The 54364-nt window shown below is 47.8% G+C and carries 53 protein-coding genes, 1 pseudogene and 1 riboswitch; of the genes and pseudogenes, 43 read left to right on the forward strand and 11 right to left on the reverse strand.

Annotated features, from left to right (window positions below; all coding sequences use genetic code 11):
• The 8 genes from ACKTR5_RS07260 to ACKTR5_RS07295 form a co-directional block, all read left to right on the forward strand.
• Positions 1-193 (forward strand): hypothetical protein (locus ACKTR5_RS07260; protein WP_407880384.1); only part of this gene is annotated, 193 nt, incomplete at its 5' end.
• Positions 194-2122 carry a site-specific DNA-methyltransferase gene (locus ACKTR5_RS07265; protein WP_407880386.1) on the forward strand — a complete coding sequence of 643 codons (1929 nt, stop codon included), beginning with the start codon at positions 194-196 and terminating at the stop codon, positions 2120-2122.
• A 1-nt stretch (position 2123) separates the two neighbouring features.
• Positions 2124-5036: a type III restriction-modification system endonuclease gene (locus ACKTR5_RS07270; protein ID WP_407880388.1), complete on the forward strand. Its 2913-nt coding sequence runs from the start codon at positions 2124-2126 to the stop codon at positions 5034-5036.
• 258 nt (positions 5037-5294) lie between these two features.
• Positions 5295-5990: a (d)CMP kinase gene (gene cmk, locus ACKTR5_RS07275; RefSeq protein WP_407880389.1), complete on the forward strand. Its 696-nt coding sequence runs from the start codon at positions 5295-5297 to the stop codon at positions 5988-5990.
• A 74-nt stretch (positions 5991-6064) separates the two neighbouring features.
• Positions 6065-7261: a 30S ribosomal protein S1 gene (gene rpsA, locus ACKTR5_RS07280; protein WP_407880391.1), complete on the forward strand. Its 1197-nt coding sequence runs from the start codon at positions 6065-6067 to the stop codon at positions 7259-7261.
• 162 nt (positions 7262-7423) lie between these two features.
• Positions 7424-8734, forward strand: a complete 1311-nt coding sequence (gene der, locus ACKTR5_RS07285) for a ribosome biogenesis GTPase Der (RefSeq protein WP_407880393.1) — start codon at positions 7424-7426, stop codon at positions 8732-8734.
• Between the two features lie 235 nt (positions 8735-8969).
• A complete protein-coding gene (locus tag ACKTR5_RS07290) occupies positions 8970-9245 on the forward strand; it encodes an HU family DNA-binding protein (protein ID WP_407880394.1) in 276 nt (91 codons plus the stop codon).
• A 109-nt stretch (positions 9246-9354) separates the two neighbouring features.
• Complete coding sequence (locus tag ACKTR5_RS07295; protein WP_407880396.1) at positions 9355-10662, forward strand: tetratricopeptide repeat protein; 1308 nt, start codon at positions 9355-9357, stop codon at positions 10660-10662.
• Between the two features lie 103 nt (positions 10663-10765).
• On the opposite strand, the gene ACKTR5_RS07300 is transcribed toward ACKTR5_RS07295, so the two are convergent.
• The 4 genes from ACKTR5_RS07300 to ACKTR5_RS07315 all read right to left on the reverse strand — a co-directional run bounded on the left by ACKTR5_RS07300 (position 10766) and on the right by ACKTR5_RS07315 (position 14472).
• The gene (locus ACKTR5_RS07300; RefSeq protein ID WP_407880398.1) at positions 10766-11929 is read right to left on the reverse strand and encodes a low temperature requirement protein A; all 1164 of its coding nucleotides are present in this window, start codon (positions 11927-11929) and stop codon (positions 10766-10768) included.
• A 16-nt stretch (positions 11930-11945) separates the two neighbouring features.
• Positions 11946-12860, reverse strand: coding sequence for an amidohydrolase family protein (locus ACKTR5_RS07305; protein WP_407880400.1), 915 nt, complete (start codon positions 12858-12860; stop codon positions 11946-11948).
• A gap of 325 nt (positions 12861-13185) precedes the next feature.
• Complete coding sequence (locus ACKTR5_RS07310) at positions 13186-13569, reverse strand: hypothetical protein (protein ID WP_407880402.1); 384 nt, start codon at positions 13567-13569, stop codon at positions 13186-13188.
• Between the two features lie 27 nt (positions 13570-13596).
• Entirely contained in the window at positions 13597-14472 is an 876-nt protein-coding gene (locus ACKTR5_RS07315) for a YitT family protein (protein ID WP_407880404.1), read from the reverse strand.
• Positions 14473-14610: 138 nt separating this feature from the next.
• On the opposite strand from ACKTR5_RS07315, the gene ACKTR5_RS07320 reads away from it, so the two are divergent.
• From ACKTR5_RS07320 to ACKTR5_RS07335, 4 genes are read left to right on the forward strand one after another with little or no spacing between them, the layout of a single operon-like run.
• Positions 14611-15840, forward strand: a complete 1230-nt coding sequence (locus tag ACKTR5_RS07320) for a CCA tRNA nucleotidyltransferase (RefSeq protein ID WP_407880406.1) — start codon at positions 14611-14613, stop codon at positions 15838-15840.
• Positions 15841-15867: 27 nt separating this feature from the next.
• On the forward strand, positions 15868-17754 hold the full coding sequence (locus tag ACKTR5_RS07325) for an ABC-F family ATP-binding cassette domain-containing protein (protein ID WP_407880407.1): 1887 nt from the start codon (positions 15868-15870) through the stop codon (positions 17752-17754).
• Between the two features lie 28 nt (positions 17755-17782).
• Positions 17783-18733 carry a thymidylate synthase gene (locus ACKTR5_RS07330; RefSeq protein WP_407880408.1) on the forward strand — a complete coding sequence of 317 codons (951 nt, stop codon included), beginning with the start codon at positions 17783-17785 and terminating at the stop codon, positions 18731-18733.
• Positions 18734-18747: 14 nt separating this feature from the next.
• Complete coding sequence (locus tag ACKTR5_RS07335; protein ID WP_407880409.1) at positions 18748-19236, forward strand: dihydrofolate reductase; 489 nt, start codon at positions 18748-18750, stop codon at positions 19234-19236.
• A gap of 66 nt (positions 19237-19302) precedes the next feature.
• On the opposite strand, the gene trhA is transcribed toward ACKTR5_RS07335, so the two are convergent.
• A complete protein-coding gene (trhA, locus tag ACKTR5_RS07340) occupies positions 19303-19944 on the reverse strand; it encodes a PAQR family membrane homeostasis protein TrhA (RefSeq protein WP_407880410.1) in 642 nt (213 codons plus the stop codon).
• Between the two features lie 181 nt (positions 19945-20125).
• Between trhA and ACKTR5_RS07345 the strand changes: the two genes are divergently transcribed.
• The 4 genes from ACKTR5_RS07345 (at position 20126) to ACKTR5_RS07360 (ending at position 22972) form a co-directional block, all read left to right on the forward strand.
• Positions 20126-20968 (forward strand): DegV family protein, encoded by an 843-nt coding sequence (locus ACKTR5_RS07345; RefSeq protein WP_407880411.1) that lies wholly within the window; start codon positions 20126-20128, stop codon positions 20966-20968.
• 144 nt (positions 20969-21112) lie between these two features.
• Entirely contained in the window at positions 21113-22069 is a 957-nt protein-coding gene (locus ACKTR5_RS07350; RefSeq protein WP_407880412.1) for an SGNH/GDSL hydrolase family protein, read from the forward strand.
• A gap of 24 nt (positions 22070-22093) precedes the next feature.
• Positions 22094-22729 (forward strand): YpmS family protein, encoded by a 636-nt coding sequence (locus ACKTR5_RS07355; RefSeq protein ID WP_407880413.1) that lies wholly within the window; start codon positions 22094-22096, stop codon positions 22727-22729.
• Positions 22730-22750: 21 nt separating this feature from the next.
• Positions 22751-22972, forward strand: coding sequence for a YozE family protein (locus ACKTR5_RS07360; RefSeq protein WP_407880414.1), 222 nt, complete (start codon positions 22751-22753; stop codon positions 22970-22972).
• A 28-nt stretch (positions 22973-23000) separates the two neighbouring features.
• Here the strand turns inward: ACKTR5_RS07360 and ACKTR5_RS07365 are convergent, their stop codons facing one another.
• Complete coding sequence (locus ACKTR5_RS07365) at positions 23001-23519, reverse strand: MarR family winged helix-turn-helix transcriptional regulator (RefSeq protein ID WP_407880415.1); 519 nt, start codon at positions 23517-23519, stop codon at positions 23001-23003.
• A 103-nt stretch (positions 23520-23622) separates the two neighbouring features.
• On the opposite strand from ACKTR5_RS07365, the gene ACKTR5_RS07370 reads away from it, so the two are divergent.
• The 6 genes from ACKTR5_RS07370 to ACKTR5_RS07395 all read left to right on the forward strand — a co-directional run bounded on the left by ACKTR5_RS07370 (position 23623) and on the right by ACKTR5_RS07395 (position 27792).
• A complete protein-coding gene (locus ACKTR5_RS07370; protein ID WP_407880416.1) occupies positions 23623-25035 on the forward strand; it encodes an MFS transporter in 1413 nt (470 codons plus the stop codon).
• 3 nt (positions 25036-25038) lie between these two features.
• Entirely contained in the window at positions 25039-25293 is a 255-nt protein-coding gene (locus ACKTR5_RS07375; protein WP_407880418.1) for a hypothetical protein, read from the forward strand.
• Between the two features lie 96 nt (positions 25294-25389).
• Positions 25390-25968 (forward strand): TetR/AcrR family transcriptional regulator, encoded by a 579-nt coding sequence (locus tag ACKTR5_RS07380; protein ID WP_407880420.1) that lies wholly within the window; start codon positions 25390-25392, stop codon positions 25966-25968.
• Positions 25969-26029: 61 nt separating this feature from the next.
• Entirely contained in the window at positions 26030-26524 is a 495-nt protein-coding gene (locus tag ACKTR5_RS07385) for an NAD(P)-dependent oxidoreductase (protein ID WP_407880421.1), read from the forward strand.
• Positions 26525-26536: 12 nt separating this feature from the next.
• The gene (locus ACKTR5_RS07390) at positions 26537-26944 is read left to right on the forward strand and encodes an ester cyclase (protein ID WP_407880423.1); all 408 of its coding nucleotides are present in this window, start codon (positions 26537-26539) and stop codon (positions 26942-26944) included.
• Positions 26945-26970: 26 nt separating this feature from the next.
• Positions 26971-27792, forward strand: coding sequence for an SDR family NAD(P)-dependent oxidoreductase (locus ACKTR5_RS07395; RefSeq protein WP_407880462.1), 822 nt, complete (start codon positions 26971-26973; stop codon positions 27790-27792).
• 102 nt (positions 27793-27894) lie between these two features.
• Here ACKTR5_RS07395 and ACKTR5_RS07400 read toward each other — a convergent pair whose 3' ends face one another.
• A complete protein-coding gene (locus tag ACKTR5_RS07400; protein ID WP_407880424.1) occupies positions 27895-28512 on the reverse strand; it encodes an isochorismatase family protein in 618 nt (205 codons plus the stop codon).
• A gap of 253 nt (positions 28513-28765) precedes the next feature.
• On the opposite strand from ACKTR5_RS07400, the gene ACKTR5_RS07405 reads away from it, so the two are divergent.
• On the forward strand, positions 28766-29629 hold the full coding sequence (locus ACKTR5_RS07405) for an NAD(P)-dependent oxidoreductase (protein WP_407880426.1): 864 nt from the start codon (positions 28766-28768) through the stop codon (positions 29627-29629).
• A gap of 223 nt (positions 29630-29852) precedes the next feature.
• Here the strand turns inward: ACKTR5_RS07405 and ACKTR5_RS07410 are convergent, their stop codons facing one another.
• Both ACKTR5_RS07410 and ACKTR5_RS07415 read right to left on the reverse strand, forming a co-directional pair.
• Positions 29853-30473, reverse strand: coding sequence for an NAD(P)-dependent oxidoreductase (locus ACKTR5_RS07410; protein WP_407880427.1), 621 nt, complete (start codon positions 30471-30473; stop codon positions 29853-29855).
• A gap of 17 nt (positions 30474-30490) precedes the next feature.
• Positions 30491-31495 carry an NAD-dependent epimerase/dehydratase family protein gene (locus ACKTR5_RS07415; RefSeq protein ID WP_407880429.1) on the reverse strand — a complete coding sequence of 335 codons (1005 nt, stop codon included), beginning with the start codon at positions 31493-31495 and terminating at the stop codon, positions 30491-30493.
• A 101-nt stretch (positions 31496-31596) separates the two neighbouring features.
• Here ACKTR5_RS07415 and ACKTR5_RS07420 point away from each other — a divergent pair, with 101 nt between their 5' ends.
• The gene (locus tag ACKTR5_RS07420; protein ID WP_407880431.1) at positions 31597-32241 is read left to right on the forward strand and encodes a TetR/AcrR family transcriptional regulator; all 645 of its coding nucleotides are present in this window, start codon (positions 31597-31599) and stop codon (positions 32239-32241) included.
• A gap of 30 nt (positions 32242-32271) precedes the next feature.
• The gene (locus tag ACKTR5_RS07425; protein ID WP_407880433.1) at positions 32272-32856 is read left to right on the forward strand and encodes a TMEM175 family protein; all 585 of its coding nucleotides are present in this window, start codon (positions 32272-32274) and stop codon (positions 32854-32856) included.
• 166 nt (positions 32857-33022) lie between these two features.
• Here the strand turns inward: ACKTR5_RS07425 and ACKTR5_RS07430 are convergent, their stop codons facing one another.
• Positions 33023-33364 (reverse strand): iron chaperone, encoded by a 342-nt coding sequence (locus tag ACKTR5_RS07430; RefSeq protein ID WP_407880435.1) that lies wholly within the window; start codon positions 33362-33364, stop codon positions 33023-33025.
• A 464-nt stretch (positions 33365-33828) separates the two neighbouring features.
• Here ACKTR5_RS07430 and ylqF point away from each other — a divergent pair, with 464 nt between their 5' ends.
• The 8 genes from ylqF to ACKTR5_RS07470 all read left to right on the forward strand — a co-directional run bounded on the left by ylqF (position 33829) and on the right by ACKTR5_RS07470 (position 42216).
• A complete protein-coding gene (gene ylqF / locus ACKTR5_RS07435) occupies positions 33829-34695 on the forward strand; it encodes a ribosome biogenesis GTPase YlqF (RefSeq protein WP_407880436.1) in 867 nt (288 codons plus the stop codon).
• Positions 34688-35479 carry a ribonuclease HII gene (locus tag ACKTR5_RS07440; protein WP_407880438.1) on the forward strand — a complete coding sequence of 264 codons (792 nt, stop codon included), beginning with the start codon at positions 34688-34690 and terminating at the stop codon, positions 35477-35479. Before ylqF ends, ACKTR5_RS07440 begins: the two co-directional genes overlap by 8 nt.
• Positions 35480-35586: 107 nt before the next feature.
• Positions 35587-35913, forward strand: a complete 327-nt coding sequence (locus ACKTR5_RS07445; RefSeq protein ID WP_407880440.1) for a hypothetical protein — start codon at positions 35587-35589, stop codon at positions 35911-35913.
• Entirely contained in the window at positions 35855-36481 is a 627-nt protein-coding gene (dprA, locus tag ACKTR5_RS07450) for a DNA-processing protein DprA (RefSeq protein WP_407880441.1), read from the forward strand. Before ACKTR5_RS07445 ends, dprA begins: the two co-directional genes overlap by 59 nt.
• 171 nt (positions 36482-36652) lie before the next feature.
• Entirely contained in the window at positions 36653-38743 is a 2091-nt protein-coding gene (gene topA / locus ACKTR5_RS07455; protein ID WP_407880442.1) for a type I DNA topoisomerase, read from the forward strand.
• 147 nt (positions 38744-38890) lie between these two features.
• On the forward strand, positions 38891-40252 hold the full coding sequence (gene trmFO / locus ACKTR5_RS07460; protein ID WP_407880444.1) for a methylenetetrahydrofolate--tRNA-(uracil(54)-C(5))-methyltransferase (FADH(2)-oxidizing) TrmFO: 1362 nt from the start codon (positions 38891-38893) through the stop codon (positions 40250-40252).
• An 87-nt stretch (positions 40253-40339) separates the two neighbouring features.
• On the forward strand, positions 40340-41317 hold the full coding sequence (gene xerC, locus ACKTR5_RS07465; RefSeq protein ID WP_407880446.1) for a tyrosine recombinase XerC: 978 nt from the start codon (positions 40340-40342) through the stop codon (positions 41315-41317).
• Between the two features lie 20 nt (positions 41318-41337).
• A complete protein-coding gene (locus tag ACKTR5_RS07470; RefSeq protein ID WP_407880448.1) occupies positions 41338-42216 on the forward strand; it encodes an aldose 1-epimerase family protein in 879 nt (292 codons plus the stop codon).
• A 269-nt stretch (positions 42217-42485) separates the two neighbouring features.
• On the opposite strand, the pseudogene plsY reads toward ACKTR5_RS07470, so the two are convergent.
• Positions 42486-43088 (reverse strand): annotated as a pseudogene (plsY, locus tag ACKTR5_RS07475) (glycerol-3-phosphate 1-O-acyltransferase PlsY); the annotation flags it as partial.
• A 297-nt stretch (positions 43089-43385) separates the two neighbouring features.
• On the opposite strand from plsY, the gene parE reads away from it, so the two are divergent.
• The 10 genes from parE (at position 43386) to ACKTR5_RS07525 (ending at position 54299) form a co-directional block, all read left to right on the forward strand.
• Positions 43386-45461 carry a DNA topoisomerase IV subunit B gene (gene parE, locus ACKTR5_RS07480; protein ID WP_407880449.1) on the forward strand — a complete coding sequence of 692 codons (2076 nt, stop codon included), beginning with the start codon at positions 43386-43388 and terminating at the stop codon, positions 45459-45461.
• 59 nt (positions 45462-45520) lie between these two features.
• Positions 45521-47974: a DNA topoisomerase IV subunit A gene (gene parC / locus ACKTR5_RS07485; RefSeq protein ID WP_407880450.1), complete on the forward strand. Its 2454-nt coding sequence runs from the start codon at positions 45521-45523 to the stop codon at positions 47972-47974.
• A gap of 320 nt (positions 47975-48294) precedes the next feature.
• Positions 48295-49287 (forward strand): LysR family transcriptional regulator, encoded by a 993-nt coding sequence (locus ACKTR5_RS07490; RefSeq protein WP_407880451.1) that lies wholly within the window; start codon positions 48295-48297, stop codon positions 49285-49287.
• Complete coding sequence (locus ACKTR5_RS07495; RefSeq protein ID WP_407880452.1) at positions 49287-50210, forward strand: manganese-dependent inorganic pyrophosphatase; 924 nt, start codon at positions 49287-49289, stop codon at positions 50208-50210. The genes ACKTR5_RS07490 and ACKTR5_RS07495 overlap by 1 nt, the downstream gene beginning before the upstream one ends.
• 171 nt (positions 50211-50381) lie before the next feature.
• The gene (msrB, locus tag ACKTR5_RS07500; protein WP_407880453.1) at positions 50382-50864 is read left to right on the forward strand and encodes a peptide-methionine (R)-S-oxide reductase MsrB; all 483 of its coding nucleotides are present in this window, start codon (positions 50382-50384) and stop codon (positions 50862-50864) included.
• Between the two features lie 2 nt (positions 50865-50866).
• Complete coding sequence (gene msrA / locus ACKTR5_RS07505; protein ID WP_407880454.1) at positions 50867-51391, forward strand: peptide-methionine (S)-S-oxide reductase MsrA; 525 nt, start codon at positions 50867-50869, stop codon at positions 51389-51391.
• Positions 51392-51443: 52 nt separating this feature from the next.
• A riboswitch (TPP riboswitch) is annotated at positions 51444-51548 on the forward strand.
• A gap of 84 nt (positions 51549-51632) precedes the next feature.
• Entirely contained in the window at positions 51633-52457 is an 825-nt protein-coding gene (thiM, locus tag ACKTR5_RS07510) for a hydroxyethylthiazole kinase (protein ID WP_407880456.1), read from the forward strand.
• Between the two features lie 6 nt (positions 52458-52463).
• Positions 52464-53306: a bifunctional hydroxymethylpyrimidine kinase/phosphomethylpyrimidine kinase gene (thiD, locus tag ACKTR5_RS07515; RefSeq protein ID WP_407880457.1), complete on the forward strand. Its 843-nt coding sequence runs from the start codon at positions 52464-52466 to the stop codon at positions 53304-53306.
• A complete protein-coding gene (gene thiE / locus ACKTR5_RS07520; RefSeq protein ID WP_407880458.1) occupies positions 53296-53937 on the forward strand; it encodes a thiamine phosphate synthase in 642 nt (213 codons plus the stop codon). Before thiD ends, thiE begins: the two co-directional genes overlap by 11 nt.
• 107 nt (positions 53938-54044) lie before the next feature.
• Positions 54045-54299: a hypothetical protein gene (locus ACKTR5_RS07525; RefSeq protein WP_407880460.1), complete on the forward strand. Its 255-nt coding sequence runs from the start codon at positions 54045-54047 to the stop codon at positions 54297-54299.
• The last annotated feature ends 65 nt before the right edge of the window (positions 54300-54364 follow it).

Genomic DNA, 54364 nt, shown 5'->3' on the forward strand with positions numbered 1-54364 from the left:
ATCTCTCAACTCAACTCAACTCAACTCAACTCAACTCAACTCAACTCAACTCAACTCAACTCAACTCAACTCAACTCAACTCAAGTTGCGTTGGACATATATTTCTTATAATTACAAGATGCTTTTTCTTAAAATTCCGAAAACTTTCATCGGAATTTTGCACGATGTCGCTGCCAGAAGGGCGGTGGCATAAATGTTAAGGGACAATGCGGACTTTAATAAGCACGTCAATTCAAACTCAGCCTTTATGGCAGAACTTCAAGAAAAATTGCCGGCGTATTTTGTGCCTGAAACGGTGGATGATGACGGCAATGTGACTGCTCCAGGCGGCTTCGACCTTGAAAAATTTAAGCAGAGCCTCAAGGAAAGTAACGTTAATGAACTTTCGTCAGGCTATCAACTCGATTTTATCGGAAAAAATTATGCTAAAAAACAGGCCGGTGAACGACCTGAAACGGTGATTGTTGCGGACACCAAGCATAATGCTAAGACGGAGAATAAAGATTCCAAGAACCTCTTTTTCACGGGTGACAATTTAGAAGTTTTACGCCATTTGCAAAATGCGTACGCCAACGCGGTGGACTTTATTTACATTGATCCACCGTACAATACAGGGACTGATGGCTTCGTTTATCCTGATTACTTTGAGTATGATGATGCCAAACTTCAGGAGATGTTCGGCTTAAACGATGATGAGCTCAGCCGTCTTAAAAGCATTCAGGGAAAGGCAACTCATTCTGCGTGGCTGGCATTTATGTATCCACGGCTTTATTTAGCAAAGAAACTTTTGAAGGATAGCGGCCTGATTTTTATCTCCATTGATGATAATGAACAAGCAAACCTGAAGCTGTTAATGGACGAAATTTTTGGCGAGGGGAGCTTTAAAAATGTGTTAGCTGTCCGCCGTGGCGCAAAGTCTGTCCAGGCCCAGTTTGAAACCTGGGATAAACTTGGTCAGGATTACGAGTATGTTTTGCTATATGCCAAGGATGGTAACAGTCGTTTCCCCGCCCAGTTTAAAAAACTGACGGATAAACGCGAGGGGACGTGGAATAATCACTGGCGTGGGACGGACCGGCCGACCATGAGGTACGCCTTGTTTGGCATCACCCCGGAACGCGGGCAATGGCGGTGGAGTAAAGAACGAAGTGACAAGGGTGCTGAGAATTATCAGCAGCTTCTGCAAGATTTGGGGGCAACGACCAGTGACATTACCAATGAACAAATCGATACCTGGATAAAAAAACAGGATCAGCCGGTTGATTTACTCCGGTTATCAAGCACAGGCAAGCCGGAGCATTACATCCCGGCGACCGATGAAACGCTCCTAAATTCAAACTGGACGGATCTGTTGATCGGTAATTCCAGTGAACTGCGCAAGTTGTTTGGCTTTGTGCCATTCGATACACCAAAATTAGTTGCACCAATTGAACGGATGCTCAAATTTGTGCCTAAGGATGCACTTGTTTTGGACTTCTTTGCGGGTTCAGCCACGACGGCGGATGCGGTCATGCAACTCAACAAGGCCGATGGTGGGCAGCGGCACTACATTTTGGCGCAGCTACCGGAACCATTACAGGATGACAGTGTTGCGGCAAAAGCTGGCTACAAGACCATTGATGAGATCTCGTGCGCTCGGATTGAAAAGGCCGCTGACGCAATTGGCGATGCCACTGGCTTTAAGCATTACCATGTGGTACAACCCAACGTTGATTCACTGGATGAAATCGAATTTCACGATGACATTGAATTGAATTTATTTGACGACATGATCACCCCGTTTTCAAGTGCTCGCTTGGGGGTGCCCGGGGGCAGTGCGGGCAATGAGACCATTTTGAACACGTGGCTCTTGGCGGATGGGTACACTTTTGATACGCCAATCAAAACACGTCAATTTGGGCATGCTAGTGTGGCTTACGTGAATGATTCCAGAATTTACATCATCAATAAGGATTGGAATACGGACGCGACGAAAGCGCTTGTTAATGAAATTGGCACAAACCAATTAACCGTTCAAAGTGTTGTTGTTTACGGTTACGAACTGGCGATGGAACACCGCCGGGAGCTTGAATTAGCGCTGAAACAACTGGACGTTAGCGTTAATTTACAAGTGAGGTACTAGCATGAAAATAACGCTAGATGAATTACCTCATCAAGAAAAAGCATTGGCAGCCATCATGGCCAGCTTTCCGGGGCTGGATGAACAGCCAAACGGTTCCCGTGATGCTGACGTTTACGCCAACCCAACCGTGACGCATGCCGGCGAAGATGTGGCAAACATTGATGTGAAAATGGAAACCGGTACCGGGAAAACGTACGTTGGCGTTCGGACGATGTATGAATTGCACCGCCGCTTTGGCCTGTTTAAATTTGTTGTCGTGGTGCCGAGTCCTGCCATCAAAGCGGGTTGGAAAAACTTCATCACCGCTGACTATGCAAAACGGCATTTTGGTCAATTTTATGAGAATGTCAACGTTAATTTAAACGTCATCAATGCCGGCGATTTCAAGGCTAAATCAGGCCGTAGCAACATGCCGGCACAATTGATCGATTTTGTTGAAGGCTCGCGGTTGAATCAAAATACGATCGAAGTTTTGTTGATCAACGCGGGAATGCTGGCATCAAAGTCGCTGACGAAAGCCTATGATCAAACGCTTCTTTCGGGATGGACCACCCCAATCGACGCAATTGTTGCCACGCGCCCCGTGGTTCTTATGGACGAACCCCACCGTTTTCCGCGGGGGAAGGCGTTCTATCAGGCCGTTGAATTGCTGAAACCACAGTCAATCATTCGGCTGGGCGCAACGTTTCCAGAGGTTAAGGTTGGCCGGGGGAAAAACGCCCAGTTGCTTAAGGACTATTACCGAAACGAACCGCAGTTTAACCTGAATGCTGTGGATGCCTTTAACCACGGGCTGGTCAAGGCCATTGACATCTACTATCCGAACGTTTCGAAAGCAGCGGCCGCGGATAAGTGGGTCGTTGATTCTGTGAAGGCAAAAACGCTGGTTTTGAAGCAGGGGCCAACGCTACGAACGGTGGGCGTTGGCGATGATCTTGGCTTTGACGGGAACATCACCTATGAGGGCGGCAAAGTTTTATCGAACGGCCTAGAACTTGAAAAAGGGATGACGTTTTTACCAGCAACAATGACGGCGTCTTACCAAGAGATGATCATTCGTGAAGCAATCGACCATCACTTTGCTGCTGAAATCACGAATTTCATGCGTGAAAATGACAACCAAGCAAAGGTTAAAACGCTCTCACTGTTTTTCATTGATTCCATTCGGTCCTATCGTGGTGATTCTGGTGAACACGCCTGGTTGAAAGACCTCTTTGAAAAATTGCTTAACCAGAAACTGACTGACCTCATTCAAACGTATCGAGCGAAAACCCAGCCGCGTGAGCGTGAGTACCTGTCATTTTTACAGGCAACGCTGGCCAATCTAACGACAGATGTTCATGCCGGCTACTTTGGTGAAGACCGTGGTAGCGGTGACGAAGGGATTCAAAAAGAAGTCGATGACATTTTGGTCAACAAAGAAAAACTGTTGTCCTTCAAGGATGACAACGGCCATTGGAATACCCGCCGCTTTCTGTTTTCTAAATGGACGCTGCGTGAAGGTTGGGACAATCCGAATGTTTTTGTGATCGCTAAACTGCGAACGTCGGGGTCCGAAACGTCAAAGCTGCAAGAAGTGGGTCGGGGGCTCCGGCTACCCGTTGATGAAAATGGCCACCGCCTTTTGCAGTCTGAGTTGCCGAGTCGGTTACGCTTTTTAATCGGTTATGACGAACGGGATTTTGCCCAAAAACTGGTAAATGAAGTCAATAGCGACACAGCACTTACCGGATTCAGTGACAAATTAACGGCTGAAATGATTGACCTCATTGTTGAAAAACAGTTGGCGCCAGACGAAGCGACGTTGCTTGAAACGCTGCGGGCTTCAGAAATCATCAAACAGAATCGTGACTTTGAGCCTGGCGGGTTCGCTAAGTTACTTGAGCTGTATCCGGTGTTGCGTGAAGTGAGCCTCGTTAAGCATGATAAAATCACGACGAACGGGCCACAATCAAAACAACGGGTCGCATTAAATCAAGACAACTGGAACCGAATGCGCGCTTTGTGGCAGACGTTTTCACAACGGTTTATGCTGAAGTTTAGGCCAATTTCAGATGATGCCCTGCAAGCAATGGTTAACGAAACAATGCAGGGTCACGACGCATTTGTTCTGCAATCCCCTGAGTTTACCCGGGGTGAACTTTATGCGAGTGATGAAGATGAATTGTTACAGGCAAAGGAACAAACGGTGGCGGAGAACATAAGGCAACCGCTACCGGGAATGCCTTATGGGTTATTTTTGCGTAAGCTATCGGACAGCACTAAGCTACCGGTTGCAATCCTTCACCGGGCGTTAGTGCCAGTTTTAAAGAATGTGTATAACTCAGATACACGTTATTTAAATGAATTAACGCTAAGTAATTTGGCCCGACAGTTCAAAGTTTGCTTTGCCGAGAAGTATGCGCAAGCGTTTGAATATCAGGCGTTGGCTTTTCAAGCCAGCACCTCGGTGTATGACGCGAAGGCGGACACGTTTAAAACCGATGTTTCTGCCGAGGCCATTGGTGTTAACGAAGACAACCAAGCTTTGGGGGATCAAACGCGGCAGTTATACGAAATGCCGCCCATGCGGTATGATTCAGTTCATCCTGAAAGGGAGCTGCTTACCTACGGGTATGACGCCAAGGTGACAGCTTTTGGGAAACTTCCAAGACGTGCCATTCAGGTTCCGAAGTATACTGGTGGAACAACAACGCCAGACTTTGTGTACGTGATTGAAGATGAGAACAAACAAGCAGTCTATTTATTGGTGGAGACGAAGGCCGAAAATAAACGGGTGGGTGATGAGCAGATTGTGAACACCCACCGCCAATTCTTCGAGCAATTGCGGCACCATCACATTGTGTATGAAGAGGCGGTAACTGCAAATGAGGTTTACGCCAAAATCAAGGGTCTGGAACAAAGTGATCAGTAAGAGATGCGTCATCGCTTGCCCATTTAGCGAAGTTGGCTGTCCGGTTGGGCGGTCAACTTTTTTATTTGCTTCAGCAGCCGCCAAAAAGAACGCGTGAGTGCACCGAATGATGAAAATCGTCAGCTAAAAGGGCCCGATAAGATCGTCGAAACGGTTTAATTCGTTAGAATTGCGTTAAAGCGGCGCTTAGGCCTCGTTTTTTAAACCGTGATTCGGTATAATAACTTAGGTTCAAAAAGAAGTTTGGGAGTGAAAGTAATGGGGAATTCCACCACAAAGGGCATTCAAATTGCCATTGATGGTCCTGCATCAGCAGGCAAAAGCACAGTAGCAAAGTTAGTTGCTGCTAAGTATGGGTATGTGTACCTCGACACAGGTGCCATGTACCGGGCCATTACCTGGGCCGCAATGGACCAACAGGTGGACTTAACGGATGAAGCGGCAGTGATGGCAATTGTTGTTGCAACACCAATTCGGTTTGCACCCGGCAAACCAGATCAACTCGTTTTTGCGGGGGATGTGGACGTTACCCGTGCCATTCGCGAAGACGACGTCACGAACAATGTCTCAACGATTGCCGCACTGCCCAAGGTTCGGGCAGCATTGACTGCCCAAATGCAGACCATTGCTTCAGCAGGTGGCATTGTCATGGACGGTCGTGACATTGGCACCACCGTTTTACCAGATGCCCAAGTGAAGATTTTCCTGGTTGCCAGCGTGGCCGAACGTGCCCAACGGCGGTTTAAGGAAAATCAAGCGATGGGCATGGACGTTTCACTTGCAACGTTAGAGCAAGAAATCGCGGCGCGTGACTATAAAGATTCACACCGTGAGACGTCACCACTGACGCAAGCGAAAGACGCGCAGTTGGTTGATACTACATCGTTATCCATCGATCAGGTGGTGGCGACCATTGCCGAGATGGTTAATAAATATTTAAATCGTCAAGGTTAGTCGTATTTGCTGGTAATTCAGTGCACTTTCGATTATGATGTTAAATAGATATTGTCACTAGGAGGATTTTTTTCATGAGCGAGAACGAAGACAACAAAGAATTATTAGATGCGTTAAACAACGCGGGCCAAGTTAACATTGGCGACGTCGTTAAGGGTGAAGTTTTGGCCATTGATGACGACCGACAAGCAATTGTTGGAATCGGCGACACAGGTGTTGAAGGTGTCGTACCAGTTAAAGAATTAACTGCAGATGCAGATTCATTGAGTGTTGGTGACGAACTGGACTTAGTTGTCATTTCACGCATCGGTAACGACAAAGAAGGCGGGAGCTACTTACTGTCACAACGTCGTTTGGAAGCCCGTAAAGCATGGGATAACATCGAAAAAGAATACAAGAGTGGCGACACCTTAGAAGCAACGGTTACACAAGTTGTTAAGGGTGGATTAGTTGTTGACGCTGGTGTTCGTGGATTTGTTCCTGCATCAATGGTTTCTGACCATTATGTTGAAGACTTAAACCAATTCAAGGGTCAAGAATTAGCATTTAAGATCGTTGAAATCGAACCAAGTGAAAACCGTTTGATCTTGTCACACCGTGCCATTGTTGAATCAGAAAACAAGGCTAAGCGGGCAGAATTATTCGAAAACTTGGCTGCCGGTGATGTTATTGAAGGAACAGTTGCCCGCATGACGGACTTCGGTGCTTTCGTTGACCTTGGTGGTGTGGACGGCTTAGTTCACGTTTCCGAAATCTCATACGACCACGTCAACAAGCCAAGCGATGTCTTGAAGGTTGGCGAAACCATCAACGTGAAGGTTCTGAACGTCGATGCAGATCGTCAACGGATTTCATTATCATTGAAGCAAACACAACCTGGTCCTTGGGATGACATCGAAGACAAGGCCCCAGTTGGTGCTGTCTTGGATGGAACGGTTCGCCGTTTAACAGACTTTGGTGCCTTTGTTGAAGTGTTCCCTGGTGTTGAAGGTTTGGTTCACATTTCTCAAATCTCACACGAACACATTGCAACGCCTAACGATGTTTTGAAGGTTGGCCAAGCAGTTCAAGTTAAGGTTCTGAACGTTGACCCTGCCCAACAACGGCTTGGTTTGTCAATTAAGGCTCTTGAAGAAAAGCCACAAGCTGACAACAACGATGCTGAAGAAGACCAACGGAACGCTTCCCGTTCTGATGTTCAAAATTACTCCAGCGATGATGACAGCGGCTTTACGATCGGTGACTTGACTGGCGACGATCTGAACAAGTAAGCTTAAAACCTGATTGAAGGTTCCTCCATCATGTGGGGGAACCTTTTTTCGTCGGAACCACTGGCGGATTTTAGTTGCGCTTCGCTTATGGATTGCGTAAACTGAAACGAGCTTATTGATTCCATTAACAAATAAAAATGACTTAATCAAAAGGAGGACACCATGCCAAATCCAACAGTTGCCATTGTCGGCAGACCAAACGTCGGAAAATCAACCATCTTTAACCGGTTAGTCGGCGATCGGATTTCCATCGTGGAAGATACACCTGGTGTAACACGTGACCGGATCTATTCTTCTGCAGAATGGCTTGGCCGCCATTTTAACTTGATCGATACGGGGGGGATTGACCTCTCAGATCAACCATTTAGCGTTCAAATTACTGAACAAGCTGAAATTGCGATTGATGAAGCAGATGTCATCATCTTTTTAGCCAGTGCACCTGAAGGGGTCACGGACGAAGATGAACAGGTTGCTAAAATTTTATACCGCGCGGATAAACCCGTTTTATTGGCGGTAAACAAGGCTGATAACCCGGAACAGCGTCAGGAAATTTATGACTTTTACAGTCTCGGATTCGGCGATCCGCACCCGATTTCTGGGGCTCACGGAACGGGTCTGGGTGACTTACTGGACGCCGTTGTTAAGGAATTTCCAGCAGATGCTGAAAATGAAGAGGACGATACCATTCGTTTCAGCCTTATTGGGCGGCCTAACGTTGGGAAATCATCCATTGTTAACGCCTTACTTGGTGAAGACCGGGTGATCGTTTCAGATGTTTCCGGGACGACGCGGGATGCCATTAACACGCAGTTTACTGATCCAGACGGTGACGTCTTTACCATGGTCGACACGGCCGGACTCCGGAAACGGGGAAAGGTGTATGAAAACACCGAACGGTACTCAGTGATGCGGGCCATGAGCGCCATCGACAAGAGTGACGTTGTCCTGGTCGTGTTAAACGCTGAGGAAGGAATTCGCGAACAGGATAAGCACGTTGCTGGTTACGCTCATGAAGCGGGACGAGCAATCATTATCGTGGTTAACAAGTGGGACACCTTGGAAAAGGATGACTACACGATGGCCAACTTTGAGGCGCAGATTCGGGAAGAATTCCAGTACCTTGATTACGCACCGATCGTGTTCGTTTCTGCGAAGACACGGCAACGGTTGAACAAGTTGCCAGATCTGATCAAACAGGTCAACGAAAACCACCGCAAGCGGATCCAATCATCGACACTGAACGATGTCATCACGGATGCAATTGCGACAACACCGACGCCAACCCAAAACGGTCGGCGGTTACGTGTTTACTATGTGACGCAAGTGGCCATCCAGCCACCGACCTTTGTGCTGTTTGTTAACGACCCTGAATTGCTTCATTTCTCATATTCACGGTTCTTAGAAAACCAAATTCGGAAGGCCTTCGACTTTACAGGGACACCGATCCACCTTATTGCGCGGCAACGAAAGTAGTCGTTTTTGCTCAATTTAATGCCGTTTTATAAAAAAAACGATGAAAATGCTCTGAAACATTGATTTAACAGGGAAAAATGCCTGTTTTAGCTTGTTCAAAGCGAACCCGTGTGGTAAATTAAATGTTGAAATGATGCGGTTTCCGTTATTGTTTCGCCATTTCTGGACCACTCAGAGATGGCCACTAGATGTTTTAATAAAACGTCTAAGCCCAAATCCGGAGGTGAAATCTCACATGGCAAACAAAGCACAATTAGTTAACGACGTTGCAGTTGCAACTGGTTTAACCAAGAAGGACGCAACCGCTGCAGTTGATGCAGTTTTTGCTTCAGTTCAAAAGAGCTTAGCTGATGGCGACAAAGTTCAATTGATCGGTTTCGGTAACTTCGAAGTACGCTCACGCGCTGCTCGTAAGGGCCGTAACCCACAAACTGGGCAAGAAATCGAAATCCCAGCAAGCAAGGTACCTGCATTCAAGCCAGGTAAAGCTTTGAAGGATGCCGTTAAGTAATTCATTACTTAATTGGTAAAGACCCGAATTCGTTCGGGTCTTTTTCTTTACCTTAAATTCGGAATAAAGCAATCTGCTAGCGCTTAGTGGCTGATTGGCGTAGAATAATATGTCGACAATGAACGGGAAGGTGACGGTAATGAACGAAACCAGTTATGCGGAGCAGATGTTAGACGCTTTACAAAGTGGGCAGGTGGACGAAGCCAATAAGTTGTATGCGTGGGCATTGCGCAAGGATGATGACGAGACACTGTACAATTTGGCGGAACAATTATACGGACTGGGATTTAATAAGAAGGCCCAACGAATCTATGAACGGTTGCTGGAAAGCTATCCTGATGAAGATGAGTTGCGCACCAGTTTAGCCGATATTGCCATTGATGAAAATGATCTGGATGCTGCGACGGCCTATTTAGAGGCCATTCAACCAACATCACCAGCTTATTTGCAAAGTCTCCTGGTTCAAGCGGATTTATATCAATCTGAAGAACTGTTTGAAGTCAGCGAACAAAAGCTGCTGACCGCGGCAAAGATTGCGCCAGATGAACCGGTTGTGCTCTTTGCACTGGGGGAATTTTACTTCATGATGCGTGCTTATCAGCAGGCGATTGAGTATTACCTGACGCTCATCAAACGGGGAATTCCTAAGATGGAAGAAGTGGACCTCGTTTCACGGATCGGAGTTGCCTACGCAAATGCGGGTAAGTTTGAACAAGCAGTGGCGTACCTGGAACAGATTCATACGGCGGACATGACACCAGACGTTCGCTTCCAAATGGGGTTTGTGTACACGCAGTTGAAGGATAATCAAAAGGCCATTGCGGCGTTTGAAGCACTCCTGGAGGAGGACCCTTCCTATGCGTCCGTTTATCCGTATCTTGCTCACGCACTAACCGATGAAAACCGGCTTGAAGAGGCCTACAAGGTTGCTCAACAAGGGTTAAGCGTTGACGAATACAATCAGGACCTCTTTGGTCAAGCGGCGAGTCTGGCGTTACGGTTGAATGATCCAGCCGACGCTGAAGATTACTTCAAACGGGGACTCGCCTTAGATCCTGATAACCAGACGTTAATGCTGCAACTGAGTAATCTCTACGTCCAGGCACATAAGGACGTGGAAAATGTTGATTTGGCCACGCAGTATGTTCAAAACAACCAGGTGGACCCACAGGTGTACTGGAACCTTGCCGTGTCTTACACGCGCTTAGAGGAGTGGGAGTTAGCCACGCAGTATTATGATGCGGCGCAGCCATACTTTGAAACCAACGTGGACTTTTTGAAGCCTGCCTTCTACTTTTACCGTGAACAGGGCCAAGTGGAGACCGCTGTGGCATTGTTACGTCGGTACCTTCAATTAGCACCTGATGATCAGGAAATGGCGGCGGCCCTTGAAGATTACGAGGATCAAGGCTACTAAAAATTAAGTTAATGAAAAAGTAAACGCGCTCAGATGTCGGATAGGTTTCCGATAATCTGAGCGCGTCTTTTTAAACGAACTTTGAATAAAACGTTTGGTGAGTTTAGGGCACCTTTAGCGTGTGACGTGATAAAACATTGTATTCACGGTAAACACACGCACCAATTAAGGCAAGGTCAATTAAAATGAGCATGAGGATCTTCGGCAAGAAGAAACTGATAACACAAATGAGAAAGACCAAACCGCCGCTGATGATTATTTCGGTGGTTGAGGTTCTATTCCGCTGGTGCCGAAGAACCATGAGGGTCAGCGTCCCTAAAGTTAGGACAAGGCTAATTAGATAACCTGATTTGATGATTGTCGCTTGTGAGTGTGCCAACTCCATCAGGAAAAAGCAGCCCAGTGTCAAAAACAGAATGAAATTAATGTGCATTCCGCGAAAAATCGCTAGGCCTTGATAATTACTGGCATGAACCTCAACGTTGCTCATGAGCGAGTAGTACAGCCACCAGACGGTAATTGTGCTGACGATGAGGAGTAAAAAAAGGCCAATCTTGGGAAAGGATAATCCCTCATCGAATAGCTCAATGAGGTTGGCCAGGGATTCACCAAGAATAATCATTGTGAACTGTCCGTAACGCTCAAGCAGCGAAGACGATAGTTGAAACGGAATTTTCCGTTCTGTAAATTCGCGGTTAAAGTTGGCACTTTCAAACGTTAAGGCGAACATATCGATGAAGATGGCAATGGCCATGGCGACCTGTTGAAGCCCCGCCGTCGGTGCTAGTGGAACTAGCAGAAAGAAGACCAAGCCGACAGCGTAGGCGATGAAATAGGGCCCGGTGGTCAGCATGTGGGCCGGATCATACCGAGCAGTCGTCCACCACATGTACATGAACAGCAGCTGAATTAAACAATAGACAACGGCGGTTGGCGTAAAGTGACCAGCAAAGGCGGTGGTGACACTGCCAGCCAGCAGCGCGACAAGGACGATCTGCGCCATGGTCAGGGCGATGACCCGAATACTGCCGTTCCCGTGGAGGTCAAAGTAGATGACCAGATTATTCCAGCTATTGAAAATTAAGTAAAAGAGAATTAAAAAAGTGGCCAGCCCCGGCCAGTTGAGGTGCTCCCCAAAGCCAACGGTAATGCTGTGAATAATGACGACGTACACTAAGTCAGAAAACAGTTCGAGCCAGGAAATTTTCCGGTCTTGAATCTGTTGCGTAATTTTCCGTGGTGCGCCAAAGAGGTGTTGTTTAGCCATAAAGTCTGCTGGCCTCTTAGTGGTTTGAAAGCGCCTGGGCGTTTTTAAACAGAATTTGCTTTTGCAACGTTACGTCGGCGGTCATGGTTGTAATGGCCTCAATGATTTCTTGACTGGCCCCAACCGGTGGTAGGCCTAGAGGTGCGTCAGTTCCAAAGAACACGTGGTCTGCGCCAAAGAATTCAACCGTGAGTTTGAGTGCCGTTGGATTCCCAAGAATGGCCGTATCAACGTAAAACTGATGGAAGGCTGCCGCCTGGTCTGCGGGAAGAATGGCATTGATACGGCCTGAAAAAAAGGGCACCATGGCGCCAGCATGATGGACGATGATTTTTAAGGCGGGGTACCGTTCAAAAATCCCCGCACTGACTAGTTGCTGCATGGCTAAGGAAAGCTCGTATTCCCAGCTGAAGACGATGTTGTTATCCGGTTTCCGGTCATCAAACACCGGGTGGAGCCAAATGGGTAAGCTCAATTTGTTCGCCAGTTTGAAGATGTAATCGTAGGCGGGGTCAGCAATGGATTCACCGAGAGCCCGGGTGAAGAGTTGGATGCCTAGTAAATATGGCTGGGTCGCAATTGTCCGCATAATGCTTGTGACACCATCAGGATTATTGAGGGGCAGCATGGCAACTGCACCAATAAACTGATCGGGATGAGTGGTAACGAGTGTTTCCAATTCCGCGTTACCAAAAGTACACAGGTCAAACGCTGTCTGTGGATCAGTAAAGTCTTCCGGGTTAAGGTTCATCATGCTAATGATCTGTTGCGTTTGGACTTGCATGTGGTCGTGGCGAAACTGCATGTCCGTTAAGGCCGGTGCATTAACGTAGGGGGCCTTTTCGGGAATGCTGGGGTCAATGGCTAACATTTTCTGGTAAAAATTGGGAGCGAGGACGTGTGCAAACACGTCAATCGGTAGTTGCGTCATAATGAGCAAAATCCTTTCAGTCTTGTTAACTAGATAATATCAGCTTATAAGCATACTAATGTAAGGAATAACTGTTTATAATGACACGGGAATGACAACTAAAATTTAGAAACGGTGGCTTCTTCCGGCAAGATTAGTCATTTGGCGATTCTGGAACAGGCTGGGCAGACAATGTTTCGAATCGGAATGCGTTATTGGTCAACGCCGTGCAACACATCCACGCAGCGGCCGTGGCACTGACTGATGGTGAAAAATGATATAACCAACTAAAAAGAGCCTGCTTTGTTTTCGTGATTGAAAACAAGGTAGGCTCTCTTTGATTTCGCTAATTTGCTTGGTAGTCGGCTTCTAAGTCAGCGAGTGTTAGTGAAAATGTGACGCGTACTTGATCATGATCGAGGACTTGCTGAAGGTCGGCTTGAGTAAGGCGGCTGACCGTTTGCCCCGTTTCTTGAAGAAAAGTTCCGGACTGCTTAGCTTGCAATGGCGCAATGAACCGCTTAAACGACCGCATGAATTGTTTTTCAAACGGACGCCAGGTGATCAATGCCATTGTTTGATCAAAGGCGGGCGCTAAAAAGTCTGCTGGTGTGTACCCTTTACTGATCAAGAGGAGGGTGAGGCGCGTATAAAAGTGCAATTGACCGTCTTCGACAAGCTCGCCAAGTTCATCTAGCCAATCTGTTTCAGGTTGCTTGGGTGTTGTCATAATGCCTCCAAAAATTAATGAATGTGATTAAAAAAGTGACCGTCGTTTAACGACTTTGTAGGTGAAGCCCTCACCAATGTTTTCTTGAATTGGAATGATGGACATAAACGCATGGTCGTCGATCCGTTCAACAATGCGGCGAAGCGTTTGAACTTCGCGCGGGCTTACGACACAGTACAACATTTTTTGTGGTTGATTCGTGAACCCACCCTCAGCATGTAAGTAGGTTACCCCCCGTTGGAGCTCAGCAATGATGGCGTCGGCAATATCAGCATTCTTTTGACTACTGATCATAATGGCGCGGGCTGCGTAAGCACCAGACTGAGTGAAGTTAACAATCTGGGTGAAGACAAAGGAGCACAGCAGGGTGTACATCATGTGAACAACGTCAATGTAGACCAATGAAGCTGCAAGAACCAAGACGTCCTGGACGAGCAAACTTCGGCCCATCGGCACGCCACGTTCCTTTTCAAAAATGCGGGCGATAATGTCCGTTCCACCAAGGGTCCCACCAGAACGATACACTAATCCGCACCCAAAACCACCAGTCACACCGGCCAGTGCTCCGGCGATGAACAGATCATGATGAATGTCAATGCTGATGGGGACGTGTTGCCAGATCCACAACCAAACCGATAACATGGTGATTCCAAACACGGTGTAAATGAATGAACGACGGCCTAATAAGCGCCAACCAATCAGAAGTAAGGGGATGTTGATCGCAAACGTGGTGTAGGCGGGGTTCCAATGAAGTAATGCCCGCAAAATAAGGGAAATTCCGGCCACACCACCGTCAGCTAATCGGTTGATGACGTTGACATAAATCAACCCAAAGGCGTATAAAGCTGCCCCACACGTGATAAAGATAAAATCACGAACGCGCATAGCTTCGTCTTGTCGCATAATATTCCTCAGTCTTTCGTGTTAATTTAGTCTGTTTATCATTAAAGATAGCAGACCAACAGGGAATTAGCCATAGTGTCAGTTAGCGATATTTCTGCTATGATGGGTAATAATAAATCGATTACGGGAGGAAGCCGCATGCGTTTGGCACAATTACCAGAGGAATTCGTTGGCGCCCAGCCAATTTTAACTACGTTAGAGGAAGCCGGTTATGAAGCCTACTTTGTGGGTGGCTCCGTGCGGGACACCATTTTAGGCAAGCCCATTCACGATGTGGACATTGCCACGAGTGCCTACCCGGAAGAAGTTAAATCGCTGTTTAACCGAACCGTGGATACCGGAATTGATCACGGGACGGTCATGATTTTAGACCATGGCACCGGCTATGAAACGACCACGTTTCGAACAGAATCTGGTTACCAAGATTACCGCCGTCCGGATGAAGTGACGTTTGTTCGTCACTTAGAGGATGATTTAAAGCGCCGCGATTTCACCATTAATGCCCTGGCATTGAAACAGGACGGGACCGTTGTGGACCTGTTTGACGGGTTGGCTGATTTAAAGGCGGGGATTATCCGCGCTGTTGGCGATCCTGAAGAACGTTTTGGTGAGGATGCCCTTCGCATGATGCGCGCCGTGCGGTTTGCCAGTCAACTGGATTTCACAATTGAATCGGCCACCCAAAAAGCCATTGCCGATCACGCTCATTTACTTAGCCAGATTGCTGTGGAACGCATCCACGAAGAGTTCGTGAAGATGATGACGGGGCGCTCCGCTCATAAGGGCCTAAGCTTGATGATCCAAACCAAGCTGGCTGATTACTGTCCGGGATTAATCGGCCACACCATTGATCTATCAACGATTGCGACCTTACCGCAGTTAGCGATGACTGACGAAGTGGAGGTTTGGACGATGGTGGCTCTTCATTTGGGACTATCTTATCCTGACCTGATTGACTTTTTGCAGGCCTGGAAGACCGCTAATCACATCATTCACAGTGTTAATTTGGCGTTACATTTAGTGTACGCCCAACAGTATAACGGGGTTACTCGCCAGCTTTTGTTTGCAATGACGGCGCCGACAATTGTCTCCGGGACACATGTGGCCCAGCAAAGTGGGTATGGCCCAGCAGATGAGCAGCAATGGACGACGGCGTATGAAGCGCTACCGATTCACGACAAGCACGACTTGGCTGTGACCGGTGCCGACCTCATTAAAACCCTCAACATTGCACCAGGTCCGGAAATTGGGACAACCCTTGATGCCGCCCTTGATGCTGTTTTAATGGAAAAGGTGACTAACGACCATGAAGCGTTGATGGACTACATTCAAACAACCATCTTGGCCGATGATAATGATCAGAAATAAATGACTCTTTGAGAGAAACGAGACAATATGCAAACGTTACGCGCAGAAAATTTAACCCGAACGTATGGTGAGAAAACCCTGTTTAACAACACCTCCTTTTTAGTGGGGGAAACGGACCGGATCGGGTTGATTGGAACCAATGGAAGTGGAAAAACATCCCTTCTCAATACACTTGCAGGCATTGACCCGCAAGACTCCGGGGTCATTGACACCCCTAATGACTATCGCATCAGCTACCTCAAACAACTTCCGGAACTAGATGAAACGCTATCCGTTCTGGAAGCCGTTTTCGCCGGCGCCCAACCGGTGTTTAAAACCATCCGGGAGTACGAACAAGCATTAGCAAATTACGGGGCTCACCCAGAAGACGAAAATGCATTGAACCGTTACACCCACGCCGAAGCTAAAATGAACCAGGAAGATGCCTGGTTGGCCGAAAGTAACGTCAAGACGATTTTGACACAACTGCACATCACAGATTTAGAGCAGTCCGTTAAAACGTTGTCTGGTGGCCAGCGAAAGCGGGTGGGGTTAGCCCAAGTGTTGATCCAAGCACCAGATTTACTCCTGCTGGATGAACCCACGAACCACCTCGACTTTGATTCCATCACGTGGTTAGAAAAGTACCTCGCCAGTTACCGTGGTGCGGTGATCGTCGTAACCCATGATCGATACTTTTTAGATGCCGTGGCGACCCGAATTTTTGAACTCTCATTTGGGGAACTTCGTGAATATCAAGGAAATTACCAAAGCTTTGTTGAGCAAAAGGCAGTGCTTGTCGAACATGAAGTGGAAGCAGACCGGAAGCAAACGCAGCTGTATAAAAAGGAACTGGCCTGGATGCGAACGTCGCCACACGCCCGGGGCACTAAGCAGCAGGCGCGGGTCAACCACTTTAACGACTTAAAGGAAAACCTCAACACGCTCCAGGTTGGTCACGACGTCGACATCGCGTTAGGGCAGCAGCGCTTAGGGAAAAAGGTCATCATTGCAGAGCATGCGAACTTAACGCTTGGCGGCCACAAGATTTTAGACGACTTCAATCTCCTGATTCAGGCCAATGACCGGATCGGAATAACGGGGGACAATGGCGCCGGGAAATCAAGTTTACTAAACGCGTTGGCCCAACGGATTCCCGTAGATAGTGGCACGATCACAGTGGGCGAAACCGTTAAATTGGCGTACTATACGCAACAAACGGAACCCATTCCTGGTGATAAACGGGTCATCAGCTACCTGAATGAAGTGGCGGAAACGGTGACGGATAAAAACGGAAATGAAATTAGTACAACGAACCTGTTGGAACAATTTCTCTTTCCACGGTTTATGCACGGCACCCTAATTCGGAAACTATCCGGTGGTGAAAAGCGGCGACTTTACCTATTGAAATTGTTGATGGGTCAGCCCAACGTTTTGTTCCTGGATGAACCAACAAATGATTTAGACATCGGAACGTTAACGGTGTTGGAAGACTATTTGAGTCAGTTTGCCGGCACCGTGATCACCGTTTCTCATGATCGGTACTTCTTGGATAAAGTTGCGGACCAACTGTTGATTTTTGACGGTAATGGCAAAATCGAGCGGTTTAATGGGCGGTTCAGTCATTATTTGGACCGGATTCAAACAGCCGCGAAAGCACCCAAAAAAACACCATCAGCACCGACAACTACGGCGCAACCCGCTGATGAACCCCAAGCAAAACATAAATTAACTTATGCAGAGCAAAAAGAGTGGGACGGAATCGAAGCAAAAATTGATGCCCTTGAAGCACATAAAGAAGAAATTGCTGCCGCAATGAACGAAAGCGGGACGGATTACGGCAAGTTAGCCGACTTACAGCGTGAACTGGAAACCACGGATCAAGCTTTGACCGAGGCAATGGAACGCTGGGACTATCTTGGGCAATACGTTTAAACACTGAGACGTGAAAGGAAGCTTGGGCATGTTAGAAGACGCATATCTCCAGTTAGAACGGGACGTCTATGAACACGGGAACATTAAAACTGACCGGACAGGAACCGGAACAAAGTCATTATTTGGGGCCCAAATGCGGTTTGACCTCAGTGAGGGGTTCCCATTATTAACCACCAAAAAGGTGCCGTTTGGCCTAATCAAAAGTGAATTGCTGTGGTTCTTACATGGCGACACAAACATTCGCTACCTGCTGGAACATCGCAATCACATTTGGGATGAATGGGCATTTCAACGGTACGTTAACAGTTCAGCATACACCGGCCCTGACATGACGGATTTTGGTCGGCGTCACCTTGTTGACCCCGCGTTTAATGATGTTTATCAGGTTGAAATGAACCGGTTTGATGATCAAATTTTAACGGATGACGACTTTGCCGCCCGTTTTGGTGAGCTGGGCCAGGTGTACGGGGCCCAGTGGCGGCACTGGCACACGTCCACCGGCGAAGGCATCGATCAACTGGCCAACGTGATCGACATGATCAAACAAACGCCTGATTCTAGACGCCTCATTGTTTCAGCCTGGAACCCTGAGGATGTGCCCACAATGGCGTTGCCACCGTGTCACACACTGTTCCAGTTTTATGTTGCGGACGGAAAACTGTCTTGTCAGTTATACCAACGCTCTGGTGACATTTTCCTTGGTGTGCCGTTTAACATTGCGAGCTATGCCTTATTAACGTCCATGGTGGCCAAGGAATGCGGCCTCGCCGTTGGTGAGTTTGTGCATACGTTAGGCGATGCCCACATCTACTTGAATCATCAAACGCAGGTTGCTGAACAACTGGGTCGAACACCACAAGCGGCACCAACTTTGTGGTTAAGTGATGAACCCACCAGTATTTTTGATTATGAAATGACTGATATTAAGCTGAAGGATTACAACCCGTTGCCAGCAATTAAGGCACCGGTTGCCGTTTAAAGGGGGACAGCACCATGCTAACATTGATTTGGGCGGAAGGGGAAAACCATGTGATTGGTGATCACGGCCAGTTACCCTGGCACCTGCCAGCCGATGCCGCCTTTTTTAAGGCAACCACCACGGGGCACACTGTGCTGATGGGGCGGACCACGTTTGAATCCATTGGGCGCCCGTTGCCACACCGGAAAAATGTGGTGCTTTCTAGCCAGTTGCCTGTTGATACACCCGGGGTAACGGTCGTTGCGACGTTAGCGGCCTTGCAGGACTACATTAAGGCCCATGCCAATGAGGCGCTATTTGTCATCGGTGGTGTTGGCCTATATACAGCGTTAATGTCGCAGGCTGATTGTCTCCTGGTGACACGGATTGCGGGTCAGTTTGCTGGTGACACGATTATGCCGCCGGTTGATCCTCATCAGTGGCACTTAGATCACGTGGCCCCCCATGAGGCTGACGATAAAAATGCGTGGGCCTACCGCTTTGAAACGTATGTCCGGATTTAGTGATAAAAAATAACGCCTGTTCATCAATTTTTGCATTGATGAACAGGCGTTATTTTGTTGCGACCGTTAGGCATATAACAGAACAGAAAAGTACATTAAAATGGAACCTAGCATAACGAAAAGGTGCCAAATGACGTGGCCAAACGGGACCTGGCGGAAGCTGTAGATAACCGCACCGACCGTAAAGGCAATTCCGCCCCAGACAAGGAGCCAAAAGCCGGTCATTCCAAGCCCGTGGTACAACTGTGGAAAGGCAAACAGGCACATCCACCCCATAATCACATAAATAACCGTGGAGACAATGTTAAAGCGGCCAAGCCAGATTGATTTATAAACGATCCCGACAATCGCCATCGCCCAGATGACGCCAAGAATGGTCCAGCCACGGCCCCCTTGAATGACCAGGAGACAGTACGGCGTGTAGGTTCCGGCGATCAGCAGGTAAATGGCACTATGGTCGAAAACTTGGAAGACATGTTTGGCCCGGGTGAAGACCAGCGCATGAAATAGGGTTGACGATAAATAAAATAGGATTAAAATACTCCCATAAATGCTAAACGTCACCACACGTAATGCGGAGCCTGAGTGAACGGCCTGAACAATTAAAATAACCAGGCCGGCCACAGCAAGGCCAAAACCGATACCGTGAGTGATGGCATTGAACACCTCATTAACAATGGTGTACGTTCGTGAACGGGTTGGTTCCATAAAAGCAACTCCTCTAAATAAAGTATTAAATTGCCGGGATAAAATTAGCAAAGAACCAGTGTCCCGGTGAAATTAGCGTTATAATTTGGTATACTTGTAACACTAATTGGTTCATGGTCTACATTGTAGCACGATGTTTTACGACGTGGGCCACATCTTAGAAAGCGTGGGATTACTTGTTATGCCTAATGTAAAAATTGTGACTGATTCATCAGCTGGGCTAACGGAGGATGAGATCAAGCAACATAATATCGCCATTGTCCCATTGTCAGTGATGATTGACGGGACCGTCTACGTTGAGCGGGAAACCATCACCAAAGAAGAATTTATGACGAAAATGAGTGCTGCTGAATCGCTCCCCAAGACGAGTCAGCCGCCACTTGGGAAGTTTGTTGATCTGTTCGACGAACTTGGCAAAGACGGTTCAAAAGTTGTTAGTATCAACATGATGAAGTCAATTTCCGGAACGGTTGAGGCGGCCCGGCAGGCAGCTCAAATGAGTAGTGCGGATGTTACCGTTGTTGATTCACAAACAACAGATCGCGGCTTGGCATTTCAGGTTCTTGCAGCGGCAAAACTGGCCGAAACGGGCGCGTCTGTGGACGAGATCGTTGCTGAGACGATCAAGGTTCGGGACCACTCACGGCTGTTCATGGGGGTTATCAAGTTAGATAACCTTGTGGCTGGTGGCCGAATCAGCCGTGCGGTTGGCTTGGTGTCAAACTTACTGAACATCAAGATCGGTTTAGAAGTGATTAACGGTGAGATTGAAGTGACCACTAAGGGTCGCGGCATGAAGACCATTAGTAAATTTTTGGACAACGCTTATGCAGAAATGCAAAAGGCCGGTCACATCGTTAGTGTCGGGGTTGCTCATGCGGGCGCCCCAGAAACGGCCGCAAAGATTGCCGCGCACGTTGAGGAGTTATTCCCTGACATCAAGGTCGTTGTGCTTCAGACGGTTCCAATTATCGCCACTCATGCTGGTGAAGGGGCTTTTGCCCTCATGTACTACACAGATTAGTTAACGAATACGTGAACCATCAGGGTTGAGACAGCAGCCCGGTAGTGCTGGATAACGGCCTAGCGGACAGCGTGTCTCACCTTTTTTAGTAGGGAAAGTAACGATTGACGGCATCCTCAGATGGACGGGGATGAGGGAGGATTAATGAATTTGTTTCGACGAATTGGTGCGCCGTGGCTGGCGGTCATCGTGTTATTCACGGTGCTTGGCATCTTGTGTCAGCAGGCCGGTGCTGTTCAAGCACCAGCAGTGTCACAACCGCAGCCGATGCAAAGTGCACCAAGTAAAAAGACGCAACCTAAGACCAGTAAAAAAATCACGTTAGTTGCGTTGGGCGATTCCCTCACGGAAGGAATCGGGGACCAACGCAAACAGGGGGGCTATGTTGGTCAGATCAAGACCCAGCTCACCAAAAAGGCGGATGTCGATGCCACGACCTATAATTACGGTAAGGCTGGCGACCGGTCTGATCAGATCCAGGCGCGGTTAACAAAGTCGGCAACGATGCAAAACCGCATCAAGCATGCTAACGTGATCGTAATGACGGTTGGCGGTAATGATTTAATGCAAGGCCTGCAATCGGCAACCATTAGCGGTGAAAGTAGCGTTCCGGCAATGAACCAGGTTGTGAAACGGACCCAACAAGGCTACGCAACAAAATTGCAAAGCTTGTTAACGCAGGTTCGCCAACTAAACCCCAAGGCACCAATTTTTCTGTTTGGGATCTATAATCCGGTGTACGTTTACTTTGCAAACATTACGCAACTGAACACGTACATTCAGAGCTTTAACCAAACCACCCAGACAGCGGCCGCCAGTTACAAACAGTTGTACTTTATGAACATTAATGAAACCTTGTCATATGGGCAGTACAACACCGTTAAAAAGCGCTCGGCACTTGCGGCAAAGGACGCGGCCGCCAATGAAAATACCACGTTTGACGGGAAGGCCATTGAAAAGTCACTGGTCAGTGGGTCGACGGGGGAATTAAATGATTACCTCTCACCGGCGGATCATTTTCACCCAAATTATTCAGGGTATACAAAAATGACGGATATTCTATATAAAACAATGCGCCAACACGATGGTTGGTTATCCTAGTTAGTGCACGGAGGGAAGATCATTATGGCAGATTCACAAACACGAACAACGGCAAAACCACGGCGGCCGAAAAATGGTTGGAAGATTGTGGCATTGAGCCTCATTGGCCTGCTCGTTGCAGTGGGACTTTGGGTGGGAATTGAGGCGACGCAGCCCGTTGATCAACCAGTTGCGGCCACCAAAAAGGCCGCAGCCTCTAACGCAACGTTTCAGGTTCAACTTAATACGAAGCAAGTGAACGCGTTAGCTGACTACTACATTAATCAAACAAAGCATAATGAGTACAATTATAAATTTGTGATCAACAAAAACGCGATGCTGTACGGCACCACTAAGTTTTTAGGGGCGAACATCACGTATGGACTCATCATGGAACCGAGCGTTACCAAGGACGGCAACATCAAGCTTCGTGCCACGCGAATGGCAGTGGGCCGCCTACAGCTTCCGGTTCACTTCGTCATGACCTTCGTGGCAAAGAATTACAAATTTCCAAAGGGAATCAGTGCGGATGCAAAGACAGACACGGTTTTGATCGACCTCAGTAAGGTTGGGTCGAAACGGTCACTTAATTTACAGGCGGAAACACTGGATGTTAACAGCGGGACCTACGTCTTTAAAGCGGGGATTCCACAAGCGCAGTTTGATAAAGAAGTAAAGTAACGAAAAGATAAGGAGAAGCACATGCGACGGAGTTTCTATCAATTCCTCATGACCCAACGTAATTCCGACAGTTATGACCCGGTCGCGCAGTTTGCCAATAACGCCTTTCTGGACCAGGCGTTTCCAAAGCAGGCCGAGAATTTTGATGATGTGTCCAGTTACCTTGAACTAAACGCCCGTTATTTACCAAGTATGGATGTTTTTGATGACGCATGGCATTTATATTTAGACTCGGAAGCTTAATTCCAAATAAAGAGTGGTTCACTGATTGTTATCGGTGAACCACTCTTTTTGTTTGGTAGCCGTATAGTTCCGGCTGAATTTGCCCGATTTTAGTTAGCATTTGGTTGAAATGCGTCACTTCATCGTCAGGAAATGCGTCAAGAATGTTCGCAACTTGCGTCAACAACTGTTGATCGAGGTGCCGATGGAGATCAGCGACCTGCTGGCCAAGTGGCGTCAGCCGAACGAGAAAATCCTTTTTATTATCTGGTTTCTGATATTTTTCTAGGAGTGTGGCCGTTGTAAAACGGGTGATAATGCGGGAAATGGTGGGCTGGGAGAGGGCTGTTAATGCTGGAAGGGCCTTGATATGAATCTCCTGGGCACGATCAATTTCTGCAATGACCCGAAAATCCTGCGTTGTTAATTGGCGAATGGCATCCAGGAGTTCAGGCTGTGCTTCTGCCTGTTGCTCAAGCCACTGTTTTTCGAGATCGGCATTTCCATCCTGGGTCAGCAAATGGTTGATTTGCGCCATTGTTTGTTGTGCTTGGTTTTGGTTAGTCATGGAAATCTCCTTTTTTAATTCTCGTGAATAGATATTGCAAACGGAAGTTAACTGGATTATATTATAATATGTATTCACGTAAATAGAAATAGGGAGGGCTGTGATGACTCAAAAACCGTTACCGCGGTGGCAAATTTTAGTTTGTATTGGGTTAACGACGTTTATGGCGGATTTAGACGCCAGTATTGTCAACGTCGCGTTACCGCGAATCAATCAAGCGCTCGCAACAACCATGAGAATTTCAGAACTAATTATCTCGAGTTACCTCATTACAATTTGTGTTTTTTTATTGTTCTCTGGTAAGTTAGGCGATACCTTTGGAAAAGCCAATCTGTTTAAAATTGGGATGATTATTTTTACACTGGGGTCACTTTTTTGTGGTCTTAGCACCACCATCACGTGGTTATTGGTGGCCCGGTTCGTTCAAGCGGTGGGCGCGGCCATGACCATGAGCACGAACAACGGCATTATTACTGAAATTTTTCCAACCAGTGAACGAGGCCAAGCCTTAGGGTGGATCGGGTCCTTTGTAGCACTGGGCATGATCACAGGCCCGGGAATCGGTGGGGTGTTACTAACCTTCTTTCCCTGGCAGGCCATTTTTTGGATCAACGTGCCCATTGGAATCGTGCTGACAATGTGGGGATTCATCATCCTTCCAGTGGAACGTTCCCACCATAAAACGAAGCTTGACTGGCAAGGAATTCTGTTTAATGGGTTGAGTCTCACCGGCTTTTTTGGGTACATTTATGCGGGCCAGCAAGTGGGGTACACAAACGGTTGGCTCGTGGTGATGCTTCTTGCCGCAATTATTTTGATGGTGGCATTTGTTTACCATGAGCAGCACATGGCGGCGCCACTTCTTGATTTTTCACTATTTTACCAAGTGGATTTCACCATTGGCATTATTACCGCAATCTTGATTTTTATTGCGAATAACTTTTACATGGTCTTAATGCCATTCTACCTTGAGAATGCTAAACTGATTGGAGTTTGTGTTAGTGGCCTGATCATGATGATGTTACCAGTGGTTCAGGTGATCGTTGCGCCAATTTCCGGGCGGTTAGCTGACCGCTTTGGAACAATTCAGGTCACCTTAGTGGGTGCGATGATTATTTTACTAGCTCAGCTTGGGTTGATTTGCTTAGGCCTTCATACGAGCTTAGCGATGATTGGCGCGATCGTCGCGCTTCTTGGCCTGGGCAATGCCATCTTTCAATCACCAAACAACTCGATGATTATGGGCGCTGTTATACCCACTGTTCTCGGGGTCGCCGGTAGCATCAACTCACTATCACGAAATCTCGGGATGGTGTTAGGCAATGCGTTAGCGACATCATTACTATTTATTAGTATGAGCCGGTCAGCTCATGCCACCGTGACTAACTTTGAGCCGCGGTATGTTAACTTTTTTATTACCGGACAACGACAAATTTATGGTTTCGGCACGGGGTTACTCGTTGTCGTTTTCGCTCTGATTGTCTGGCGCAAAACGTTAGAAAAGAAAGGAAATTAACCAATGATTACAATTGATATTATTTTAGGAAGTTCACGACAAAGTTCACTTGGGAAAAATTTGTTTCATTATTTAGAAAGTCAAAAGGCAACGTACGAGGCTGAATTCGGCGTCCAGTTGAAGTTTTTGGAAGTCGGCAGTTATGAGCTCCCGTTCTTCTACGAGGACGAAGCGCCAATGAATAATAAAGATCGTCAGTTGCCAGCAAATCAACAGGCGTGGATCGATGACGTTAAGGCAGGCAGGCCGCCGGGTTGAGTCGTGGGCACATGATGGTTTTTATTGTTGTCTCGTTATTTTAAAAGGTTCAGCGTGACAGTTGACAATAACTAAACAATCGTTTAATATACAGTTATGCGAAAAGTTGATGAACAAAAAAAGCAGTTAATTGAACAGGCGATCCTTGTGATCACTAAGGATGAGGGCATCCAAGGGCTATCGTTTAGCAAAATTGCGAAGTACGCCCACGTCAGTTCTGGGACACCCTATGTGTACTTCAAGGATAAGACCGACATGTTGTCGCAGATGTTCTTGAAAATCAAGCTCCTCTTTGATGATCGGCTCCAAGCTGACATTGAAAAAGGGAAGTCCATGCCGGAAAAAATTTACCAAGCCGTGACCCATTTTGCCAGAATGTACACGAACTACCCGTTGGAGGCCATCTTCATAACGGCAATTCGTGCCAACCCTGAGTTAGTCACAAAGACGGCCTTTGCAGAGGGAAATGCGTCTGCACAACCGCTTAATGACTTGTTCCAGCAGGCTGTTACTCAGCAATGTCTGGTGACAGATAACATTGAGGCCGCCACCGTCTTACTGTTTGGTCCGTTCATTATGCAAATTCAGGAACGACAGGCAGCGCACCAGACGGTTGGTCTTGACGAATTGGAAGCGGTCATTCAACTATCCGTTGATGGATTGATCAAAAAGTAAGCCGGTAACGGCTTTCATTTTTGCTGTTTAACTAAACGATTGTTTAATAAAGGAAGGCTGAATGATGAAAGTAGCCATTTTTGGAGCGACGGGAAGCGTTGGGCACCATTTGATCGATGAGTCGGTACGCCAAGGGCATGAGGTCGTGGCTGTTAGCCGTCATGAACATCCGACTGAATCTCGTAAGGGTGTCTCATGGAAGCGCGTCGATTACGAGGATGTTATGAGCCTGGTCACAGCATTGGCAGGCAGTGACGCCGTGATCATTTCACTGGGCGATGACAACATTGTCACGCCGACCAAAAATATTACACTGGCGATGAAACAAACGGGGATGACCAGAGTAGAACTGTTGACAGGGTTTGGGACCAGCCCAGAAAGTCGAAAGCAACTGAGCCTTGGGATGCGTGCCGTTATGATGGCCATGCACCCAATATTACGGACAAAGGAAAAGCAGGATCACGTCGTCCGAGCCCGAGCAGATTTAGCCGAATTTATGATCACAAACTTAACGAACCATCGGTACAGTCACGATTCAGTGTACATTCAAGACTAGGAGGTCATTCATATGACAAAGGAAGAAGCAACGTTAGCACCAGTAATGAAGTTTATCAACGAGGGGTTAAACCAAGGTAACGGTGACGTTATCGCCGAAGTGTGGGATGAAGATCTGCTGTGGGAGGGTGGCTCCCTTGGCACTGTTCACGGACTTAAAGCCTTTATGAGTGGTGGTGTTCGAGCGTTTAGTGACATGCACTTAACGATTCTAGACGTTACCGTTCATGGTGATGATGTTTGGGTTCAGTTTACAAATGAAGGTACTCAGGTTGGCGAATTCATGGGCTACCCAGCAACTAACAAGCACGCCAAGTGGAATGGCTTTGGTAAATACACGGTCAAAGGTGGGAAAATCATCCACGGCTGGTTCTCAGAAGACATTCTGGCGATGCTCAAACAACAAGGCCATATTGCTTAGTTAATGAAGAAAGGGAGATTATCATGATGACAAAGAAAACAGTTTTAATTACAGGTGCCTCAAGCGGTATGGGAGAAGCGGCAACCCTGTTGTTTGCAGATCAAGGATGGGAAGTTTACGCTGGTGCGCGCCGGGTTGAAAAAATTCCAACAGGAGCGGGGATTCATCCGGTTGCACTTGATGTAACGGACGCAGATTCACGGGCATCATTTGTCCGGGCCGCGCAGGCTCAGCCAACGCTTGACGTGTTAATCAACAATGCCGGTTACGGTGAGTATGGTCCCTTAGAAGAAGTGTCTTCAGAAAAGGCGCACCAACAGGTTGAAACCAATCTCTTTGGTGCCGCTGAATTAACGAAACTTGTCCTGCCAACCATGAGAAAGCAGCAATTTGGCCGGATCGTGAACATTTCGTCCATCGGTGGTGACATGTATTCGGCGCTTGGTGGTTGGTATCACGTCACCAAGCATGCCCTAAACGTTTGGTCCGATGTCCTTGATATGGAAATTCGCCAGTTTGGGCTCCGTTCAGTAATCGTGGAACCCGGCGGCACACAGTCTGCTTGGGCAGACATTGCCATGGGGTCCATTAAAAAGAATGTCTCAGCAAACACACCCTACCAGGCGTTGATCAACGGAACGTTAGCGATGGTTGAAAATGTCGGGAGCCATTCGTCAGCGACGTCCGCTGATCTAGCTAAGGTCTTTTACCGGGCTGCCACGGATGAACGTCCACATCGCCGGTACTACTACAGTTTTAGTGACCGGATGATGGCCCGTGTTGCCCGGGTTCACCCCGGACTGTACCACAACATTGTGATGCGGATGACCAGCCGGTCCATGAAGTAAGCCTAAAAAATAATGCGGTCTCGCTACCATGACAGATGGTAATGAGACCGCATTATTTTTAATTAAGTGAACTCATGTGGGTCCAAAGGTTAATGGTAGGGCTTATAATTCTAAGAATGCGCCTGCATTCACCATGTCATCAAAGAAACCGTCGACGGTTTCTGTCCGGTTCCAGTCACGTTGAAGTTCACACCCCAATTGCGCAATGCTGGTAAGCTGGGCACCAGCACTCACCATTCGTTGGAGACCGGCTTCGTGAGCAATGGTCGTTGTTCCACCGATTGAATCAGCGACGGGGAAGACATCATAACCTTCCTTTAACGCGTCTAACGTTGGAAAGGTGCAACAGGCTTCCGTCCACAGTGCTGCAATAATAATTTTATGGCGGCCGGTTGCGTGGATTGCTTCATAGACTTCGACATCCTCCCACGCATTGATTGTTGTGCGATCGTAAGATTTTACGCCGGGAAGTAATGCCTTTAGTTGTGGGATGGTATCCTTGTTTCGTCCGGTCTTAACGTTGACCGTTGATAGAATTGTCGGAATTTTAAACGTATTGATGATTTTTTGAACGGCCACAATGTTTTGAACAAGTTTTGCATGATTCATTGAGTTGATTGAATTAACTTGGGTGGGTTGGTAATCGATTAATAAAAAGACACTGTCCTCGGGATTGAGTAACTCATCGTCATGGAAATTACGTTTTGGTTTACTGGTCATAATAAAAGCCTCCTCTTTCGATTTTACCTTTTGTTAGCGGTTCCACGTTCAGTATAGTCGAACGCGTTAATTATTCAACTATTTGTTAATTAATTCGATTGCTATGATTCATAAATGGCTTAATCTACTGGGATATGGGTGTTTACGAGCTTTTGTGTCAAAAGTACGAATCCTTCTCTTTAGAAAGAATTCCTCTTACAATAAGTGTGAACAATTAAAATGTTTACTTCTAGAATACCGAGGGGGTTTTATCATGAAAATTGCATTTATTGGTCTTGGCGACATGGGTTCACAAATGGTGCCTCATTTGATCAGTGATGATAACACCGTGGTCGTTTGGGATAAGGAGCCGGCAAAACGAACCCAATTTCTCAACCAGTCCGGGGTCACCGTTGCATCATCTTTGCAAGATGCCGTCAGTGAAGCTGAACTCGTTATTACTGCCGTTATGTTTTATGACGTTCTACCGCTGCATGTCGGTGATGACCTTCACCCTGGCATTGTGAAGTTTCTTCAACCAAACAGCATTTTGGTGATTACATCGACACTGAATCCGGATAAAATCACGGCGATTAACGCCGCAATGCCTGCCGAAACATATCTTATTGACGCACCGATGAACGGGGGCGTTAGCTACGCACGTGACGGCACGCTGACGTTTATGGCCGGCGGTGACGCTAGTACAATTAAATTAATTACACCTGTCTTAAACCGAATGGGTAAAACGCGGTTTGAAGGCCCTCTAGGTACTGGTGCGAAGTTAAAATTGATTAGCAATGTTTTAATTATGGCTGCGGAAGCAGGGATTCGTGAATCGTTGGATTTAGCCGATGCCTATGAGATCGATTACCAAACCGTCATTGATCTATTAAAAGTTGGGCCAATGGCCGCAGTGATCAACCGGGCGTTAAACGTGGATGATCCACGACCGTTGAAAGACTCTGTTCACGATGTGGACGAATTATTGGCTGCTGGCGAACCGCTCGTGCCACTTGACATCACACAGGCAGCACAAAAACGGCTATGGGCCGCTGTTAACGATGATCCACAGCAAGCGCGCTTTATTGATATCACAACAAAGGCAACAAAGCTCCCACAGTTTAGAACTGAACTTTAGGGCTTGGGTTGCCATGACCATGCTGGTCGTTTAAGAATTGACGACAGCATTATCAGAACAAAAATATCGTTGATTCCTGCCGATTTAATTGTCGGTAGGAATCAACGATATTTTTTTGTAGGAAATTCGATCAACACGCTGTTTGATGCAGAAAACTTAAAACTGGGAACCTTGAAAGCATGAGGCCCTGTTTGTTTTTACGATTTAAACTGATGACGTGCACCTAGCGCCAGGCAACGGTCATAACAGAATTTGGATGGGCATTCGTGACCGCCTCATCTAAGAGGGCAACCGCCATATCGGCGTAGCTAATTTGTGATTTATGCTGGTGGTCATACAATAACACATCGGTACCAACCTGATATTGCCCAGTAGCGGGGCCGGCTGGTAAGTAGTTCATTGGGGGCGCGACGTACGTCCAGTTAAGCCCTGGGGCAGTCTTCAAAACAGTGAGCGCTTTGAAGTGGGCTGCACTAGCCGGTTTCATGAGTAACGGAAGCTGATCGGCAACCGTTTTTGTTCGGAGATTGTCAGTAAATAGTGTTGCCCCAGAACCAACCACGATGAGCCTTGTCGAACGGTTTTCTAAAAGCGTTGCTAAGTGTTGATTAACGCGAGCGTACAATGATTTTTTCCCAGACGCGAACGCACAAATCAAAACATCAAAATCGGAAACGTCGCTCGACGTTAACGCAAAGACGTCGCGAACAATGACGGGGACGGTCTTGTCAGCAAGTTTTGTGGGGTCGCGGATAATGGCCGTGACCGCCAGCTGGCGGTCATGGGCAACTTTTAAAAGGGCTTGGCCAGTCTTGCCAGTGGCGCCAATAATACCAATTTTCATATTCATTAACCTTCTCTTTATTTTTTTACAAGACCCAGCTCGATCAATCGATTGGCCGCATCAAGAACTGTTGTCTCAGGGGTGTGCTGGTACCAGTCAAGGTCAGCTTCTGCTGCGGCGGTTGTGTGGTGATACTGCCGGTTCAACATCGGAACGAGGGAGCGGAGGCTTGGGATGAAGCGGGCCAGTAACCGGGTTGTCCAGTTAGGTAACTGGTGGGGATGAAGGTGCCGGGTAGGGAAGGCATCCTGGTAGAGGCGGGCCACTTCTAGCATCGTCAACGTCTGCGAGGATGCGATGTAACGTTTCCCAACGGCCCGCGGATTTTCAAATGCCAGCCGGTGTAACTGCGCTAAATCGCGAACATCACTGATTTCCAGAGGCACTTTTGGTAGTGTCCGCTGACCCTTGAGAAATTGGAGCAAGATGCGATTTGAACTTAAATTAGTTGTGATGACCGGGCCAAAAATGGCGCCGGGGAGAATGGTTGTTAACGCCAAGCCGTGTTGCTCAGCAAACGCCCATGCCGCTTGTTCGGCCTTAACCTTAGAAATTCGGTAGGGGTCAAGTTCTGGATTATTCAAATCCGTCCAAAAAGTTTCATCAAACGTTCCCGTCGCGTGACTATCTGGTGTAGCGGCGGCTTGTGAACTCGTCATCACAACCCGCTTAACGCCTGCATCATTGGCCGCCTGAAGAACGTTTAAAACGCCACTGGTCGCAACATGAACGAGTTCTTCCGTTGATTCAGTTCCGTTTCCCAGTGGTGACGCAACATGGATAACGCCGTCGGCCCCAGTCATCGCGGCCTGCCACCCATCTGGGCTGGTTAAGTCAGCTTTAAAGAAGGTCAAATGGGTCAGATCTTCTGGTTGAACGTAGTGACCGATTGCAGTTTTGATGGCGTCTGCCTTTGTTAATGATCGCAGGCTGGCCGCCACCGCGTAGTGATGATTCAATAATTCAGCAACGACCCAGGTGGCAACGAATCCTGAACCGCCAGAAACAACAATTTTTTTCATGATTAAATAGCCTCGATTTTTTAAATTAGACAGATAATACAATTTATTGTCTAAAATGTAAAGCCATGGTAAAATTTATTTTGAAGATGAGGTGGAAAATAGTGATTGATCAACGAGAACTAACCATTAAATTGAATCACGTAATTTTGATTGAAGGCTTTCAAAAATTGTCGATGAGCCGTTTAGCGGCCGCTGTGGACGTTAGCCGGGCCACGTTATATCTATACTTTAAGAACAAAGATGACATCGTTCAGGCCGTTGTGGCACGCCATTTTCAGTTTTTGACGGAAAATCCGGTGCCGAAGCAGTTCACAACGGCCTCCTTTTTATCCGTTTGGCTTAATTCGATCCTGTTGATGGGTTCAACCACCGACACGTTTATGACCGATCTGCAACGGGGGTATCCAGAGCTGGCGCAGCAACTCAATGCGGCCTACCGCGATTACTTTGAACAATTGGCGGCCTACGTTACCCGAGGTCAAACGGTAGGAGCTGTTGTGCCCACGTATTCCCCTGGTTTTGTTATTTTTCAGGCGGATGCATTGGTTAAAACGATTTTACAGCAGGTAAGACTGCACCAACTGTCACTAGATCAGGCTGAACGATATCTTGAAGACGGGTTATCACTTCAGTTACAGGGGCTGTTAACGCCTGAGGCGCAAGCACAAGTGGATGTTGCAACCATTAAGCCGTTTAAAGCCGTGATCTTGGCTGAATTTCGAGCAACCTATGCGTTGATTTCTTAAACCAATTGTTGTGGATCAAGGAGAATTCTTATGAATAAAAGTCGGGTGGAAGCCTTTATCGACGCGATTATTGCCATCGTTTTGACCGTTTTGATTTTAGAAATTAAGGTGCCAGAAGAGGCGAGTTTGACACTGCTTTTCAGTGAATGGCGGATGGCCTTTTCGTATTTAATGACGTTTATCTTAGTTATGTTTAGCTGGTACATTCAGCACCAAATGTTTATTTCAATCAAACAAATTAAGCTGGGGGGCTTTATCGGCATTTCGATTTGGTTGTTCGTTCTGTCATTTTTACCAGTAACAACGTCTTTTGTTGGCCGGTTTCCAGAATACTGGGGCGCAGAAATTGTTTACATTGCCGAAAATTTATTGTGGTTGTTGGCGGCCCAACTAATGTCTTATCTCATTCGGCGCGATAATCCGGCGGAAACAGATGTGGCTGGCTTTCAGGAACGGCAGGCAGGGCCTTTCATGGTGATTGCCAACGTTTGCTGGTGTGTCATTGCCGTTGCAGCGCTCGCCGTGGTTCCTGAAATCGGGGTGTTGACCCCCATCGTAACGGTGCTGGTTCAGGTGGTATCAAACAAGCTTGCGAATCGCCGAAACATGGTTTAGCGCCAAACGATTCCTGATGAAAATATAAATCTCCTTAACAAATGTCACGACTCGATGGGTTGCGTTATGGCAAAGGTGTCAGCCCAAACCAGTTGGTTAAACGAGAGGGGCTTTCCAGAATAAAAACCGCAATTAGGTTGGTTGACTTCACCTAATTGCGGTTCCTCTATTTGGTTAATTCTTGTTCGAGTTGAAAATGTGCTAATTGGCGGATTAACGCTAATGGCAACGGCGTGCCATCTGGAATCTGCATGGCACCTTTGGTATGCGGATAAGCCGCGACTGCGTCTGAGAATGCATTTAGCGCGGCAGGTGTTGGGTAAATGCCGATATGGTGTTTGAACGCGGCGAAGTGAATTAAGTTATGCCCCTGCCAATAGGTTGGCATGTTCCAACTTATTTTTTCCGTCGCGTCAGGTAGCACCGTTTTGATGGTTTCGTTAATTGCTTGCAAACGTGGTTGCTTATCCGGTTCAGCAGCACGGATATAGTCGTCAATAACAGTCATTTGAGCGCCTCCAATTCTTGATTACGCGGTTTGGTAAATTGAGCACAATCCCATTTGCATAATGCTGTAGGCCCGTTTAAAATGACCAAGGGACTTTGTTCCAGTGCTGGTTAATTTTACGGTGTGAGTGCTTAGTATGGCCAGGTATGTGTCATAAAATAATGATTACTGACGTGACGGTTAAATCACGCTTAACTAAAAATGGCATTCACCTTGATGACAGCATCATAGCAAAGTGAATAGTGAGACGCAATTTTATGATCAGTATGGTTACTGAAGTTTAGGTTCACCATCCGCATGTTGAACCATTAAAAAGCCGCTGTTGCTAAAAGAATCGCCTCGAATCAAAAAGAACTGTTAGTTAATTATGTTATTTTATATAGTGAGGTCTTCATTAAGCACTAGAAAGAACTAGTTTTAAAAAAAGTTAGTCACAAGTTAAATGATAATAAAGGAGTTTATAAATGACAATTCAATGGTTCCCCGGACACATGGCGAAAGCCCTCCGGCAACTGCGCGAAAATTTAAAGGTGATCGACATTGTGTTTGAACTGGTTGACGCCCGAATTCCAGAAGCCTCACGGAATCCGGAATTAGCTGACGTCGTGGCGAAAAAGCCCAAGCTGTTGATTCTTGAAAAGAGCGATTTGGCTGACCCTAAAATGACGGCTGCCTGGTTAGGGTATTACAGAGAACACGGTCAGGCCGCCATTGCGGTGGATGTCAATGATCGGAAATTAATTCCGAACCTCACTAAAGCGGCCCGTGAGGTTTTAAAGGAACAACAGGCCCGGGCAGCAGATAGAGGCATTCAGTCCCAAACGATTCGCGCTGTTGTGGCGGGGATTCCAAACGTTGGTAAATCAACGCTGTTAAACCGCTTGGTGAATAAGAAGGTGGCGGTGACTGGCGATCGCCCTGGGGTCACAAAAAAGCAACAGTGGTTAAAGGCCGGAAATGACCTGCAACTGTTGGACACTCCTGGGGTTCTATGGCCGAAGTTTGAAGACCCACTGGTTGGTAAAAAGTTGGCCCTTACAGGAGCCATTAAGGATTCTTTGTTTGCAAAAGATGACGTGGCCCTCTTTGCCATCACCTTTTTACGTGAGCACGACCAGTTAAGTGATCTCGCAGCGCGGTATCATTTAACGGCGGATGAACTGGCCGGCAGCGATGTTGATTTATTACTAGCATTAACTAAGCGATTGGGCTTTAAAGACGACTACGAACGCGGGAGCGAACGGTTACTTCTGGACCTTCGGAAGGGCAAACTTGGTCGGCTAACGTTTGACTCACCAAGTGACTTAGAAGCAAGTGATCAGGATGACTGAACCCACGGTAAAACGGCCAACGATTGCGGCGATTAAAGCCCAGTTAGCGGCGGTAACAGAGGCCAATGACCCATTGCTAACGGCGCTGGCAGATGATCCACGAAAAGGGGTCGTGGCACTCTTAGAACGAACAAAACGCACGTTTAAACATGAGGCGGCGCGTGAAGCGGCCTTTGCAGAACGGTTACAACTGGAACAGGCCGCGTGGGCGCGCGGGCAGGCGCACGTCGTTGGGATTGATGAAGTGGGCCGTGGGCCGCTGGCCGGTCCCGTGGTGACCTGTGCGATTGAATTACCGCATGATTTCCATGTGCTGGGAGTCAACGATTCAAAGCAACTAACGGCACAGGATCGCGAAGTGTTATACCCACAGATTCTGGCAGCGTGTGTGGGCGTGGGGATTGGGATCGCGTCACCAAAGCAGATTGATACCCTCAATATTTACCAAGCGACCCGGGTTGCCATGCGGGATGCGGTGTTGGCGTTACCACAACAACCCGACTTGTTATTGATCGATGCCATGCAAATTGATGTACCAATTGACCAGCAAAAGTTGATCAAAGGGGACGCTCGCTCCATCAGTATTGGGGCGGCTAGTATCGTCGCTAAAGTGTACCGGGATCATTTGATGACGATGTACGATCAGATTTATCCTGGGTATGGATTCCAACAAAACGACGGTTACGGCACCAAGGTTCATTTAACGGCGTTAGATGACCAGGGCGTGACCCCGATTCATCGGCGGTCGTTTAGCCCGGTGGCCAATCGCTTAGCTCAATCATAAATTAACCAAAAGTCGTCAATTTTTGACGGCTTTTTTGATGCTGACAAACATTTTAGCGCCGTTTTCCGTAGGTTTAGGTAAGAATCTAAGAAACAGGGGGTGTTACCATGGGGGAACCGGTTATTGAACAAAACCGGCAGTTTTTGATTCGGCTATGTTTACTGGTGCAGAGTGGCATTGGCCTGGCAGGCCGCCGGCAAGTGTGGGCCTATTTACAGACCCACCATAACGAGCACTTGACGCTTCAAAGCTTGTTTGAGATCGTAACCTGCTCGGCGGAACAACAGGCTCAAATTATGAATCAGTGGCAGGGGCGGGCGTTAGCAGACCGGGTTCAGCACCATTTGCAAACCTGCAAGGTAACGACAATCCTTGATGACGATTACCCGCGTTATTTACGGGAGCTCTACGCGGGCACCACTGGTGTTGTTTAGCCGGGGGAACTGGCGGTTGGCCCAAACATCCGGGTTAGCAATTGTTGGTTCACGGAAGGCCAGCCCGTATGCCTACACGGTGCTTAATCAGTGGCTACCAACGTCAGTGAACCGCCAATTGCCGATTATTTCCGGCCTGGCCGCTGGTGTTGACGCGCTTAGCCACCAACAGGCGCTCATGAACCACGGGGCAACCATCGCAGTTATTGGCACCGGACTTGATGTGGCATATCCGGCGGCCAACCGGTCACTTCAACAACGGTTGACCCGTGAACAGTTAGTGATCAGTGAATATCCGCTCAAGACGCCGCCCGCACGATTTCGCTTTCCTGAGCGGAACTGCATCATTGCCGGGCTTTCGCAGGCAATTCTTGTGGTGGAGGCCGCCGCTCGGTCAGGGAGTCTCATTACTGCCAACATTGGCCTTCAAGAAAATCGAACCATTCTTGCGGTTCCGGGACGAATCACGGATCCAATGTCTGCTGGGTGTAACGCCCTTATCGCTGCCGGCGCAGTTCCGGTAACGTGTGCAGCGGACGTTCTTTTGACGTTACAAAATGAACCTTAACAAGCGGTCAAAGCCGGTCGTTTTAACATAATATAGTAGAAAACTTTCAAATTAGTTGACAGGTCCCCGCCCCGTGCAGTATGGTGATTTAGATTTAACTGCTAATAATGGGTAGTTGAATGTAATCAAGTTTCCGTAACATTAAATCATTTGAAACAAGGGAGTGGCCTCATGGCGACGTCTAAAACCAAATCAAAGATCAAAAAAAATTTGGTCATTGTCGAATCACCATCAAAGGCGAAAACCATTGAAAAGTACCTTGGCCGGAACTACAAAGTGGTTGCCAGCAAGGGACATATTCGTGACTTACCGAAGTCACAAATGGGTGTCGACGTTGAAAATAATTATGAACCCCACTACATTTCCATTCGTGGTAAAGGGGATACCATTAAAGAACTTCGCAAGGATGCAAAAAACGCTAAGCGCGTGTACCTTGCATCTGACCCGGATCGTGAAGGGGAAGCCATTGCATGGCATTTATCCCACTTATTAAAGCTCGATCCAGATGAAAAGAACCGGGTGGTTTTTAACGAAATCACGAAGGACACGGTTAAAAATGCGTTTAAACAACCACGGGACATTGATATGGACCTGGTGGATGCACAACAAGCCCGCCGAATTTTAGACCGGTTGGTGGGGTATTCTATCTCACCGATCCTGTGGAAGAAAGTTAAAAAGGGCCTGTCTGCCGGACGGGTTCAGAGTATCGCGCTTGCCTTGATCATCAAGCGGGAGCAGGAAATTAAAGACTTTAAACCCGTTGAATACTGGTCGATCGATTCAGAATTTAGCAAGGGACGGAGTAAATTTGCTGCGAGCTTCTACGGCACCCATGGTAAAAAGATGGGCCTTGCAAACGTCGATGAAGTTCAAGATGTATTAAAGCAAATTGATCAAAAAAAGCCGTTTACGATTACCGATGTTGTTCGGAAAGAACGGCGGCGGATGCCACAACCACCGTTTACAACGTCCACGATGCAACAGGTTGCCAACCGGCAGCTGAATTACCGGACACGGAAGACGATGATGGCTGCTCAACAGTTGTATGAAGGAATCAACATTGGTAAGGGTGGTAGCGTTGGGCTGATTACTTATATGCGGACTGACTCCACCCGGATCGCCCACGTAGCTAAGCAAGAAGCCTCCGCCTTCATTCATGAAAAGTACGGGGCTGAATATGCTGCGGTTAAACCAGTTAAGGGCAAGCTACCAGAAGGGGCCCAGGATGCCCATGAAGCAGTTCGGCCAACCAGTGTGAACCGAACGCCAGCTGACATGAAGGAATTTTTGACAAATGATCAATTCCGGCTCTACCAGCTGATTTGGAACCGGTTTGTGGCCTCACAAATGACAGCTGAAGTGTCTGACACGATGACGGTGACCATTGATCAAAACAACGTTCAGTTCCGTGCAAACGGTTCAAAAACAAAGTTTGCTGGATTCACCAAGGTTTATAAAGGGGCTGCTGAAAAGGACAACGTGTTGCCTGATTTAGCAGTCGATGATGCTGTTAAGATGACGAAAAATGACCCACAACAGCACTTTACACAGCCACCGGCACGTTATTCAGAAGCTAATTTGATTCATGCACTGGAAGAAAATGGTGTCGGTCGTCCATCCACGTATGCGCCAACGTTAGACACCATTCAACGACGGAACTACGTGAAGTTAGACGCCCGGCGGTTTGTCCCGACGGAACTCGGTGAGATCGTGAATAACGTTATCGTCGACTTTTTCCCAGACATTGAAGACGTGGAGTTCACGGCTGACTTAGAAAAACGGTTGGACGGGATCGAAAAGGGCTCTGAAGCCTGGGTAAAGGTCGTTGATGAGTTCTTTAAGCCCTTCTCAACGGAAGTAAAAAAAGCCGAAGAGAACATGGAGAAAATCAAGATCAAGGACGAACCAGCTGGTTTTGATTGTGATATCTGTGGGGCACCCATGGTGGTTAAAATGGGTCGCTACGGTAAGTTCTTTGCTTGTTCACGGTTCCCTGATTGTCGGAACACGAAGGCCATCGTGAAGGAAATTGGCGTTATTTGTCCGAAGTGCCATAAAGGGCAGATCATTGAACGAAAGTCGAAACGCAACCGGTTGTTCTACGGCTGTTCCCGGTTCCCTGACTGTGACTTTGTGTCATGGGATAAGCCAATTGGCCGTGATTGTCCTAAGGATGGTCACTTCTTGGTTGAAAAGAAGGTCAAGGGTGGCAAACAGGTCGTTTGTCCAAACGGCGATTACGAAGAAGCTATCCAAAAGTAAATTATCTTTAAATACAGTCACCATTTCTGGGAGCACACCGGAATTGGTGGCTGTTTTCTTTAAATAAGGCTGACAGCCTGCCTGTGATGGCCTACAATGAGACATGATCATTAAACTTTTAGTCAAAAGAAAACGAGGTTATTCAGCATGGAATCTACGCCCACTGTTAATGTGATTGGCGCCGGGTTAGCCGGGAGTGAAGCGGCTTATCACATCGCCAAAATGGGGGTCAACGTTCGTTTATACGAAATGCGGCCCACAAAACTAACACCAGCTCATGAAACCGGTAATTTTGCAGAACTTGTCTGCACAAACTCACTGCGTGCCAACCAGATCAGCAACGCTGCTGGTTTGCTAAAGGAAGAAATGCGGCACATGGACAGTATCGTGATTCGTTCCGCTGACGCAAACGCGGTTCCAGCTGGCGGCGCCTTAGCCGTTGATCGGACACCATTTGCCGAACAAATCACGGCTGAATTGACCGCCTTGCCAAACGTTGAAGTGATTTCAGGTGAAGTGACTGCCATTCCTGATGGCATCACGGTGGTCGCCACGGGGCCCTTGACCGCGGGACCGTTAGCTGACGCTGTTAAGGCCTTTACCGCAGAAGATGATTTACATTTCTTCGACGCCGCTGCGCCAATTTTAAATAAGGATTCACTGGACATGGAGAAGGTTTACCTGAAGTCACGTTACGACAAGGGTGAGGCCTCCTACCTCAACGCACCAATGAACGAAACCGAATACAACGCGTTTTATGACGCCTTAATTCATGCTGAAACGGCGGACGTGCACGATTTTGAAGATAGCGATGTCTTTGAAGGGTGTATGCCAGTGGAAGTGATGGCCAAACGGGGCCGACAAACACTTTTATACGGGCCACTGAAGCCAGTCGGTTTAGATGACCCCCGGACTGGCAAACGGCCATTTGCGGTTGTTCAGTTACGGCAGGATAATGCGGCTGGGAACCTGTATAACATCGTTGGTTTCCAAACGCATTTAAAGTGGGGCGAACAAAAGCGCGTGTTCCGCATGATCCCCGGATTAGAAAAGGCGACGTTTGTTCGTTACGGGGTGATGCACCGGAATTCATTCCTGAAATCACCGAAGTTACTGGACGCAACGTACCAGACAAAGAGCCGGAAAACCTTGTTCTTTGCTGGCCAGATGACAGGGGTCGAAGGGTACATTGAAAGTGCCGCTTCCGGGATTCTTGCCGGGATCAATGCGGCCCGCGTGGCGCTAAATGAACAGCCAGCGGTCTTTCCAAAGACGACCATGGTTGGTGCCATGGCAAATTACATTACGACGGCTGATCCAGACCATTTCCAACCAATGAATGCAAACTTTGGGATTGTTCCTGGTTTAGACCGCCGGATTCGTGATAAACGTGAACGTAATACTGCCGTTGCACTTCGCGCACTGGGGGCACTGGATGAATTTTTGCCAACGTTAGCGATCACGCCCGTTGCAACTGACACGGTACTGACACCAACACCAGCTGAATAAATCCGGCAACCGGTTTCAATAAAATTGAACAACGCTTGTCAAGCCTCCGCTAATTTGCTAACGTAGCAGTTAACGGGGGTTTTTATGATGTCAGAACAACCACAGTTAACCGCGTCACCAGATGCTGATAAATGGGTCCGTTTATTTTTGGAATATCTCCAGGTTGAACGGCGGTACTCCGATAAAACCATTACGGCGTATCGTGAAGATCTCGCAGAATTTGTGGCATTTTTAGTGGCTAATGGCGGCTTCACGTCGTTTAAAGCCATTGATCACTTAGATGTGCGCGTGTACCTCAGTCACTTGTATGACGCACACTATGCCCGGGCCTCCACTGCCCGAAAGGTGTCCTCATTGCGGTCGTTTTATAACTTCCTGGTCAAAAATGATTTAGTGACTGATAATCCGTTTGTGTACGTGAATTTAAAACGACACGCGGAACGCTTGCCACGGTTTTTTTATGACAAGGAAATTGATGAACTCTTAACAACGGCTAGTGGCGATGGACATAAACCACTTCAGTATCGTGATCGTGCGCTGCTGGAGATGCTGTATGCAACCGGGATGCGGGTATCTGAATGCGCCGGGTTGACCTATCACGATATTGATCGCGAAACCCACATGATTCTCGTCCATGGGAAGGGTGATAAAGAACGTTACGTCCCTTATGGACACTACGCTGCTGACGCACTGCTTGCCTACGAGGAGCAGTGCCGAACGCCCCTAATGGCCAAGTACCATCAGGACCATGATTCAGTGTTTATAAACCGCATGGGGGCACCACTGACCAGTGCAGGGATCGAGTATGCGCTAAATCAAGTGATGAAGAAAAGTTCACTCACCGGCTCAATTCATCCGCACATGCTCCGTCATTCGTTTGCGACACAACTATTGAATGGCGGTGCGGATTTGCGGACGGTTCAAGAACTGTTGGGGCACAGTAGTCTCTCCACCACTCAGATTTACACGCACGTTACAAAGGAAAAACTCCAGGAAAGCTACCGCGATTTCTTTCCACGAGCAGTGGATCATGGCCACCAAGGACCCACCGATTCAGACAGTTAATTTTGGGAGGAACTTTTTTCATGATTACGCTTAAAAATGATGTTTTAACGGTTCTTATTAATGAGCATGGGGCAGAATTGACTAGTGTTGTCGATCAAGCGACAGCGACCGAATACATGTGGCAAGCAGATAAGACCATTTGGGGACGGCACGCACCCGTCTTATTCCCAATTGTTGGGCGGCTCCATGATGATACGTACAAAGTAGCAGGAACAGCCTATTCAATGACCCAACACGGGTTTGCCCGGGATCGTGATTTTACGGTTACCGCTCAAACAGCAACGAGTGTGACGTTTACGTTAATGGACGATGCGACCAGTCGTGAACAGTATCCGTTTGCCTTCAAACTAGACATCTTGTTTAGTCTGTTAGACCGCCACCTTAGCGTCGAATATCGGGTTGCTAACCCCGGGCAAGAACCGCTGTATTTCTCCATTGGTGGGCATCCGGGCTTTAACGTTCCGTTGGGTCAAAAGACTGGCGAATTTGAGGATTATACGATTGCTGCAAGTCCAGCGCAAACATATCCGTCGGTCCAGTTGGTGGGGCCGTTTAGTGACCAAAATCATCCAACAACCCTCGATTTTACGCACCCAGTGACGCTCGATCACGCATTGTTTGAACATGACGCTAAGATCCTAAAGCTCGATCAACGTGAAACAACGCTGACGTTGACGTCCGATGTGAATGAACACGGGGTTGCCATGACACTTGCTAACGCCGATTACGTCGGCATCTGGTCACCGTTTCCACAAAAAGCGCCGTTTGTTTGCATTGAACCATGGTGGGGGATCGCGGATGCCATTGATGCCACTGGCGATTTAGCCACAAAGGCGGGAATCCATCACCTTGCGTCACAAGCCACCTTTAATGCAGATTACGCATTAGAGTTCTTTTAACTAAACATTTGGAGCAAAAATAACGCCTACCGACACATGTCGATGGGCGTTATTCTGGTGCAAATTAAGGCATCAAAAAAACTCGTCCGGGCAATCCAGACGAGTTCCATCAATCATGATTGATTAGCCGCTGAGGACGACTCATCAGTAGCCTTATCTGTGGGTACTTGGTTTTCAGACGCCGCAGATGGTGCAGCGTTTTTATCAGAATCAGCGGGTGCGTCTTTCTCGTGCACCTTAATGGGATGGGTGAGGCGGTAGCGCCGGTATAAGCCAAACGGCACCATCCGCTCCGTCCCAGTTTTAATGCGGTCCAAATTACTTCGGTGACGGTAAATAATAAACAACGTGAGCACAAAGGCGACAGTGGTTAAAATCCCGTCTTGATATAACAGGGACATGAATGTAATGATTGTTAATGCGGCCATCGAAGCAACGGAAACCATGCTGGTGATGTAAACCAGTGATGCAAAGATGACACAGGCGATGAGGAAAAAGGGGAAATTATAACCAGCAAGAATCCCGGCACTGGTTGCCACGGCCTTACCACCTTTGAACCCGTCAAAAATGGAGAACGTGTTCCCAAGAATGGCCGCTAAGCCGATGAGTAACCCATTGATGACAATTCCATGGACGACTGGTGCCCCAAAGATCACTGGTTGCAGCGTGGACAGTGCGCCTTTACAGATATCAATGACCATCACCGTCGTTCCAGCCGTTTTACCAAGGACCCGGTAGGTATTGGTGGTGCCGATATTTCCAGAACCTTCCTCACGAATGTCCTTATGAAAGAATAGTTTACCGATCCAAACGCCGGTCGGAATGGCCCCCAGTAAATAGGCAACCACGAGCATGATGAGTAGTTTAAGCATGAGCAACTTCCTTACGTTAGCGTAGTTAATGCCCTTCATTTTATCATGAAGCCACTCCGCTGCCAAATCCACCGCGAATCGTGGTCGAATTGCTCATGATGCGAAACAGATTGGGGTAAATGCGGTCTTTTTTGTTGTAGAACGTTTGTTCGCATTATGCTAAAATGAATCACGATAACGCGTTTAATGATTGGCGCATTAATGACGAAATAATGATGGTTAACAAAATTAAGTGTGCCCCAACGCGGTTTGTGTGTTATTTTAATTTAGATAGTCTAATTGAGAGAGGATGTTGACATGGCTTCATCAGCCGAGGATTACAACGCATCAAGCATTCAAATTTTACACGGTCTCGAAGCCGTTCGGAAGCGTCCGGGGATGTACATCGGATCAACCGACGGCCGGGGCCTTCATCACTTGGTTTATGAAATCGTGGATAACGCGGTTGACGAGGCTTTAGCAGGATTTGGTCAAGAAATCAACGTGACCATTCATGCAGACAACTCGATCACGGTTCGCGATCATGGCCGGGGGATGCCAGTGGGAATGCACGAATCTGGTATCCCAACGCCCGAAGTTATTTTCACCGTGCTCCATGCCGGTGGTAAATTTAACGAGGGGAGCTATAAGACCTCTGGTGGTCTTCACGGAGTTGGTTCTTCCGTTGTTAACGCATTATCTGAATGGTTAACGGTGACCATCGTGAAAGACGGTCAAAAATACCAGGAAGACTTTAAAAACGGTGGCCAACCAGTGGGAACCCTTGTGAAGTTAGGCAAGACCAAAGAGGCTAACGGAACAACGGTTTCCTTCAAACCAGACCCAAGCGTCTTTACAACCACCGTTTATAACTTTAATACGTTAGAAGAACGGCTCCGTGAATCAGCATTTTTGCTGACAAACGTCAAGATAACGTTAACAGACGAACGGGCTGATCAAGAGCGGGCGGAGACCTTCCTCTTCCCTGATGGCATCAAGGAATTTGTCGCTTACTTAAACGAGGACAAGGACACCCTGGGTGACGTCATGTACTTTGACGGAAACAAAGAGGGTGTCGAAGTTGAAGTGGCCGCTCAGTATAACGATGGGTACTCGGAAACGACCCTTTCGTTTGTTAATAATGTGCGGACACCTGGTGGTGGGACCCATGAAGCTGGGTTACGCTCAGCCTGGACCAAGGCGTTCAATGAGTACGCGCGCAAGGTTGGTCTGTTAAAGGACAAGGATAAAAACCTTGAGGGTTCCGACGTTCGGGAAGGGCTATCCGTGGTTATCTCTATGCGGATTCCAGAAGCAATTTTGGAATTTGAAGGTCAGACGAAGGACAAGCTCGGAACTAACGAAGCGCGGACAATCGTCGATAACGTAATTAACGAGCAACTGGGCTTTTACCTGATGGAGAACGGGGAGTTTGCCCAAATGCTCATCAGAAAGTCCTTGCAAGCACGCCAAGCGCGCGAAGCTGCTAGAAAGGCCCGGGACGAAAGCCGTAACGGGAAGAAGAAGGGTCGTCAAGAACGGCTCCTCTCTGGAAAGCTAACGCCCGCACAGTCGAAGAACTCATCACGCAATGAATTATTCTTAGTCGAGGGTGATTCTGCCGGTGGTTCAGCTAAACAAGGGCGTGATCGGAAGTTCCAAGCCATTCTGCCACTGCGAGGGAAGGTCTTGAATACCGAAAAGGCTAAGTTACAAGACATCGTCAAAAATGAAGAAATCAACACCATGATCTACACGATCGGTGCCGGTGTTGGGGCTGACTTTAACATCAAGGATGCCAACTACGACAAAATCATCATCATGACGGATGCCGATGATGATGGTGCCCACATCCAGATCCTCCTGTTAACGTTCTTTTATAAGTACATGCGGCCAATGATCGACGCTGGCCGGGTGTACATTGCTTTACCACCGCTGTATAAGCTTCAACGTGGGGTTGGAAAAAAGACGCAGATTGAATACGCCTGGACGGACGCCGAGCTTGGGACCAAGGAAAAGAAGATTGGCCGCGGTTACTCACTCCAACGGTTTAAAGGGCTTGGGGAAATGAACGCGGACCAACTATGGGAAACGACCATGGATCCACACACAAGAACATTGATCCGGGTGCGGATCGATGACGCGGCCTTAGCTGAACGGCGGGTGACGACCTTAATGGGCGATAAAGTTGAACCACGACGTAAGTGGATTGAAGAAAACGTCGCCTTTAACTTAGAAGAGGACGGTTCGATCTTAGACAATGCGGCTGTTAATTCCGCCCATAATGTGGATGAAGATACCGAAGCGACTGACAGTGTGTCATTGACCGCTGAATCAACCGATTCAACCAGCACTGGTCCAACGATCACCGTTTGGGACCAACCGACCGACTAGTCCAAAAGTGTCAGTAGGACGCAATCAGAGTTAATCTTAGCGAGAGAGGAGTCGCGTTTGTGGCTGAAAATGAACAACACATTCAGGAACTGACCTTGGAAGATGTGATGGGTGAACGCTTTGGGCGTTACTCGAAATCCATCATTCAAGATCGGGCACTTCCTGATATTCGGGATGGGCTAAAACCCGTTCAACGCCGGATCTTGTATGCAATGAACAAGGATGGCAACACGTATGATAAGGCATTCCGGAAGTCAGCAAAGTCTGTCGGAAATGTTATGGGTAACTATCACCCCCATGGTGATTCATCAATTTATGAAGCCATGGTGCGGATGAGTCAAGACTGGAAACTCCGTGCACCCCTCATTGAGATGCACGGGAATAACGGGTCGATCGACGCCGATCCGCCGGCTGCCATGCGGTATACGGAAGCCCGGTTGAGTAAAATTTCTGGAACGATGTTGCAAGACATCGACAAAGAGACGGTTGATTTTGTTCCGAACTTTGATGACACAGAAAATGAACCCACTGTTCTACCAGCCCGGTTCCCTAACTTATTGGTTAACGGGGCGAGCGGGATTTCAGCAGGGTATGCAACCGAAATTCCCCCGCACAATTTAACGGAAGTCATTGATGCCCTGATTTACTTGCTGGCTCATCCTAAAGCAACGACTGATGATCTAATGGGCTTTGTTAAGGGCCCTGATTTCCCAACTGGGGGGATCATTCAGGGGGTCGCCGGCATCAAAAAGGCGTACGAAACCGGCGCTGGTAAGATTGTTCTCCGCTCTAAGACTGCCATTAAGGCCCTTAAGGGTGGTAAACAAGAAATTGAAATCACCGAGATTCCGTATGAAGTCAACAAGGCCCTGTTGGTCAAGAAGATGGACGAAATTCGGATCATGAAAAAGGTCGAGGGAATCGTCGAAGTTCGCGATGAATCCGACCGGAACGGCTTAACCATTGCGGTTGAACTAAAGTCCGGGGCGGATGCGCAGGGGATCTTAAACTACCTGTTAAAAAACACGGATCTTCAAATCACCTACAATTTCAACATGGTGGCCATTCACAACATGCGGCCGGAACGGATCGGGCTAAAGACCGCCCTCCAGGCGTACATTGATTTCCAACGTGAAATCATTACAAAACGGACGCACTTTGACCTTGAACGTGCCCAAAAGCGGCAACACATCGTTGAAGGGTTGATCAAAGCATTATCCATTCTGGATCAAGTCATTGCGACCATTCGGGGGAGTAAAAACCGGAAGGACGCAAAACAAAACCTGATCGACCAGTATGCCTTCACCGATCCTCAAGCTGAAGCCATTGTTACGTTACAGTTATACCGGTTGACGAACACCGATGTGACCGAACTGCAACAAGAGCATGATCATCTGACGGAAGAAATTGCGCGGTTGACCGACATTTTGGACAACGATGCAACCTTGCGGAAAGTCATGCGATTTCAGATGCAGGATGTTAAAAAGACCTTTGGTTCTGATCGGCTTACGCAGATTGAGGCACAGATTGAGGAATTAAAGGTTGCCCGGACGGTCACCGTGGCTGACGAAGACGTCGTTTTGATGGTCTCTCACGATGGGTACATCAAACGTAGTTCACCACGGTCATACCAAGCATCCGTTACGGATGATAATGGGCTAAAGGACGAGGATTACCCAATCTTGCTTGAAAAGGTATCCACGTTGGACCACTTGTTCATCTTTACGAACAAGGGGAACTTAATCTACCGCCCCGTTCACGAAGTCGCGGATGCCCGGTGGAAGGATACTGGGGAACACATTTCGCAATCCATTGGCTTAGCGGATGACGAAGAGCTAATGGCCGCCTTTACGTTTAAGAGCCTAAAGGAAAGCGGGCGGTTTGTTATCGCAACGCGGCACGGTTTGATCAAACAAACGGCCTTTATGGACCTGTTACCAGGCCGGACGTATAAAAAACGGGCCAGCATGTTTGAAAAGCTGAAGCAGGCGGATGATCAGGTCGTTAACGTGGCTTACGTTGACGGCGATGACCCACTGACCGTTATGTTAATGTCTCAACACGGCTACGGTTTGCGCTTTGATCTAGCTGAGGTGCCGACTACAGGTGCCCGGACAAGCGGGGCTAAATCCATGGACTTACGTGACGGTGATCAGGTCGTCAACTGTCAATTGGTGAGTGAAACTGATGATGTTATGATTGTGACCCAACGCGGTGCCCTAAAGAAAATGGCCGTTAGTGAAGTGACCGTTACCAGCCGGGCCCGTCGTGGGGTGATGTGCCTTCGTGAGTTGAAGACAGCACCGCATGAAATTATTGATTTCATTGCGTTGGCAAAACGAACCCTTTCACCCGTCGAAATCGTGACGGCTCGCGGCGTTCGCCACGATGTTTTACCGGCTGAGCACGAGCGGAACGCACGTTACTCAAATGGATCGTTTGTGATCGATGTGGATACGGAAGGGTTACCACTCTCCATTCGGCGTCGTGAAGCAGAATTAGTCTTGAATTAATGTTTTGCTTGGGTAAACCATTAGGCAGATTAATTGAGCAGGACGATTTAAAGCGCTTCAAAACCAAGTGTGCTACAGTATTAACATTACTGTGAGCACACTTTTTTTAATTAAAAACCCTTGGTCATCCGTGTGTTAAGGGCCATAAAGTTTCACATTTGGAAAATTAGGGGCTAGTTATTAAAAAATAATTGCGATCGGGAGCTAATACTTGCACGAGTAGACCACTTTTGCGTACAATTATCGTATCGAAAAGTTTTACTTTATACTTGTTTTGGCCAATAAAACAATTAATAAATCCTTTGAAAGGTGGTTTCACAATGAAAAATAAGCAAGAAACGATTTTTTCATCAAAGACGCTAACCTACTTTTTACAATTAGCCGAAACGATGAACTATACGCAAGCTGCCCAAATCCTTGGGATCACACAGCCGGCTTTAACACAACAAATTAAAAAACTGGAACGGACAGTTGGTGCACCATTATTTTACTCCGTTGGTAAAAAGCTCCGGTTATCCGAAGCTGGGAACACCATGCTCGGCGCCACTCATGAAATTTATGATGTGTTGAACCGTGCAACCGACGAAATTCAGCAAACAACTTCTGCTGACTCTGGTGAAATCAACATCGGTCTGTTGGCCTCCATTGAATACTCAGTCTTTGAAGACTTTGCTATTCAATACTACGAAGCCAACCCAGACATCACGATCAACTTCCATATGTTGACCAGAAAAGAAATCTGGGACCGTTTGGAAAATAACCGGATCGATTTGGCAATCATGTACCTTCCAGATGACAGCATTAAAAACTGGAAGCCATACCGGTCAAAGAAGATCATCACGGAAGATCTTTTATTCATTCACCACGAACAAAAAATGGCTGAACGGAAAAAGATTCGGTTAAAGGACACGTTAAACAACGTCTGGGTAACGTACCCACGCGAGTACTACTTAGACCAAGTGTTGCGTGAAAACTACAAGAATGCCATGGTTGATTTGCCAAATGCTGTGGCGCGCTTCACAACGCCTGACCAAATTTACCAATTCAGTGCTGAAACAGGGGCCTACACTGCCTTACCAAACAGCTACATCTTGGCTAAGGGATTAGAATCAGACATGTACGCTGCTCAGTTTGAACCTGGAATTAAATTTGACTTAGCGTTCGTTTTCCGTAAAGATAAAGATGAGATTCCGCGTGTCGGGAAATTACTTGATACATTCGAAACCTATTTGAATGAACAAGACTACATTTCTCGCTTAACGCAGATTCACAATAGAAAATACGGTGAACACACTGAAGGAGCAGAGAACTAATGAGCAAACAGTTAATTTTCGGGCACCAAAGTCCTGATACAGACGCCATCGTTGCAGCGAAGGCTTATTCATACCTGCAAAACCACCTTGGCTTCGATACAGAAGCAGTTGCTTTAGGGACACCAAACGAAGAAACTCAGTTTGTCTTGAACTACTTTGACGAACCAACACCACGGATCGTGACAAGCGTTGCGAATGAAGTTGACAGTGTTATGCTGGTCGACCACAACGAAGCGCAACAAAGCGTTGCTGACTTAGCTGACGTAACGGTTACCCACGTGGTTGATCACCACCGGATCGCCAACTTCCAAACGGCACAGCCGGTTTCATACCGCGCAGAACCCGTTGGTTGTACCAGCACGATCTTGGTTAAAATGTTTGACGAAGTCAAGGTTGAAATTCCGGCTCAATTGGCTGGTTTGATGTTGTCGGCCATTATCTCTGACACATTACTGTTGAAGTCACCAACAACAACTGCTGATGACCGGGCCGCCGTTATCGCCCTGGCTGAAATTGCTGACATTGATTACCAAACATACGGTTTGGAAGAATTAAAGGCCGGCACAAACTTGGCTTCAAAGTCAGAAGCACAATTGGTTGAACAAGATGCCAAGTCATTTGACATGGGTGGCAAGACTGTTCGGATTGACCAAATCAATACCGTTGATCTTGACGAAGTGTTTGCCCGCCAAGATAAGTTAGAAGCTGCCATGGCTGCTGACGCCAAAGAAAACGGCTACGACTTATTCTTAGTGTTAGTGACAAACATCTTAGACAGCGACTCACGGTTGCTCGTTTGGGGTGAACCAGCTGATGTTGTTGAAAAGGCCTTTAACACGACCTTAACCAACCACACTGCTAGTTTACCTGGGGTTGTTTCACGTAAGAAACAAGTTGTCCCACCATTGCAAGCAGCGTTCTAAATCACAAATCATGGTTAAACGGCACAAAGCGGATCAGTAATGATCTGTTTTGTGCCGTTTTTTGTTAGTTAACGATTCCGTTGAGCAAATTACTTGCGCCACTGCACAAAACGTGGAAAATAGACTTACGAGAAGTAAGTGTTTTATTACTTCAGTTGGTTAATTTAAATAATGGTGGAGGGATTGCAAATGCAAGATAAAAAAGACGCACTCGCACGGTTGAGTAAGGAAGCATACGCGGTCACTCAAGAGGGTGCGACGGAACGCCCGTTTTCTGGGCAGTATGACGCGTTTGATAAACCAGGAATTTACGTTGACATTGTGAGTGGTGAACCCATGTTTTCGTCGCTGGATAAATATGACGCTGGTTGTGGGTGGCCCTCATTTACAAAGCCAATCGCACCACAAAACGTTCAGGAACACCGTGATCAATCATTTGGAATGGAACGAACTGAAGTACGGAGCCGCGACGCTAACTCACACCTTGGCCATGTTTTTACTGATGGTCCGATCGCAGCCGGTGGGTTACGGTACTGCATCAATTCTGCGGCCCTCCGTTTTGTCCCGGCAGATCAGTTAGAGGCCCAGGGGTACACTGACTACATCAGTCAATTTCCTAACGTTTCCCAACAAGCACACCAACAGGAGGATTAACGATGGCAGAAGAAACAGCAATTTTTGCAGGCGGGTGTTTTTGGTGCATGGTTAAACCCTTTGACACGGTTCCAGGCATCCACAGTGTTGTCGCCGGCTACACTGGCGGCCACGTGGCCAACCCAACGTATGAGCAAGTCGCCAGTCACACAACTGGGCATACGGAAGCCGTCAAAATCACGTTTGACCCAACCGTTATGTCATATGAACAACTGGTTGATATTTACTGGCAACAAACGGATCCAACTGACGCCATGGGTCAATTCCAAGACCGTGGTGACAGTTATCGTCCGGTAATTTATGTGAATGGTTCCGAACAGCGATCAGTGGCAGAAGCGTCTAAGGCAGCACTTGCCGCGTCTGGCCGGTTTGATCAACCGATTGTGACCCAGATCGAAGATGCCAAGCCATTTTACCCAGCTGAGGACTATCATCAGGATTTCTACAAAAAGAATCCGCTCCGCTTTGAAATGGAAGAAGCGGGTGGGCGAAGTGCGTTCATCAAGCGACAGTGGCAAGATCGGTAACGGCTTGAATTGACGGCACAAGAATTAATCTGTATGCTAATAATGAATAAGCGAACACCACTAGGGGGGTTCATCATTGATGAACTGAGATGGCAACTTGCCGGACCCTTTGAACCTGTAAGTTTACACTTGCGTAGGAAAGTGGTCAGCAACCCGGGTTTTTAAGGTACGATTGAGCGGGGCGCTGGACCATTAATCCTGGTTCAGCGCCCTTTTTGTGTAATTAAAAGGAGTTGTCACAATGACAAACAAGTTCACAGCCGTTGACCCGGCCTTATTAATGACCATTAGGGCGCACCAGCCGGTGGTTTTAAACCTTAGCAACATTGTCACAGTCAACGAGGTCGCCAATGCGCTAAGCGCGATCGGCGCGTCGCCCATTATGTCATGTGCACCTGAAGAAACAGCGGATCTCCTGACCATTGCCGATGCAGTTGTTCTAAACCTTGGCACATGGACACCAGCCCAAGTCACGCACATGGAGGCCCTTGGCCAAGCCGCTAACACGGACCACGTTCCGGTGATTGTTGATCCGGTTGCCGTTGGTCTTCCAAAACGACGGCAGGTGTTTGATCACTTAATGGCGATGGTTCAACCGACCGTCATTCGTGGGAACACTGGCGAAATCGCGAGTCTTGCTGGCTTGACGGCGGTGACGCGGGGAATTGATGCAGCCAACCAAAATGGCCTGTCAACCACCATTGAAACGGCCAAAGCGGTTGCAGCACAGTACCGCTGCTGTGTGGTTGCGACTGGACCAATTGATGTCATTACGGACGGTGACCATGTCGTGATCAACCGGGCCGGAACGCCATTGTTTGCGACCCACGTTGGTTCTGGCGACCTGCTCAGCAGTGTACTCGGTGCATTCCTTGCGGTTAGTGACCAACCGTTGACCGCAATTGCCACAGGGACCGCGTTACTTGGGGCCATTGGCGCCTGGACGGTGACGCACCATCAATTAACTGAGCGACAACCGGGAACGTTTGGGATTCGACTATTAGATGCGCTCTGTGGCGTGACCGCTAACGACCTTGCGCCATTTATTCAATTAGGGGAGGACTAACACGTTATGAACGCATTTGATCACGATGACCAATACCCACAAGCACTGTCCATTGCTGGCTCTGATTCTGGCGGCGGCGCTGGGATGCAGGCAGATCTAAAGACCATGCAGGCGCGAAAAACCTTCGCAACGACTGTTCTTGTTGCCATTACTGCTCAAAATACGCTCGGGGTGCAGGATGCGTTTTCTCTGCCACCAAAAATTATTGATGCGCAATTTGCTAGTTTAGCAGCGGATCTCGCCATTAAAGCCTGTAAAACGGGTATGCTCGCTGACGTTACGCGGGTTAAAACGGTGGTGACGAACCTGAAGCGCTACGACTTTGGCCCGTTAACCGTGGACCCCGTAATGATTGCTAAGGGGGGCGCACCGTTGCTTAGTGACGATGCAATTGCTGTGGTTCGTGATGAACTACTGCCACTTGCGACCATCGTCACACCAAATCTTCCTGAAGCAATGGCCTTAACCAACATGACGATAACGACTGATCAGGACATGCAACGAGCCGCTGAGCAGTTACAAGCACGCGGGACCGCCAACGTTATTATTAAAGGGGGTCACGAAGCAAATAGTGATCAGGTTCGCGATTTTGTGCTGTTAGAAAACGGCCGGTCGTTTTGGCTTAGCGCGCCGCGCATCGAGACGATCAGGACACACGGGACTGGCGACACACTCTCAGCCTGCATCACCGCTGAACTTGCGAAGGGGGCCAGCATTGAAACTGCCATTCGCACCGGGAAGCAATTCGTCACGGCGACCATAACAGACGGGATTACGGTGGGTCATGGTCACGGACCATTGAATCATTGGGCCACCATTGATGAGCAGGAGGGGCACAATGAACTTTAACGCAAAGCAATTAACGGCGTACTTTGTGGCTGGATCACAAGATGTCCCAGCTGGTCAAACCTTGCCAGATCAGTTGGCAGCGGCAATCGACGGGGGAATCACTGCTTTTCAGTACCGTGAAAAGGGACCTGGTGCACTAACAGGAACAGCCCGATTAACGTTGGGGGAACAGCTCCGGGCACAATGCCAAACGGCCAGCATTCCGTTTTTTGTTGATGATGACGTTGACTTAGCCCAAACGCTCCATGCGGACGGGATCCACGTCGGTCAAACGGATCAACGCATCGAGGCGGTCATTGCCGCCGTTCCCGACATGATCATCGGCTATTCGTGCCATACATTGGCTCAAGTTCGCACCGCAAACACGTTGGCGGCAGTTGACTACATTGGTAGTGGGCCCATTTTTCCAACGCAATCAAAAGCAGATGCGGATCCAGCCATTGGATTAACCGGGTTAACGGCCTTAGTTCAGGCAAGTCGCCGCCCCATTGTTGCGATTGGTGGCCTTACGCAAGCTAATTATCAAGCAGTGGCCAGGACAGGTGTCGCCGGCGCCGCTGTTATCAGTTTACTCACCCAGGCGCCCAACATCACTGCGGCAGCCCACGACCTGCTGGAAACATTTAGCTAAGCGGCGAAAAACATTAAACTCTCGCTAAACCAACGGGAAAAGATTGCATTTTTCTCACGCCGAGGCCTACACTAATAACAATTAATTAGTTTACTGGGGAGAACATCATGCAGAAACGACCAAAACCAATCAATCCGGCCATGCCAACCAACATCGCGTGGGTGATGGCAGTGACCGGGATCATCATCGGACTTTTAGTAGGGGTCCTCTTACCGTTCCAATTTAACGGTTCGTTCATTTGGGGGATTCTTGCCATGATTTTGACGGACATCATCTTTTTAGTTTGCTATCGCAGGGTAAGCATCCAAAAACAGACAAAGGCCCGGGCGGTCGCTGATAACGCTGAATCAGCGAGTCATTAATAGACCAATCAAAAAGGACTGCATTCCTAAATTTCTGGGATGACCTTTACCCCGAAAGTTGAAAC

Source organism: Furfurilactobacillus entadae, from assembly GCF_045862745.1.
GTDB lineage: Bacteria > Bacillota > Bacilli > Lactobacillales > Lactobacillaceae > Furfurilactobacillus > Furfurilactobacillus entadae.

Bases quoted from the DNA above. Each gene is read 5' to 3' on its own strand.
- ACKTR5_RS07325 (WP_407880407.1), top strand. From the start codon at position 15,868: ATGCAAACGTTACGCGCAGAAAATTTAACCCGAACGTATGGTGAGAAA.
- ACKTR5_RS07370 (WP_407880416.1), top strand. From the start codon at position 23,623: ATGACTCAAAAACCGTTACCGCGGTGGCAAATTTTAGTTTGTATTGGG.
- rpsA (WP_407880391.1), top strand. From the start codon at position 6,065: ATGAGCGAGAACGAAGACAACAAAGAATTATTAGATGCGTTAAACAAC.
- ACKTR5_RS07365 (WP_407880415.1), bottom strand. From the start codon at position 23,519: ATGACTAACCAAAACCAAGCACAACAAACAATGGCGCAAATCAACCAT.
- der (WP_407880393.1), top strand. From the start codon at position 7,424: ATGCCAAATCCAACAGTTGCCATTGTCGGCAGACCAAACGTCGGAAAA.
- ACKTR5_RS07345 (WP_407880411.1), top strand. From the start codon at position 20,126: ATGCCTAATGTAAAAATTGTGACTGATTCATCAGCTGGGCTAACGGAG.
- ACKTR5_RS07380 (WP_407880420.1), top strand. From the start codon at position 25,390: ATGCGAAAAGTTGATGAACAAAAAAAGCAGTTAATTGAACAGGCGATC.
- trmFO (WP_407880444.1), top strand. From the start codon at position 38,891: ATGGAATCTACGCCCACTGTTAATGTGATTGGCGCCGGGTTAGCCGGG.
- parE (WP_407880449.1), top strand. From the start codon at position 43,386: ATGGCTTCATCAGCCGAGGATTACAACGCATCAAGCATTCAAATTTTA.
- ACKTR5_RS07430 (WP_407880435.1), bottom strand. From the start codon at position 33,364: ATGACTGTTATTGACGACTATATCCGTGCTGCTGAACCGGATAAGCAA.
- ACKTR5_RS07440 (WP_407880438.1), top strand. From the start codon at position 34,688: ATGACTGAACCCACGGTAAAACGGCCAACGATTGCGGCGATTAAAGCC.
- ACKTR5_RS07400 (WP_407880424.1), bottom strand. From the start codon at position 28,512: ATGACCAGTAAACCAAAACGTAATTTCCATGACGATGAGTTACTCAAT.
- ACKTR5_RS07350 (WP_407880412.1), top strand. From the start codon at position 21,113: ATGAATTTGTTTCGACGAATTGGTGCGCCGTGGCTGGCGGTCATCGTG.
- msrB (WP_407880453.1), top strand. From the start codon at position 50,382: ATGGTGGAGGGATTGCAAATGCAAGATAAAAAAGACGCACTCGCACGG.
- ACKTR5_RS07415 (WP_407880429.1), bottom strand. From the start codon at position 31,495: ATGAAAAAAATTGTTGTTTCTGGCGGTTCAGGATTCGTTGCCACCTGG.
- ACKTR5_RS07320 (WP_407880406.1), top strand. From the start codon at position 14,611: ATGCGTTTGGCACAATTACCAGAGGAATTCGTTGGCGCCCAGCCAATT.
- ACKTR5_RS07290 (WP_407880394.1), top strand. From the start codon at position 8,970: ATGGCAAACAAAGCACAATTAGTTAACGACGTTGCAGTTGCAACTGGT.
- ACKTR5_RS07410 (WP_407880427.1), bottom strand. From the start codon at position 30,473: ATGAAAATTGGTATTATTGGCGCCACTGGCAAGACTGGCCAAGCCCTT.
- ACKTR5_RS07335 (WP_407880409.1), top strand. From the start codon at position 18,748: ATGCTAACATTGATTTGGGCGGAAGGGGAAAACCATGTGATTGGTGAT.
- ACKTR5_RS07270 (WP_407880388.1), top strand. From the start codon at position 2,124: ATGAAAATAACGCTAGATGAATTACCTCATCAAGAAAAAGCATTGGCA.
- ACKTR5_RS07315 (WP_407880404.1), bottom strand. From the start codon at position 14,472: ATGCGACAAGACGAAGCTATGCGCGTTCGTGATTTTATCTTTATCACG.
- ACKTR5_RS07375 (WP_407880418.1), top strand. From the start codon at position 25,039: ATGATTACAATTGATATTATTTTAGGAAGTTCACGACAAAGTTCACTT.
- ACKTR5_RS07385 (WP_407880421.1), top strand. From the start codon at position 26,030: ATGATGAAAGTAGCCATTTTTGGAGCGACGGGAAGCGTTGGGCACCAT.
- thiE (WP_407880458.1), top strand. From the start codon at position 53,296: ATGAACTTTAACGCAAAGCAATTAACGGCGTACTTTGTGGCTGGATCA.
- ACKTR5_RS07360 (WP_407880414.1), top strand. From the start codon at position 22,751: ATGCGACGGAGTTTCTATCAATTCCTCATGACCCAACGTAATTCCGAC.
- ACKTR5_RS07525 (WP_407880460.1), top strand. From the start codon at position 54,045: ATGCAGAAACGACCAAAACCAATCAATCCGGCCATGCCAACCAACATC.
- cmk (WP_407880389.1), top strand. From the start codon at position 5,295: ATGGGGAATTCCACCACAAAGGGCATTCAAATTGCCATTGATGGTCCT.
- thiD (WP_407880457.1), top strand. From the start codon at position 52,464: ATGAACGCATTTGATCACGATGACCAATACCCACAAGCACTGTCCATT.
- dprA (WP_407880441.1), top strand. From the start codon at position 35,855: ATGACGATTACCCGCGTTATTTACGGGAGCTCTACGCGGGCACCACTG.
- msrA (WP_407880454.1), top strand. From the start codon at position 50,867: ATGGCAGAAGAAACAGCAATTTTTGCAGGCGGGTGTTTTTGGTGCATG.
- ACKTR5_RS07390 (WP_407880423.1), top strand. From the start codon at position 26,537: ATGACAAAGGAAGAAGCAACGTTAGCACCAGTAATGAAGTTTATCAAC.
- ACKTR5_RS07355 (WP_407880413.1), top strand. From the start codon at position 22,094: ATGGCAGATTCACAAACACGAACAACGGCAAAACCACGGCGGCCGAAA.
- ACKTR5_RS07405 (WP_407880426.1), top strand. From the start codon at position 28,766: ATGAAAATTGCATTTATTGGTCTTGGCGACATGGGTTCACAAATGGTG.
- ACKTR5_RS07295 (WP_407880396.1), top strand. From the start codon at position 9,355: ATGTCGACAATGAACGGGAAGGTGACGGTAATGAACGAAACCAGTTAT.
- ACKTR5_RS07425 (WP_407880433.1), top strand. From the start codon at position 32,272: ATGAATAAAAGTCGGGTGGAAGCCTTTATCGACGCGATTATTGCCATC.
- ylqF (WP_407880436.1), top strand. From the start codon at position 33,829: ATGACAATTCAATGGTTCCCCGGACACATGGCGAAAGCCCTCCGGCAA.
- trhA (WP_407880410.1), bottom strand. From the start codon at position 19,944: ATGGAACCAACCCGTTCACGAACGTACACCATTGTTAATGAGGTGTTC.
- ACKTR5_RS07300 (WP_407880398.1), bottom strand. From the start codon at position 11,929: ATGGCTAAACAACACCTCTTTGGCGCACCACGGAAAATTACGCAACAG.
- xerC (WP_407880446.1), top strand. From the start codon at position 40,340: ATGTCAGAACAACCACAGTTAACCGCGTCACCAGATGCTGATAAATGG.
- ACKTR5_RS07445 (WP_407880440.1), top strand. From the start codon at position 35,587: ATGGGGGAACCGGTTATTGAACAAAACCGGCAGTTTTTGATTCGGCTA.
- topA (WP_407880442.1), top strand. From the start codon at position 36,653: ATGGCGACGTCTAAAACCAAATCAAAGATCAAAAAAAATTTGGTCATT.
- ACKTR5_RS07395 (WP_407880462.1), top strand. From the start codon at position 26,971: ATGACAAAGAAAACAGTTTTAATTACAGGTGCCTCAAGCGGTATGGGA.
- ACKTR5_RS07305 (WP_407880400.1), bottom strand. From the start codon at position 12,860: ATGACGCAACTACCGATTGACGTGTTTGCACACGTCCTCGCTCCCAAT.
- ACKTR5_RS07310 (WP_407880402.1), bottom strand. From the start codon at position 13,569: ATGACAACACCCAAGCAACCTGAAACAGATTGGCTAGATGAACTTGGC.
- ACKTR5_RS07330 (WP_407880408.1), top strand. From the start codon at position 17,783: ATGTTAGAAGACGCATATCTCCAGTTAGAACGGGACGTCTATGAACAC.
- ACKTR5_RS07495 (WP_407880452.1), top strand. From the start codon at position 49,287: ATGAGCAAACAGTTAATTTTCGGGCACCAAAGTCCTGATACAGACGCC.
- ACKTR5_RS07490 (WP_407880451.1), top strand. From the start codon at position 48,295: ATGAAAAATAAGCAAGAAACGATTTTTTCATCAAAGACGCTAACCTAC.
- ACKTR5_RS07265 (WP_407880386.1), top strand. From the start codon at position 194: ATGTTAAGGGACAATGCGGACTTTAATAAGCACGTCAATTCAAACTCA.
- ACKTR5_RS07470 (WP_407880448.1), top strand. From the start codon at position 41,338: ATGATTACGCTTAAAAATGATGTTTTAACGGTTCTTATTAATGAGCAT.
- thiM (WP_407880456.1), top strand. From the start codon at position 51,633: ATGACAAACAAGTTCACAGCCGTTGACCCGGCCTTATTAATGACCATT.